This is a genomic window from Curtobacterium herbarum, assembly GCF_016907335.1.
GTDB classification, from domain to species: domain Bacteria; phylum Actinomycetota; class Actinomycetes; order Actinomycetales; family Microbacteriaceae; genus Curtobacterium; species Curtobacterium herbarum.
The window spans coordinates 333114-390784 of sequence record NZ_JAFBBT010000001.1 but is presented as its reverse complement, the minus strand read 5'-3'; the positions used below and the strand labels follow the sequence as shown (position 1 = coordinate 390784).

General features: G+C 71.3%; 47 protein-coding genes (2 of these 47 cut by a window edge). 14 read left to right on the top strand and 33 right to left on the bottom strand.

Annotation, left to right across the window (positions count from 1 at the left end; genetic code table 11):
- The 6 genes from JOD51_RS01970 to JOD51_RS01945 all read right to left on the bottom strand — a co-directional run.
- A protein-coding gene (locus JOD51_RS01970; protein ID WP_204606805.1) for an alpha-mannosidase crosses the window boundary here: on the bottom strand, positions 1-277 show its start. The gene continues 2777 nt to the left of window position 1, outside the view; 277 of the gene's 3054 nt are visible here — the first part of the coding sequence; the start codon lies at positions 275-277; its stop codon lies off the left edge, out of view.
- Positions 278-348: 71 nt separating this feature from the next.
- Positions 349-1179, bottom strand: coding sequence for a carbohydrate ABC transporter permease (locus JOD51_RS01965; RefSeq protein WP_204610697.1), 831 nt, complete (start codon positions 1177-1179; stop codon positions 349-351).
- Between the two features lie 68 nt (positions 1180-1247).
- Positions 1248-2198, bottom strand: coding sequence for a carbohydrate ABC transporter permease (locus tag JOD51_RS01960; protein WP_204606804.1), 951 nt, complete (start codon positions 2196-2198; stop codon positions 1248-1250).
- A gap of 114 nt (positions 2199-2312) precedes the next feature.
- The gene (locus JOD51_RS01955) at positions 2313-3671 is read right to left on the bottom strand and encodes an extracellular solute-binding protein (RefSeq protein WP_204606803.1); all 1359 of its coding nucleotides are present in this window, start codon (positions 3669-3671) and stop codon (positions 2313-2315) included.
- Between the two features lie 599 nt (positions 3672-4270).
- On the bottom strand, positions 4271-6661 hold the full coding sequence (locus JOD51_RS17270) for a lamin tail domain-containing protein (protein WP_204606802.1): 2391 nt from the start codon (positions 6659-6661) through the stop codon (positions 4271-4273).
- 283 nt (positions 6662-6944) lie between these two features.
- Positions 6945-8282, bottom strand: coding sequence for an ROK family transcriptional regulator (locus JOD51_RS01945; protein WP_204606801.1), 1338 nt, complete (start codon positions 8280-8282; stop codon positions 6945-6947).
- 105 nt (positions 8283-8387) lie between these two features.
- Between JOD51_RS01945 and JOD51_RS01940 the strand changes: the two genes are divergently transcribed.
- The 3 genes from JOD51_RS01940 (at position 8388) to JOD51_RS01930 (ending at position 10342) form a co-directional block, all read left to right on the top strand.
- Positions 8388-8840 (top strand): GNAT family N-acetyltransferase, encoded by a 453-nt coding sequence (locus tag JOD51_RS01940; RefSeq protein WP_204606800.1) that lies wholly within the window; start codon positions 8388-8390, stop codon positions 8838-8840.
- Positions 8840-9235 carry an MGMT family protein gene (locus JOD51_RS01935; protein ID WP_204606799.1) on the top strand — a complete coding sequence of 132 codons (396 nt, stop codon included), beginning with the start codon at positions 8840-8842 and terminating at the stop codon, positions 9233-9235. Before JOD51_RS01940 ends, JOD51_RS01935 begins: the two co-directional genes overlap by 1 nt.
- A 117-nt stretch (positions 9236-9352) precedes the next feature.
- Positions 9353-10342 (top strand): IS481 family transposase, encoded by a 990-nt coding sequence (locus tag JOD51_RS01930; RefSeq protein ID WP_204610695.1) that lies wholly within the window; start codon positions 9353-9355, stop codon positions 10340-10342.
- Here the strand turns inward: JOD51_RS01930 and JOD51_RS01925 are convergent.
- From JOD51_RS01925 to purN, 5 genes are all read right to left on the bottom strand, one after another.
- A complete protein-coding gene (locus JOD51_RS01925; RefSeq protein WP_204606798.1) occupies positions 10339-10815 on the bottom strand; it encodes a DUF805 domain-containing protein in 477 nt (158 codons plus the stop codon). The two genes, JOD51_RS01930 and JOD51_RS01925, sit on opposite strands and share 4 nt — an antisense overlap.
- Positions 10816-10894: 79 nt before the next feature.
- Positions 10895-12703, bottom strand: coding sequence for an ABC transporter ATP-binding protein (locus JOD51_RS01920; protein WP_259558643.1), 1809 nt, complete (start codon positions 12701-12703; stop codon positions 10895-10897).
- Between the two features lie 122 nt (positions 12704-12825).
- Positions 12826-14652 carry an ABC transporter ATP-binding protein gene (locus tag JOD51_RS01915; protein WP_204606796.1) on the bottom strand — a complete coding sequence of 609 codons (1827 nt, stop codon included), beginning with the start codon at positions 14650-14652 and terminating at the stop codon, positions 12826-12828.
- Positions 14653-15117: 465 nt separating this feature from the next.
- Positions 15118-16776: a bifunctional phosphoribosylaminoimidazolecarboxamide formyltransferase/IMP cyclohydrolase gene (purH, locus tag JOD51_RS01910; protein ID WP_204606795.1), complete on the bottom strand. Its 1659-nt coding sequence runs from the start codon at positions 16774-16776 to the stop codon at positions 15118-15120.
- The gene (gene purN / locus JOD51_RS01905) at positions 16773-17366 is read right to left on the bottom strand and encodes a phosphoribosylglycinamide formyltransferase (RefSeq protein ID WP_204606794.1); all 594 of its coding nucleotides are present in this window, start codon (positions 17364-17366) and stop codon (positions 16773-16775) included. The genes purH and purN overlap by 4 nt, the downstream gene beginning before the upstream one ends.
- A gap of 172 nt (positions 17367-17538) precedes the next feature.
- Here purN and JOD51_RS01900 point away from each other — a divergent pair, with 172 nt between their 5' ends.
- Positions 17539-18033, top strand: a complete 495-nt coding sequence (locus JOD51_RS01900) for a hypothetical protein (RefSeq protein ID WP_204606793.1) — start codon at positions 17539-17541, stop codon at positions 18031-18033.
- A gap of 128 nt (positions 18034-18161) precedes the next feature.
- On the opposite strand, the gene JOD51_RS01895 is transcribed toward JOD51_RS01900, so the two are convergent.
- The 4 genes from JOD51_RS01895 to sucC form a co-directional block, all read right to left on the bottom strand.
- The gene (locus tag JOD51_RS01895) at positions 18162-18818 is read right to left on the bottom strand and encodes a hypothetical protein (protein WP_204606792.1); all 657 of its coding nucleotides are present in this window, start codon (positions 18816-18818) and stop codon (positions 18162-18164) included.
- A gap of 96 nt (positions 18819-18914) precedes the next feature.
- Positions 18915-21005 carry a cell division protein PerM gene (locus tag JOD51_RS01890; RefSeq protein ID WP_204606791.1) on the bottom strand — a complete coding sequence of 697 codons (2091 nt, stop codon included), beginning with the start codon at positions 21003-21005 and terminating at the stop codon, positions 18915-18917.
- Positions 21006-21202: 197 nt separating this feature from the next.
- Positions 21203-22090 (bottom strand): succinate--CoA ligase subunit alpha, encoded by an 888-nt coding sequence (gene sucD / locus JOD51_RS01885; protein WP_204606790.1) that lies wholly within the window; start codon positions 22088-22090, stop codon positions 21203-21205.
- A gap of 11 nt (positions 22091-22101) precedes the next feature.
- Positions 22102-23271, bottom strand: coding sequence for an ADP-forming succinate--CoA ligase subunit beta (gene sucC, locus JOD51_RS01880; RefSeq protein ID WP_204606789.1), 1170 nt, complete (start codon positions 23269-23271; stop codon positions 22102-22104).
- Between the two features lie 509 nt (positions 23272-23780).
- Here sucC and JOD51_RS01875 point away from each other — a divergent pair.
- Genes JOD51_RS01875 through JOD51_RS01850 form a run of 6 tightly spaced genes read left to right on the top strand, consistent with a single transcriptional unit; the run spans position 23781 to position 28855 of the window.
- Positions 23781-24086, top strand: a complete 306-nt coding sequence (locus tag JOD51_RS01875) for a hypothetical protein (RefSeq protein WP_204606788.1) — start codon at positions 23781-23783, stop codon at positions 24084-24086.
- Between the two features lie 57 nt (positions 24087-24143).
- On the top strand, positions 24144-24989 hold the full coding sequence (locus JOD51_RS01870) for an oxygenase MpaB family protein (protein WP_204606787.1): 846 nt from the start codon (positions 24144-24146) through the stop codon (positions 24987-24989).
- A gap of 55 nt (positions 24990-25044) precedes the next feature.
- Complete coding sequence (locus JOD51_RS01865) at positions 25045-25920, top strand: phosphoribosyltransferase family protein (protein ID WP_204606786.1); 876 nt, start codon at positions 25045-25047, stop codon at positions 25918-25920.
- Positions 25917-27512, top strand: coding sequence for a nicotinate phosphoribosyltransferase (locus JOD51_RS01860; RefSeq protein WP_204606785.1), 1596 nt, complete (start codon positions 25917-25919; stop codon positions 27510-27512). The genes JOD51_RS01865 and JOD51_RS01860 overlap by 4 nt, the downstream gene beginning before the upstream one ends.
- Positions 27509-28201, top strand: coding sequence for an NUDIX hydrolase (locus JOD51_RS01855; RefSeq protein ID WP_204606784.1), 693 nt, complete (start codon positions 27509-27511; stop codon positions 28199-28201). Before JOD51_RS01860 ends, JOD51_RS01855 begins: the two co-directional genes overlap by 4 nt.
- 18 nt (positions 28202-28219) lie before the next feature.
- Positions 28220-28855, top strand: a complete 636-nt coding sequence (locus JOD51_RS01850; RefSeq protein WP_204606783.1) for a pyridoxine/pyridoxamine 5'-phosphate oxidase — start codon at positions 28220-28222, stop codon at positions 28853-28855.
- Between the two features lie 41 nt (positions 28856-28896).
- Here the strand turns inward: JOD51_RS01850 and JOD51_RS01845 are convergent, their stop codons facing one another.
- Genes JOD51_RS01845 through JOD51_RS01835 form a run of 3 tightly spaced genes read right to left on the bottom strand, consistent with a single transcriptional unit; the run spans position 28897 to position 34039 of the window.
- Positions 28897-31221, bottom strand: a complete 2325-nt coding sequence (locus tag JOD51_RS01845) for a GNAT family N-acetyltransferase (RefSeq protein WP_204606782.1) — start codon at positions 31219-31221, stop codon at positions 28897-28899.
- Positions 31218-32567: a lysine N(6)-hydroxylase/L-ornithine N(5)-oxygenase family protein gene (locus JOD51_RS01840; RefSeq protein ID WP_204606781.1), complete on the bottom strand. Its 1350-nt coding sequence runs from the start codon at positions 32565-32567 to the stop codon at positions 31218-31220. The genes JOD51_RS01845 and JOD51_RS01840 overlap by 4 nt, the downstream gene beginning before the upstream one ends.
- Positions 32564-34039 (bottom strand): pyridoxal-dependent decarboxylase, encoded by a 1476-nt coding sequence (locus tag JOD51_RS01835; RefSeq protein ID WP_307839367.1) that lies wholly within the window; start codon positions 34037-34039, stop codon positions 32564-32566. The genes JOD51_RS01840 and JOD51_RS01835 overlap by 4 nt, the downstream gene beginning before the upstream one ends.
- 107 nt (positions 34040-34146) lie before the next feature.
- On the opposite strand from JOD51_RS01835, the gene JOD51_RS01830 reads away from it, so the two are divergent.
- Entirely contained in the window at positions 34147-34641 is a 495-nt protein-coding gene (locus JOD51_RS01830) for a GNAT family N-acetyltransferase (protein ID WP_204606780.1), read from the top strand.
- A 94-nt stretch (positions 34642-34735) separates the two neighbouring features.
- Here the strand turns inward: JOD51_RS01830 and JOD51_RS01825 are convergent, their stop codons facing one another.
- From JOD51_RS01825 to JOD51_RS01815, 3 genes are all read right to left on the bottom strand, one after another.
- Positions 34736-36673, bottom strand: a complete 1938-nt coding sequence (locus tag JOD51_RS01825) for a LamG-like jellyroll fold domain-containing protein (protein WP_204606779.1) — start codon at positions 36671-36673, stop codon at positions 34736-34738.
- Between the two features lie 99 nt (positions 36674-36772).
- Complete coding sequence (locus JOD51_RS01820) at positions 36773-39253, bottom strand: ATP-dependent helicase (protein WP_204606778.1); 2481 nt, start codon at positions 39251-39253, stop codon at positions 36773-36775.
- Positions 39254-39265: 12 nt separating this feature from the next.
- Complete coding sequence (locus tag JOD51_RS01815; protein ID WP_204606777.1) at positions 39266-40279, bottom strand: glycerophosphodiester phosphodiesterase family protein; 1014 nt, start codon at positions 40277-40279, stop codon at positions 39266-39268.
- A 299-nt stretch (positions 40280-40578) separates the two neighbouring features.
- On the opposite strand from JOD51_RS01815, the gene JOD51_RS01810 reads away from it, so the two are divergent.
- Entirely contained in the window at positions 40579-41478 is a 900-nt protein-coding gene (locus tag JOD51_RS01810) for a Bax inhibitor-1/YccA family protein (RefSeq protein ID WP_204606776.1), read from the top strand.
- A gap of 866 nt (positions 41479-42344) precedes the next feature.
- Here the strand turns inward: JOD51_RS01810 and guaA are convergent.
- From guaA to JOD51_RS01750, 12 genes are all read right to left on the bottom strand, one after another.
- On the bottom strand, positions 42345-43925 hold the full coding sequence (gene guaA / locus JOD51_RS01805) for a glutamine-hydrolyzing GMP synthase (protein WP_204606775.1): 1581 nt from the start codon (positions 43923-43925) through the stop codon (positions 42345-42347).
- Entirely contained in the window at positions 43922-44368 is a 447-nt protein-coding gene (locus JOD51_RS01800) for a DUF3817 domain-containing protein (protein ID WP_204606774.1), read from the bottom strand. Before JOD51_RS01800 ends, guaA begins: the two co-directional genes overlap by 4 nt.
- A 10-nt stretch (positions 44369-44378) precedes the next feature.
- A complete protein-coding gene (locus JOD51_RS01795; protein ID WP_204606773.1) occupies positions 44379-45221 on the bottom strand; it encodes an SURF1 family cytochrome oxidase biogenesis protein in 843 nt (280 codons plus the stop codon).
- Between the two features lie 5 nt (positions 45222-45226).
- Complete coding sequence (locus JOD51_RS01790) at positions 45227-46654, bottom strand: cation:proton antiporter (RefSeq protein ID WP_204606772.1); 1428 nt, start codon at positions 46652-46654, stop codon at positions 45227-45229.
- 3 nt (positions 46655-46657) lie between these two features.
- On the bottom strand, positions 46658-47188 hold the full coding sequence (locus JOD51_RS01785) for a cation:proton antiporter regulatory subunit (protein ID WP_204606771.1): 531 nt from the start codon (positions 47186-47188) through the stop codon (positions 46658-46660).
- 216 nt (positions 47189-47404) lie between these two features.
- A complete protein-coding gene (locus JOD51_RS01780) occupies positions 47405-49276 on the bottom strand; it encodes a glycerol-3-phosphate dehydrogenase/oxidase (protein ID WP_204606770.1) in 1872 nt (623 codons plus the stop codon).
- 64 nt (positions 49277-49340) lie between these two features.
- The gene (locus tag JOD51_RS01775) at positions 49341-50459 is read right to left on the bottom strand and encodes a GuaB3 family IMP dehydrogenase-related protein (protein WP_204606769.1); all 1119 of its coding nucleotides are present in this window, start codon (positions 50457-50459) and stop codon (positions 49341-49343) included.
- Positions 50460-50527: 68 nt separating this feature from the next.
- On the bottom strand, positions 50528-50758 hold the full coding sequence (locus JOD51_RS01770) for a hypothetical protein (protein WP_204606768.1): 231 nt from the start codon (positions 50756-50758) through the stop codon (positions 50528-50530).
- Positions 50759-51089: 331 nt separating this feature from the next.
- Positions 51090-51944, bottom strand: a complete 855-nt coding sequence (locus JOD51_RS01765) for an ABC transporter ATP-binding protein (protein WP_204606767.1) — start codon at positions 51942-51944, stop codon at positions 51090-51092.
- Positions 51941-52900 (bottom strand): ABC transporter ATP-binding protein, encoded by a 960-nt coding sequence (locus JOD51_RS01760; RefSeq protein WP_204606766.1) that lies wholly within the window; start codon positions 52898-52900, stop codon positions 51941-51943. The genes JOD51_RS01765 and JOD51_RS01760 overlap by 4 nt, the downstream gene beginning before the upstream one ends.
- The gene (locus JOD51_RS01755) at positions 52893-53879 is read right to left on the bottom strand and encodes a branched-chain amino acid ABC transporter permease (protein ID WP_204606765.1); all 987 of its coding nucleotides are present in this window, start codon (positions 53877-53879) and stop codon (positions 52893-52895) included. Before JOD51_RS01755 ends, JOD51_RS01760 begins: the two co-directional genes overlap by 8 nt.
- A 12-nt stretch (positions 53880-53891) precedes the next feature.
- Entirely contained in the window at positions 53892-55220 is a 1329-nt protein-coding gene (locus JOD51_RS01750; RefSeq protein ID WP_204610691.1) for a branched-chain amino acid ABC transporter permease, read from the bottom strand.
- Between the two features lie 393 nt (positions 55221-55613).
- Here JOD51_RS01750 and guaB point away from each other — a divergent pair, with 393 nt between their 5' ends.
- Positions 55614-57116, top strand: coding sequence for an IMP dehydrogenase (gene guaB / locus JOD51_RS01745; protein ID WP_204606764.1), 1503 nt, complete (start codon positions 55614-55616; stop codon positions 57114-57116).
- A gap of 542 nt (positions 57117-57658) precedes the next feature.
- On the top strand, positions 57659-57671 hold the start of the coding sequence (locus tag JOD51_RS01740) for a hypothetical protein (RefSeq protein WP_204606763.1). It continues 545 nt past the right edge of the window; only the first 13 of its 558 coding nucleotides appear in the window; it begins with the start codon at positions 57659-57661; its stop codon lies beyond the right edge, outside the window.

Sequence of the window (57671 nt, the reverse complement as noted above, 5' to 3'; positions counted from 1 at the left end):
GGAGTTCGGCGGTGGTGCCGTCGGTGGTGCCGAAGTCGGCGGGGACGGTGCCGGTGACCTTGAACCAGGTGGTGCCCCACGGCCGGCCGCCCCACGGGGAGCCGACGGTGAACGGTTCGTACTGCTGGGTGACGGCCTCGGCGAAGGGCACGGGTTCGTCGGGGACCTGCCAGGCCTCGACCGTGACCGGCGAGGCGCGGCGGTGGACGTTCGGGTCGACGCGGTCCCGCACGAGTCGTGCGATCCGGGCCTCGACGAGGGGTTCGTCCTGGTGCATGGAGCGGTTCCTTTCAGAGCGCGTGCGCGGCGCTGCGCCCGCGTGCGTGGCGTGGATGGGGGTGCGGTCCGTCAGCCCTTGATGCCGCCGGCCAGGGCGTTGCCGCCGCCGAGACCCCGGGACACGAGGACGTAGAGGGCGATGACGGGCACCGAGTAGACGATCGAGAACGCGGCGAGCTGCCCGTAGGCCACCGCCCCGTTCTGGCCGAAGAAGTTGAAGATGCTCACCGCGGCGGGCACCTTGTCGGGCGAGAGCAGCAGGACGAAGGGGACGAAGAAGTTCCCCCACGCCTGGATGAACACGAAGATGAACACCACGGCGATGCCCGGACGCATCAGCGGGATGACGATCCGCCACAGCGTCGTGAACATCGAGGCTCCGTCGGTCCAGGCCGCTTCCTCGAGGGAGATCGGGACCGCGTCCATGAAGTTCTTCGCCATCCAGATCGCCATCGGCAGGCTGGTCGCGGCGAGGAAGAAGATGCAGCCGTAGATGTTGTCGATGAGGTTGAGCGACACGAACAGTGCGTAGACCGGCACCATCATCGCGGTGATCGGCAGGCCGGTGCCGAACAGGATGCTGTACAGGAACGGCTTGTTGACCCGCATCTTGTACCGGGACAGCGGGTACGCGGCGAGGATCGCGACGACGACCGTGACGACCGCCGTCCCGCCGGAGAGCAGCAGGCTGTTGGCGAGCGGGATGAAGGACAGCTCCGGGGTGAGCACCTTCGTGAAGTTGTCGAACGTGAACTGCGACGGCAGCTTCACCGACAGCGAGGCCTGGGCGTCGAACGACGCGAACACGAGCCAGAGCAGCGGCACCGCGAAGCAGACCGCGATGACGAGCAGCACGGTGTTCGCCACCCACCGCATGGTCCGGCCGCGCGGCGAGGTCATGTGCAGCGAGCCCGGCGCGGTCACCGAACGGGTCGTGGTCTGGTCGAGGGACGGTGCTGTGATGGCCATCAGTCCACCTCCGGCTTGAGCGCCCGGATGTAGATGATCGAGAAGACCGCCCCCACCACGAGCAGGATGGTCGCGATCGCCGTCCCGAAGCCGAGCTGCGAGAACTTGAACGCCTCCTGGTACGCCAGGATCGGCAGGGTCGACGAGTTGGTGCCCGGCCCGCCACCGGTCATCACGAAGATGAGGGTGAAGACGGACAGGGTCTGCAGCGTCGTCAGCATGAGGTTCGTGGAGATGCTCCGGCGGATCACGGGCAGCGTGATGAAGACGAGTCGCTGCCATCCGGTGGCGCCGTCGACCTCGGCCGACTCGGTGATCTCCTCGGGGACCTCCTGCACGGCGGCCGAGTACACGAGCATCGAGAACGCGGTGCCGCGCCAGATGTTCGCCAGGATGATCGCGACCATCGGGAACGTGTAGAGCCAGTTCGCCCCGGTGATGCCGAACACCGACAGGAACGAGTTCAGCGTCCCCTCGTCGTTGAAGAACGCGTACGCCGCGAACGACGCCACGATCTCGGGCAGGACCCAGGCCGCGACGACGAAGGTGCCGACGATCGAGCGGACGACCTTGTTCGCCGCACGCATCAGCAGCGCCAGGCCGAGTCCGAGGACGTTCTGCCCGACCACCGCCGAGGCCAGCAGGAACACCACGGTCAGGATGACGGACTTCGGGAAGTCCTTGTCCTGGAAGAGCTCGACGTAGTTCTTCATGCCGACGAACTGCTGGTCGGCAGCGCCGGCACCGGTCAGGGCCGAGTTCGTGAACGACCCGTAGAACGACGAGATGACGGGGCCGAGCAGGAAGATGACGAGCAGGACGAGGGCGGGCAGGAGCGGGACCGCTCGGCCGACGTTGCGGAGCGTCTTGCGCTTCCGTGGGACGGGAGGGTCGGTGCGTCTCGGCGCACCGGGCGCCGGGACCACCGGCGCGAGGGGAGTGCTGGTCATGCTGGGTGCCTTCCAGAACAGCTCACGGTGATGAGGGGGTCGGGACGGGAGGCGCGGTGCGGGCTGGCACCGCGCCTCCCGTCCCGACGGTGGTCGGGTCAGGACACGGTCGCGTCAGCGCGCGGAGACCGTGTGCTCCTTGCCGACCACGCCGACCACGGCGTCGTCGTAGGCGGCGGCCGCTTCCTTCGGCGACTGCTGTCCGGTCATCACCGACTCCATGGCGACCTGGATGGCGTTCGAGATCTGCGAGTAGTCACTCGTGGCGGGGCGGAAGTTCGTGTGCTCCACCAGGCCCGAGAAGAACTTGAACGTCGGGTTGGCGCCGGTGTACTCCGGGTCCTCGGCGACGTCCTTGCGGACCGCGATCTGGCTGTTCTCGGAGTCGTACTTCAGCGAACCGTCCTTGTTGAGGAAGGTGGTGATGAAGTCGAACGCCGCCTGCGGGTTCTTCGTCTTGGCGCCGACCGCCAGGGTCCAGCCACCGGACATGCTGTTGTAGCCGGGCTCCTGGCCGTTCTGGGTCGGCATCGCGGCCTGGCCCATCACGTCGTTCCACTCGGCCCACGGCGCGGTCCCGGACTTCAGCCACGTGCCGGACTGCCACGAGCCGTCCAGGTCGATCGCGAGCTTGCCCTTCGGCAGCCACGTCTGGGCGATGGTGGTGCCGACGTTGGGGTCGAGCGCCTGCTGCGGTGTCGGGCCGAGGTCGCCCTGGTAGACGTCCTTCACGAACTGCAGCGAGTCCTGGAACTGCTTCGAGCCCGTGACCCACTTCTTGTCCTTGTAGAGCGTGTTGCCGGAGCCGTCCGCGCCGTACAGCAGCATCTCGAAGCCCTGCATGGTGGACGCTTCGCCCTGCGCCTTGCCCGAGTACATGTTGAACGGGATGGTGTCCGGTGACTTGTCCTTGATGGTCTTCGCGGCGGCGAGCACGTCGTCCCAGGTCTTGGGCTGCCACGGAACGGGCAGGCCGACCTTCTTGAAGATGTCCTTGTTGTACCAGAGGGCCCGGGTGTCGGTGCCCATCGGGACGCCGTAGGTCTTGCCGTCCACGCCCTCGCCGGCCTGCTTGGCGTTGTTGTAGAACTGGTCCCAGTCCTTCCACTTCGCCGTGTACTTGTCGAGCGGCAGGAGGTACCCGGCCTGGGCGTCGGCCTTGACGAGGAAGGTGTCCTCGTACATGACGTCGGGTGCGGTGGCGGGCGCCTTGTTCATCAGCGCGAGCTTCGTGTAGTAGTCGTTGCCCTGGGCCTGGATCGGGACGAGCGTGACGGTCTTGCCCGGGTTGGCCTTCTCGTAGTCCTTCTTGACGACCTTCATCTGGGCGTCGAGCTGCTGGAAGGCACCGTACTTCTGGTACGCGATCTTGATGGTGTCACTCGAGGCGGACCCCGAGCTCGAGCAGCCTGCGAGACCCACTGCGGCGACTGCCACGGCTGCGAGTCCGGCGATGATGCGGGTGCGTTTCATCGGTGCTCCTTTGCACGGGTGAAGGTCGCGGACTCCGTTGCCCGCGTTGCGCAGTTAGTCCACCGTATGGACTAAACGGTGTCAAGACATGGGCGCAAAGTGCGTCCGGTTCGTGATCTGCCGCGCCCGGCCGGGCGGGCTGACGGCCGATTTCGCGCCGGGCGACAGTCCGCGGGCGGCGACCGGCGAGCCGTGTCGCTGGGCGCGAACGCGGCCACGGGCGGCGGCGAACGGGCCGCGCCGAGCCTCGGCGCTGCGGACAGAACTCGGCGCCCGGAGGCCGCAATCTGTCCGCCAGGGCGAGCCTCGGCGGGCCGCCCGGCCCGGCGGACCGGCCCGCCGGCGGGCCGGCGGACCGGCGGACCGGCGGCGCCCGGCGGCGACGCGCGCGCCGAGCCTCGCCGCTGCGGACAGAACTCGGGGCCAGGAGGCCGCGATGTGTCCGCCAGGGCGAGGCTCGGCGCTGCGGACAGAACTCGGGGTCAGGAGGCCGCAACGTGTCCGCCAGGGCGAGGCTCGGTGCGCGGAGGCCCGCGCGCACGACGGACGGGAGGCGCCCCACCGGCTGGTGGGGCGCCTCCCGTCCGTCGGTGGGACGGCTACTCGGCGGTCCGCCGGCGACGACGGGCGACCAACAGGCCAGCGCCGAGCGCGAGGAGCAGGAGCGCCGCGGCGCTGCCCGACGCGAGTTCGGCACCGGTGAACGCCAGCTGCCCGGTACCCGCTGTCGTGATCGTGATCGGCGACCACCCGATCAGGACACCGTCCGCTCCGACGACCGCGATCCGGTGCGCGCCGGCTGTGGTATCGGCGGGGATCGTGACCTGGACCGAACCGTCGGCGGCGACGACCGGTGTGCCGATGAGGACCGGGGCCGAGTACAGGAACACGGCGACGCGTTCACCGGCGTGCCCGCGGCCCATCGTGACCGTGATCGTCTGGCCCGCGCGGGCCGAGGCCGGGGCGCTGATGCCACCGCGGTTCGCCGACGTCAGGGACGACTGGTCCGGCGCACCGGGGGTCGGGACCGACGGGCTCGGCGTCGACGGGCTCGGGGCCGACGGGTTCGGTGACGGAGCCGGGGTGGTCGGCGTCGGGGCGCCTCCGCCGTCGCCGCCGCCGGGGGTCGGGGTCGGAGCGGTGTCCTCGGTGCACGGGAACGTCCCGGTGCGGAGCGAGGAGCCGTCGGTGTCGTTGTCGTCGGCGTAGAACGTGGCTCGCTCCCCGTCGGTGCAGACGTCCGAGATCGCGAAGCCCTCGTTGGCCAGGTCACGCGCCGCACCGGACGGTGCGTCGTACACGGTCGCCGCGGTGAACGCACCGTCCTGCACGTCGAACAGGGCGGTGCGGCCAGCGCAGGCGTCGTCGCAGACCACCCAGAGCGCGTCGAGCGTCGGGTCGAACTGGACCTCGGCCACGACGGCGAACGGGGTGGCGATCGTCGCGATCCGCTTCGACGACCCGTCGTCCATCAGGGCGTAGGCGTACACGCTCGCGGTGCCCTCGACGCCGACGAAGAACAGCCCGTCGCCGTGCCCGGAGTACCGCGTCGGCGAGTAGGCCGCGCCGGTGCTCTCGTCGACGAAGCCCTGTTCGGTGAGCCAGGAGTCCGGCACCCAGGTGACGCCCTCGAGTCCGGCGTTCGCGCCGAGCCCCGGGAAGTCGCCGGCCAGGTTCCACTCGTCGGTGGCGTTCAGCGTGCGCTCCGAGCCGTCGTCGGTGGCGAAGCGCAGGACCGCGGGACGGCTGGTCGAGGACATCTCGTCGTCCCGCTCGGTCGACACGTAGACCGCGCCGGGGTCGTCCGCGGTGACGGTCACGCCCTCGGCGTCCGGGGTGCCGGAACCGTCGGCGTAGTGCAGCGTGGTGCCGGTCGCGTTCGACGGCGCCCAGCCGCCCGCACCGTCGGAGGCCATGCGGTAGAGCAGCCCGTCGCCGTTCTGCACGCCCCACAGCACGCCGCCGCCGACGGCCGTGCGGGACGACTGCCAGTCGAGGCCGCTGAGGTCACCCGAGAAGGTGTCCGCGTCGTCGAGCACGCGCTCGTCGGGGCCACCGGGCCAGGGCTCGGCGGTGACGACTCCGGCGAAGGTGTTCGCGGTGCCCTTCGTCGCCGCGGACGTCTGGGCGAAGTCACCGGTACCGTCTGGGTTGCGGCCGTACGTCACGTCGGCGTGCTTCGTCCAGCTCGTCGCGTCGACCAGGACACCGGCCGGGGTCGAGAGGCGTGCGGAGTCCGCGCCGCCGAGCCCGAAGCCGAAGTCGGCCTCGTCGAGGACCGTGAACCCGCCCGGGGCGATGGTCGTGCCGGCCGGGATCGCGTACGCGTGGGTGTCGTCGTCGTCCTGGAACACGTACCCGCCGAGGTCGACCGCCGTCGTGCCGGTGTTGGTCAGCTCGACCCAGTCGCCCGGGGTGCCGTCCTTCGACTCGACCTCGTTGATCCGGATGGGCGAGGAGCAGTCGTTCGCCGCGCTCTTCGTCGAGCTGGTCGTGTCGACGAGCGGGCCGGTGCCGTCCGGGCAGCGGCCGTAGGTCACGTCGGCGTGGGCCTCGTAGGCGTACGACAGGACCGGGGCGGCGGTGGTGTCGAAGAAGCGGACCTCGTCGGGGCTGCCGAGCCCGAAGCCGAAGCCGTCCGTGGTGGTCGACTTCTCGTCCACCACGAGGTACCCGCCCGGTGCGACGACGCTGCCGGCCGGCAGGACGTACCGGGTGTGCTCGTCGCTGTCGTCGAGCATCGACCATCCGCTGACGTCGGCGGCGACCGTCGCGGTGTTGCGGAGCTCGACCCAGTCGGTGTCGTCGCCGTTCGACTCGACCTCGTTTATGACGATCCCGTTGGCGGCGGGTGCGGCCGACGCGGCGGGTGTGGTCGGGGCGGCGGTCGGCGTCGGGGCTGCGGAGGCCGGTGTGACCGCGAGGACGCCGGCCGCGACGACCAGGCCGGTCGCGATCGAGGCGCCGAGACGCAGGGCGGTAGGGCGCATGGAGGTCCTTCGGTGTCGGGGAACCTGCACGACTGTTCAGCATCCACAGAACCGCCCGGTGACGCCCGGGTGAACGGACGGGGTCGCCGGCGCGCGCGGCGGCAGCGCCGCCAGCAGCGCAGCAGCGCTGGCCGAGCCTCGGCCCCGCGGACATCTTCCGCGCTCGAAGCGCCGCAGGATGTCCGCCAGCGCGAGCCTCGGCGGCGACGCGGCGCCCGACCGGCCGCGGCGGCCGGCCGGCGGCGGCGGCCGGCGGCCGGCGGCCGGCGGCCGGCGGCCGCGCTCAGTGCGCGATGAGCATCGTGCTCGCCCGCGGCGACAGGGCCGCGTCGAGCACCAGGCAGGCCGCCCCGACCGCGGCGACGTCGGTGCCCCGTCGGCTCTCGACGACGGTCACCGGGTGCTTCGGCACGAGGATCGGCGAACCGGAGATCGCAGCCGTCGCAGCCGGGAGGGCCGTGGCACTGATCCGCGACCAGAACGGTCCGCCGAACACCACCCGGTCGAGGTCGAGCAGGTTCACGATGACGACGACGGCCCGCCCCATCACCGTGCCGATCTCCGCCGCGAGGGCCTGCGCCGCCGGGTCCCCCGCCGCGATGGCTGCACCGAGGGCGTCCCACGCTCGGTCGACGGCCGCCAGGTCCACCGCGATGCTGTCGTCGGGCAGGCCAGCCCCGGACGCCCCGTCGTCGGTCGCCCCGTCGCCCGGCAGGCCAGCCCCGGACACCCCGTCGTCGGGCAGGCCGTCGCCCAGCGCGATCCCCCGCTCGAGCGCGATCCGCACCAGCCGGTCGGGCATCACCGTCGCGCCGACCTCGCCGCGCGTCCCGTCCCCGTCGGCGGTCCCGGCGAGCGAGCCCTGGTCGATCATGATGTGGCCGGCGTCCCCGGCGTTGGCGCCCGAGCCGCGGACGGGCTCGTGGTCGACGACGAGCCCGACGCCGAACCCGGTGCCGAAGTACACGAACGCGAAGTCCCGGGCCGCCGCACCCCGCTCGAGGAACACCTCGCCCACGGCCGCAGCGGTGACGTCCTTCTCGAGGAGCACCGGGTAGCCGGTCGCGTCACCCAGGGCGTCCCGCAGCGCGACGTCCCGCCACCGCGGCAGGAACGGCGGGTCGAGCACGACGCCGGCGGCCGCGTCGATCGGCCCCGGCGACGCGATGCCGACACCGAGCACGCTGTCCGGGGCGACCCCGGAGCGGCGGACCAGCCCGTCGACGGCGGCCGCCATCGTCCGGACGACCTGGTCCGGGTCCTCGGCGTTCGGGGTGGAGGTGGTGGTCTCGGCGACGACCGCGCCAACCAGGTCGAGCAGCACGTAGGTGACGACCGCGGGGTCGACGTGCACCCCGATCGCGAACCGGCTGCGCGCCTCCAGTCGGAGGATCGTGCGCGGCTTGCCGCGACCGGACACGACGGTGCCGGACTCGACGATCATGCCGGCGTCGATGAGGAACCGGGTGACGTTCGACACGGTCTGCGGGCTGAGGCCGGTCCGGGCGGCGAGCTCGACGCGGCTCAGACCGTCGCGCGACCGGCGGACGGCGTCGAGCACGACCGTGCGGTTGAACCCGCCCAGCGACGGCAGGTTCGCCCCGCGCCGATGCTCCGCCATCTGGCGACCATACCGCCGGTGACATGCGCCGTGCGACGGGCGCGGTGTGCACTGACTCAGCCCACCGCTGGCTTCTCCCCCGCCTGCACCGTTAGCCTGACCGACATGACGGACCTCCGCCTCGAAGAACTCTCCGCAGCGACCGCCGCCGCGGCCAACTCGCTGACGCTGAAGCCGGGGCAGGAGCAGTTCGTCCAGCCGACCTCCTACGCGCAGGCCGAGTCGGACGTCAAGCCGAGCGCCTCCTGGCCCCGCGTCGTCCTCGACGGGGACGAGGTCGTCGGCCTCATCATCGGCAGCTTCGACGCCGAGAACGCGCAGGAAGAACTCCGCAGCTGCATCTGGCGCGTCAACGTCGCCGCGAACGCGCAGGGCCGCGGCGTCGGTCGCTTCGCCGTCCACGGCCTGGCGGAAGAGGCCCGGAAGCGCGGCTTCGAGCGCCTCACCGTCGTCTACGAACCGGGCACCGGCAGCCCCGCGGCGTTCTTCGAGGCCATCGGCTTCGCGGTCGTCGGCGAGACGCAGTACGGCGACCACTTCGCAGCGCTGACGCTGTAGTGCCGGAACCGGTCGACTTCGGGGCCGAGGTCGCCGCGGTCGTCCGGGCGATCCCGCCGGCGCACGTCATGACGTACGGCGACGTCGCCGCGGTGCTCGGCTCGCGTGCGTCCCGCGCGGTCGGCAAGGTGATGGCGCACGAGGGCGCCGACCTGCCGTGGTGGCGGGTCGTGCGTGCCGGCGGGCTGCCGCCGGTGCGCCACGAGGCGCGTGCCCTCGAGCGGTACCGCGTCGAGGGGACGCCGCTGCGGTGGTCGCGGGACGGTGCGTCCTGGAGGCTCGACATGCCCCGGGCGCGCTGGTCAGGACCCGAGGACGGCTGGCCCGCGGACGGCTGGCCAGAAGACGGTCGGCCAGACGACGGTCGGCCAGACGACGGCCTGCCGGCGGGCTAGCTGTGATGTCCAGGGACGTTGTGTCGTCAGCCGGTCGTTGACGCGTTGATCGAAGAAGGCCTCCCGGTGGTGGAGTGGAGCTGTCTAAGGAACCGCTTCACCGACCAGGAGGCCTTCGTGTCCCACGCTAACGCTGCGCTGACCCCGCGTGCCCGTCTTCGCCTCGCGAAGCTGATCGTCGAGGGCAGTTGGCCCGCGACCATGGCGGCGAAACTGTTCATGGTGTCTCCAGTCACAGCCCGGAAATGGGCTGCCCGGTATCGAGCCGAGGGTGCTGCGGGAATGACGGATCGATCCAGCCGCCCGCACCGGATACCAGCGAAGACGCCGCCGGAACTGGTCAAGCAGATCGTGAAGGCGAGGTGGCGGCGCCGCCTCGGGCCGGTGCAGATCGGCGGTGAGCTGGGCCTGCCGGCGTCGACGGTGCATGCGGTCCTGGTGCGGTGCCGCATCAACCGGCTGTCACACATCGATCGGATCACCGGTGAGCCGATCCGCCGCTACGAACATGACAAGCCCGGTGCGATGATCCACGTGGACGTGACGAAGTTCGGCAACATCCCTGACGGTGGTGGCTGGCGGTTCGTTGGGCGGCAGCAGGGCGACCGGAACCGGGCAGCGACACCGGACAAACCACGATCAGCAACCAGAGGACCGTTGATCGGTCGGGCGTTCGTGCACACCGTCATCGACGACCACTCCCGCGTCGCCTACGCGGAGATCCACACCGACGAGAAAGCGATCACCGCGATCGGTGTCCTGCAACGAGCTGTTGCCTGGTTCACCGATCGCGGCGTCACGGTCGAGCGGGTGCTCTCCGACAACGGATCCGCCTACACGTCCCACGCCTGGGCCGACGCATGCTCCGTGCTCGGGATCACACCGAAGAAAACTCGCCCGTACCGGCCGCAGACGAACGGGAAGATCGAGCGGTTCCACCGCACCCTCGGCGAGGGCTGGGCATACGCCCGCTTCTACAGCTCAGAGACCGAACGCCGAGCGGCACTCCCCGGCTGGCTCCACTTCTACAATCACCACAGAACCCACTCCGCCATCGGAGCGCCACCCATCAGCAGACTCAACAACCTGCCTGGACACCACAGCTAGCGCTTCCGCGCGGTCGTCGCCGCCGCGCCGGGCAGCAGGTCGAACCGGGTGCCCTTCGGGTTCGACGGCAGCAGGAACATCACGAACAGCACGAGCGACCCGATGCCCGGCAGCACGTGCAGGAACTGCCAGAAGCCGGACCGGTTCGCGTCGTGCAGTCGTCGCGCGCCCAGGGCGAGCCCACCGATCAGGGTGACGACCGCCCACAGCACGAACAGGTACGAGCCGACCGGGTTCTCCAGCAGCGGGGCGTCCGGGGTGAACGCCTGCGGCACGAGCTGCAGCACCAGGCCGATCGCGAACGAGGTCAGCCACCACCACCAGAACTCGGAGCGCGACGCCCGCCCGGTGAACACGGTGTACTTCCGCCAGAACCGTCGGACGGCCTCCGTGAAGGGTGCCCCGACGAACGGGTCGCGCAGCGCGACACCGCCCGGCTGCACGTCGTCCGACTGTCCGTCGTTGTGGCTCATCCCCCAAGCATCGCACCCCGGAACACACATCGCGCCCCGTCGGGACGGGGCGCGATGTGCATACGGCAGCGAGGACGGACTAGACCAGCGAGTCCCGCCAGGCGGCGTGCAGCTGGGCGAACCGGCCGGTGCCCGCGATGAGGTCGGCGGGCGTGCCGTCCTCCACGATCCGGCCGTACTCCATCACGAGCACCCGGTGGGCGATCGCGACCGTGGACAGGCGGTGCGCGATGATCACGGCGGTGCGGTCGGCGAGCAGGGTCTCGAGACCCTCCTGCACCAGGCGCTCCGACGGGATGTCGAGCGACGCCGTGGCCTCGTCGAGGATGAGCACCTTCGGGTCGGCGAGGAACGCCCGGGCGAACGACAGCAGCTGCCGCTGACCCGCCGACACGCGGCCGCCCCGTTTGTTCACGTCGGTGTCGTAGCCGTCCGGCAGCGCCATGATGAACTCGTGCGCGCCGACGGCCTTCGCCGCCGACTCGATCTCCGCACGCGACGCCCCCGGTCGGCCGAGCTCGATGTTGTCCGCGACCGAACCGGAGAACAGGTACGCCTCCTGCGTCACCATGACGATGGCGCGGCGCATGTCCTTCGGGTCGAGGTCCCGCAGGTCGATGCCGTCGAGCGTCACCGTGCCCGAGGTCGGATCGTAGAACCGGGCCATCAGCTTCGCGAGCGTCGACTTGCCGGCACCCGTGGACCCGACGAGCGCGATCGTCTGGCCGGACGGGATGTGCAGGTCGAACTCCGGCAGCACCACCCGGTCGGCCGTGTACGCGAACTCCACGTGGTCGAAGTCGATCCGGCCCCGGGCGTCCGGCAGCTTCGTCGGCTTCGCGGGGTCCGGCACGCTCGGCCGCTCCTCGAGGACGCCGGAGATCTTCTCCATCGCCGCCGACGCCGACTGGTAGCTGTTGTAGAACATCGCGAGTTCCTGCGCCGGGTCGAAGAACCGCTTGGCGTACAGCGCGACCGCGAGCAGCGCACCGATCTCCAGCGATCCGCTGACGACGCGGAAGCCGCCGACCACGACGACGGCCGCCAGGGTCGCGTTGCCGATGAGGACCAGGCCCGGGTCGAAGATCCCGAACAGGTTGAACACGCGGGCGTTGGCCTGCCGGTTCAGCTCGACCTGCTCGCCGTACTCGGTCTCGTTGCGGGACTCCTTCCGGAACGCCTGCACCGCCCGGATGCCCGTCATCGTCTCGACGAAGTGCACGATCACGCGGGCACTCGTCGTCCGGGTGGAGCGGAACAGCTGCGACGAACGCTGCTGGAACCACCGCGTCAGGAACCACAGCGGCACCAGGGCGATCGCGAGCACCAGGCCCGAGGTCGGGTCGAGGAACACGAGCGCCACCGCGGTGAACACCATGTACAGCACGCCCTGGATGAGCTGGTTCAACCCGGAGTCGAGCAGTTCGCGGATGGAGTCCAGGTCGCTCGTCTGCCGCGAGATGATCCGCCCGGACGTGTAGGTCTCGTGGAACTCCAGCGACAGCCGCTGCGTGTGCAGGAACACCCGCTTGCGGAGGTCGAAGAGGATCGCCTGGCTGATCCGCGCCGCCAGCACCGTGTACCAGGCGGTGAGGACCGCACCGACGACCGCGATCGTGATGTACAGCCCGACGACCAGGAACGCCGGCATCCAGTCGTCCCGGTCGAGCACGGCGGGCAGGGCGTTGTCGATGCCCCAGGCGATCAGCGTCGGGCCGGCGACCTGCCCGCCGGTGGAGAGCACCACGACGACGGCGATGCCCCACAGCCGGGCCTTGAGCGGTGCCGCGAGCGAGCTGAGCAGCGACAGCGAACGACCGCGGAGGCGACGGCTCTCGGCCTTCGTGAAGTCCTCGCGCTCCTCGCCGCGTGTCCCGTGCACGGTGATGGACGCGGTGACCGGGGCTGCTGCCTCGGCCGCCTGCGTGCCGGTGCCGACCTGCGCGATCGGCACCGAACCCCCCGGCTCCTGATCGACGGTCACGGGCCGGTCCTGGTCGGTCTCGTTGCTCATGCCATCGCCTCCTCTCGGTCCTCGGCGTCGTCGTCGTCGAGCGACGAGATGACGAAGCGGTAGTGCTCGTTGGTGGCCATCAGCTCCGAGTGGGTGCCGACGGCGGTGACGCGCCCGTTCTCCATGAGTGCCACGCGGTCGGCGAGGGTCACGGTGGACGGACGGTGGGCGACGATCAGCGAGGTCGTCTCGGCGAGGACCCGGCGGAGCCCGGCCTCGACGCGCGCCTCGGTGTCGACGTCGAGCGCGGACAGCGGGTCATCGAGGACGAGCACGCTGGGCCGCGCGGCGATCGCCCGGGCGAGTGCCAGACGCTGCCGCTGGCCGCCGGAGAGGGACAGCCCCTCTTCGCCGACGCGGGTGTCGACGCCGTCCGGCAGGTCGTCGACGAAGGACGCCTGCGCGATGTCGAGCGCCTCACGCATCACGCGGTCGGCCTCGGCACCGGACAGGTCCGGCCGACCGAGCAGGACGTTGTCGCGGACGCTGGACGAGAAGAGCGTGGCGTCCTCGAACGCGACCCCGACGTGGCGGCGGAGTTCGGCGCGGGTGAGGTCGCGGACGTCGACACCGTCGATCGTGACCGATCCCCCGGTCACGTCGTACAGCCGCGGGACGAGTGAGAGCAGCGTCGTCTTGCCGGACCCGGTGAGCCCGACGAGCGCCATCGTCTCGCCCGGCCGCAGCTGCAGCTCGACGCCGTTCACCAGGTCGGGGAACTGCGGCGGGGAGTCCTGGTAACGGAAGTGCGTCGCGTTGAACGACAGCGCTCCGTGCGGCTCGGCGATGGTCTTCGGCGCTGCCGGGTCGGTGATCGTGTTCTCGGAGTCCATGACCTCGAAGAACCGGTCGACGGCGGTGCGGGTGTCGAACGTCATCGACAGGAAGAAGCCGATCGACTCGATCGGGAACCGCAGCACGGTCGCCGTCGCGAAGAACGCGAACAGCTGGCCGACGCTCAGTTCCCCCTGGCTGGCGAGCCAGATGCCGGCGAGCAGACAGAGCGCGAACGCCACGTCCGGCACGAGCAGCAGCCAGAACCAGATCGCGGCGATCGCCTTCGCCTTCTCGATCTCGGTGCCGCGCAGCTGTTCGGCCTGCTCGGCGAACTCGTCGAGCTTGTACCGGCCGCGACCGAACGCCTTGAGCACGCGGATGCCGTGCACCGACTGTTCGACGCTGGTGGCCAGGTCGCCGACCTGGTCCTGGCTGCGGCGGGCGACGATCGAGTACTTCCGCTCGAACAGGACGCTGTTCACCCAGACCGGGATCGAGGCGACCAGGAAGATCAGGCCGAGCTGCCACCCGAAGGTGAACAGCACGCCGAAGCCGATGACGATCGTCACGACGTTGACGACGAGCAGCACGATGCCGAAGGCCAACCAGCGGCGGATCAGCGACAGGTCGGACACCGAGCGGGACAGCAGCTGCCCGGACTCCCAGCGGTCGTGGAACGCGACGGGCAGGTCCTGCAGCTTGGCGTACAGCGCGTTGCGCATGCTCGCCTCGATCCGGGTCGACGGCCGCATGACCATCTTCCGGCGGGAGGCGATGAAGAACGCCTCGAGGATGCCGAGCGCCAGCACGCCGAGTCCGGCGGGCCAGATGCGGCTGCCGTCACCGGACGCGAGCGGTCCGTCGACGAGTGCCTGCAGCACGTAGGGGATGACGAGCGCGACGACGGAGGCGCCGAGCGCCGCCAGCATGCCGCCGAAGAGCCGCCATCGGTACGGCTTGACGTAGGGCCAGATGCGCGCGATCGCGCGGGCGGTGGATGGGCGCGCCGGTGTCGGCGCCGGTTCCCGGTGGGGTACCTGGGACATGCGTGTGCGTCCTCGTGCTTCGTACGGGCGCCGGTGCGGTCAGGTTGCGGCTGACCGGACGGGAGGCCCGGGGTGCGTTGCGTGGTCTGGTCGGCTCGTTCCCCGCTCGGGGTCCACCGCGGAGACGCGATGACCCTCGGGTTGCGCCGACGCCGCTGGTACGGCGTCGCCCGTGGGGCGGGTGGGGCCGGTCGTGCGCCTAGGCGGACGGCGGTGTCGGGACGCCGGGAGCGGCCGTGCCGATGGACGTCGATCGCGTCCGGGCAGCCGTTGCGGTGGTGCCGGTCGTCGTGTCCATCGTCACTCCAGTCTCGTCGTCGTCACCGTCGTGCCCGCGGTGCTGCCGACTCGAGAAGCCGTCAGCGATGAGGTCGCGGAGCCTTGCAGACTATCGGCACGGACTCCCAGGGCGCAACCAGGATCGCGTGCTGGTCGCACCCCGGTCGACACGGGGTCGGACTGGACTCAGTGGAAGAAGTGGCGTTCGCCGGTGAGGTACATCGTCACGCCGGCAGCCGTCGCCGCCTGGATGACCTCGTCGTCGCGGAGGCTGCCACCGGGCTGGGCGACCGCGCGGACGCCCGCGTCGAGGAGCACCTGCAGGCCGTCGGCGAACGGGAAGAACGCGTCCGAGGCCGCGACCGAACCGGCGGCACGGTCCCCGGCCCGGTTCACCGCGAGGTGGCACGAGTCGACCCGGTTGACCTGCCCCATGCCGACGCCGACGCTCGCGCCCTGGTTCGCCAGGAGGATCGCGTTCGACTTCACCGCGCGGCTGGCCTTCCACGCGAACGCCAGGTCCGCCAGGGTCTGCTCGTCGGCGGGCTCGCCGGAGACCAGCGTCCAGCTCGACTGGTCGAACGTCGTGAAGCGGTCGGCGTCCTGCACCAGGAACCCGCCGGAGATCTGCTTGACCTCCTGCGCGGCGAGCGCGAAGTCCCCCGGCAGCGTGAGCAGGCGGATGTTCTTCTTCCGGGACAGGACCTCGAGCGCGTCCGGGTCGAAGGCGGGGGCGACGACGACCTCGGTGAAGATGTCGGCGATGGTCTCGGCCATCCCGCGGGTCACCGTCCGGTTCGCCGCGATGACGCCGCCGAAGGCCGACAGGGGGTCGCACGCGTGGGCGGCGGCGTGCGCCGAGGCGATCGGGTCACCGGCGTCGGGGGCGGCGACCGCGATGCCGCAGGGGTTGGCGTGCTTGATGATCGCGACGGCCGGCTCGGTGAAGTCGTACGCGGCACGGACCGCGGCATCGGCGTCGACGTAGTTGTTGTACGACATCTCCTTGCCGTGCAGCTGCGTCGCCTGGGCGATCCCGGTGCCGCTCGTGCTCGTGTAGAGCGCGGCGGCCTGGTGGGCGTTCTCGCCGTAGCGGAGGGTCGTGGCGTGGTCCGCGGAGAACGTGAGGTGCTCCGGGAACGCGCTCGGGGCCTCCAGGCCGGTGTCCGTGGACGGACCGGACGCGGAGGACGGTGCCGCGGTGTCGGTCGGGACGACGACCTCGGACGCGAAGTAGCTGGCCACCGCGGTGTCGTACGCCGCGGTGTGGCCGAAGGCCTGCGCCGCGAGACGCTTGCGCAGCTCGAGCGTCGTGCCGCCGGCGCGGACGGCCTCGACAACCTCGGCGTAGGACGACGGGGACACCACGATCGCGACGTTCGGGTGGTTCTTCGCCGACGCACGGACCATCGCCGGGCCGCCGATGTCGACGTTCTCGACCACGGTGGCGGTGTCCGCGCCCGAGGCGACCGTCTCGACGAACGGGTACAGGTTGACGACGACGAGCTCGAACGGGGCGATGCCGAGGTCGGCGAGCTGCTGCTCGTGCGACGCGAGCCGCAGGTCCGCGAGGAGCCCCGCGTGCACGGCCGGGTGCAGGGTCTTCACGCGCCCGTCGAGCGACTCCGGGAAGCCGGTGACGCTCGCGACGTCCGTGACGGCGTACCCGGCGTCGCGGATGGTCTGGGCGGTGGAGCCCGTCGAGACGAGTTCGACACCGCTGTCGGCGAGCGCACCGGCGAGCTCGAGCAGCCCCGACTTGTCACTCACCGAGATGAGGGCTCGGCGCACGGGCACGACGTCCCGGTCGCGGTACAGGCTGGGGTCGGCGGCGTGCACGCTCATGCGGGGGTGGTGCCCTTCAGGTCGATGTGTCCGTTGGCGATGTCGAGGACGGTCTGGATGAGCAGCCGGCGTTCGACGGGCTTGATGCGGTCGTGCAGCGTCGACTCGGTGTCGCCGGGCAGGACCGGGATGCGCTCCTGCGCCAGGATCGGACCGCTGTCGACACCGTCGTCGACCGCGATGACGCTCGCGCCGGTCTCGGTGACGCCGGCGGCCAGGGCGTCCCGGACGCCGTGCGCCCCGGGGAACTCCGGCAGGTAGGCGGGGTGGGTGTTGATGACCGCGGGACCGAACTCGGCGACCACCGCGGGCGGCAGGAGACGCATCAGCCCGGAGAGGACCAGGAGGTCCGGCGTCCACGGGCGGATCTGCTCGGCGAGCGCGGCGCCCCACTCGGCGCGGGTGGCGTACCGGGTGAACGGGACCGTGAAGGTCGGGATCGAGTACTCCTCGCCGAGCTGGAGGCCCTCGGCGTCACGGTCGGCCCCGATCGCGACGACGCGGGCGGGGTACTCGGCATCACGGGTCGCCTCGAGCAGGGCTCGGAGGTTCGACCCGGTACCGGAGATCAGGACGACCAGTTCGAGCACGGTGACAAGCCTAGCGGGGCGGCCGCTGCGGCTCGTGTCCGGTCGGCAGACCTCCGTCCCGAAGCAGGCATTTCGGTATGTGATGTACGTATTCTTGCTGTTCAGAACCTGGAGTGTGTAGTTTGCGATCCCTGGGGACGACCGCGTCCTCGACCGACCGATCGGAGACACCTTGCCCTTCCTGACCACGCGCCGCACGAGCGTCGGCCTCACCGCCGCTGCACTCGTCGCCGGGGCCCTCGTGGCCCCCCAGTCCGCCGGCGCCACCACCGCCGACCCCGTCCTCACGGAGCTGCAGACGCTGGCAGGAGCGCAATCCGCTGCGGAGATCGAACAGATCGTCGACACCGGTCGGATGATCGCCACCTACACCGACGGCACCTCATCGACCATCGTCGCGGCCGTGGAACTCGAGCCGGGCTCTCGCGCGCTGTCCTTCGTCGCACCGGGTTGCAGCGCCGACAGCCTGTGCATGATCAACACGAGCAACTCCCCGACCGCGTACACCGGCGTGGGATCACGCACCGGGTCCTGGAAGCGCATCACGAGCGCGGCAGCCCGAGGCCGGAGTGCGCGCTTCACCTGGGGCGGCGGGGCGCTCACCGTCGGTGCTGGGCAGATCAACTACTTCGGCTCACCCGTCACGATGACGAAGATCAGCAGGTGACGTGCTGACCCGGGTCTGGACGACCGGTTCGAGCAGGTGACGAGCCGATGCGAAGCCGGGCAGGCCCGAGACGCACGTGCGCCTCGAGCCTGCCCGGCTGTGCTCCCCGCGGGGTGCGCCCGGACGGGTCAGAACCACCAGGTCGTCGTGTCGGCCACCGAGGTCGTGCCGTCGAGGGTCTGGACCGCGGACTGCGGGTTCGCACCGGCACGGAAGCGGACCGGGACACTCGCGATGCCGAAACGGTCCGCCACCCCCGAGGTCGTGACGCCGTTCGTCGTGACCTGGACGGTCGCGCCCGGCAGCGCCTGGTACCGGAGGACCTGGTCGTACCGGCCGGCGAGTGCGTCGGCGGAGTAGCGGTCGATCTGGCGCTCGGTGGACTGCTCGATCGGCTTCGGGACGGTGGCGGTGCCGAACGCGACGCGGACCGGGACGACCGGGCCGCCGCCACGCGTGGTGATGCCGAGGTCCTCCACGTCGAGGCCGGTGCCGTGGAGCACGAAGTTCACGGGCCGCGCCCCGGAGGCGAACTGCCCGTCCACGACGTCGCCCCCGCGGAGGAGCTCGAGGTCGGCGAAACGGTCCACGGTGACGGTCAGGACCACGGCGTCACGGTCGACGCGGTAGGAGACGTCCGTGATCGGGGAGCGCGCGTCGGACGCGGAAGAGGAGGCGCTGGCGGCGCTGGCGGCCGGGGCAGCCTGCGCGGCCACGGGGGCGAGCACCAGACCTGCGCCGACGAGGGCGGTGGCACTGGCGACGACGAGACGAGAGCGGTTCATGGCGGTGTCCTGTTCTGGAGGTGACGACTCTGATCGAGCCGTAGCGATCCTCCAGAACCGCTCTGACAACATCCGGTATGTGATGTTGTCCGACGGTCAGGCTCCGTCGTCGTCCTTCGGCTTCCGCCACCAGGGCAGCTCGTCCTCGGGGATCTGGTCCGTCGAGTCCCAGGCCGCCGACCGCGGCGCCGGTCGCGCCGGCGGTGCCGGATCGACGTCGTCGCGACCGGCGACGAACTCCTCGGTGCTCCACGGGAAGGCTGGCTGTTCGTCCGTGCGCGGGACGGGAGGCCCCTGCCGCCCTTCCGCAGGACCTGCTGCGACGTCCGCGGACGCCGGGTCCGCCACCCGCGGCGTCGATCGCCCGGCGGTGCCGGCGCCGCCGCCGTCCGCGGCGCTCCCGGCGCTCCCGGCGCTCCCGGCGCTCCCGGCACGGTGGCGCAGGTCGTCCGCACGGTCACGCAGGTCTCCGGCCCGGTTCCTGGCACCGGACGCCGCAGCCCGGAGGCGTGCCCGGACGCTGCCGACGGCCTCGCCGGCCCGGGCGCCCAGTCCGTGTTCGTGGCGGTCGCTCGCCGCGGTTCCGGCCCGGTCGTCGAGCCGCTCGGCGGCGACGGCGTCGGCGCGCGCCCAGTCGGGGAGGTCGACGTCGGTGACGGCGGGCTGGACGCGGTCGGGCTCGGGCTCGGACGGCTGCGGGACGTCGGGCACGTCGGGCTTCGCGGCCGTGCCGAGCTTCCCGGACGTGCCGGATTCCGGTTCGCGTCGATCGCGGTCCGCATCGGCCGCGTGCGCCTTCGTCACCGGGTCGTGTTGCTCGTCGACCGAGAAGCGGTGGACGTCGGTGGTCCGCCCGGCTCCGGCGGAGTCGAGCGCGGCGATCAACGAGCCGTGCTCCTCGGTCGCATCGGCCGCGGCGAGGTCGCCCTCGGCCTCGTGCCACCGTTCGCCGATCCACGAGCGTTCGGGCAGCCGGACCAGGTCGCTGCCGATCGCGAGCGCGACGACGGCGGGCAGGCCGATCTCGAGCGCGGCGAAGGCGCCGACCGACCAGACGTGCGGACCGACCTCGGCGAGACGCCCGGGCCCGACGGAGCCCGACGACAGCCAGGCGAGCCCGCCGATGACGCCCCCGGCGACGAGTCCGGTCACCACCCCGCCGAGCGCCCGGTACAGCGCCGAGTCGGCCGTGCCGAGCAACCGCACCAGGCGCGGCCGCATCAGCCCGCCGACCGCGAAGCCCGCGACGACGGGGACCAGGATCCAGGCCAGGCCGAACGTGTGCCCGGAGGTCGGCAGCGCCCCGAGGACGGGGATCGCCGGCACCGGGCCGAGTGCGGTGCCGATCGGCGACACGGCCGAGCCGGTGCCGATCGCGAAGCCCGGGCCGACGAGCCAGGCCGTGGCCCAGGCGACGAAGTCGGGGATGAACGCGAGCTGCCCGACGGTCAGGGCGAAGCCGCCGACCAGTCCGGCGTGCGAGCGCTCGTAGAGGGTGATGACCTCGGCGAAGGACACCAGCAGCACGAGGCCGACGAGCACCGCGGCGACCGCCACGACACACGCCGTCGCGACCGTGCCCGCGCGGAGGCCGAAGCCGACGACGACCCGCCACACGCTGGGGATCCGGTCGACCAGGGTGACGATCTGCGCGGTGACGGGGTCGGCGGCGAGGCCTCGGCGTCGGCGGCAGACCTCGGCGGCGACGATCGCCGGGATCCCGAACCAGAGCGCCGGGGAGACGACGGCCTGCCAGACGGTGGGGTGTGTGGCCGCGCTGGTCGAACTCAGTGCCACCAGGAGTCCGAGGACGGCGACGGCAGCGGTGCCGACCAGGATGCCGGTCACACGGTGCTCGGTCTCGGCGAACCGACGTCCGGCGCGGGCCCCCAGCCAGGCGGTGACGACGGCGAACCCGAGGGCGGCGACGCTCACCCCGATCGGCGCGGAGGCCCCGGACAGCCCGGTCGCCTTCGCGGCGGCGGCACCGAGGCTGAACGACACGTCGACGCCGTGCCCGATCAGCCAGACGTTGCCGGCGGCGGTCCAGAACACGTCCCAGTCGACCTGCAGCCCGTACTCGAACGCCCACAGCAGGGTGAGCGGGACGAGCGCGATGCCCACGCCGACGCCCACCGTCACGATCGCTTCGATCACGGCGAGCAGCGCGGTTCCCAGGCGGTTCATCGCAGCGAGGATACGGCCGCCACCTCCGCGCTCGCGGGTGCCGCGCGGCTCCGGCGGAACACCGGTGTTCGTCGGTCGCATCGCGTCCGGACGCGGCGCGATCGACGAACACCGGTGTCGTGCACGGCGCGGCCAACGGAACGACGGGAGGCGCGATGCCAGCCGGCACCGCGCCTCCCGTCGTAGGGATCCTGCGACTACTTCGCCGCGACGACCTCGCGCAGCAGCGCCGCCGTCTCGGACGGCGTCTTGCCGACCTTGACGCCGGCGGCCTCGAGCGCCTGCTTCTTCGCCTCGGCGGTACCGGCGGAACCGGACACGATCGCGCCGGCGTGGCCCATCGTCTTGCCCTCCGGCGCGGTGAAGCCCGCGACGTAGCCGACGACCGGCTTGGTGACGTGCGCCTTGATGTACTCGGCCGCGCGCTCTTCGGCGTCGCCGCCGATCTCGCCGATCATGACGATGGCCTCGGTCTCAGGGTCGGCCTCGAACGCGGCGAGCGCGTCGATGTGCGTCGTCCCGACGACCGGGTCGCCGCCGATGCCGATGGCGGTCGAGAAGCCCAGGTCACGCAGCTCGTACATCATCTGGTAGGTCAGGGTGCCCGACTTCGACACGAGACCGATCGGGCCCTTGCCGGTGATCGTCGCCGGGGTGATGCCCACGAGCGACTCCCCCGGGGTGATGATGCCCGGGCAGTTCGGCCCGATGATGCGGGTCTTCGCGCCGAGGGCCTTGGCGTGCGCCCAGAACTCGGCGGAGTCCTGCACGGGGATGCCCTCGGTGATGACGACGACCAGCGGGATCTCGGCGTCGATGGCCTCCATCACGGCGTCCTTCGCGAACGCCGGCGGCACGAACACGATCGAGACGTCGGCAGCGGTGGTGTCGATGGCTTCGCGCACCGAGCCGAAGACCGGCAGTTCGACGTCGCCGTGGGTGACGGTCGTGCCGGCCTTGCGGGCGTTGACACCGCCGACGACCTGCGTGCCGGCCTTGAGCATGAGGGCGGTGTGCTTGGTGCCCTCACCGCCCGTGATGCCCTGGACGATGACCTTGGAGTCCTTGTTGAGGAAGATCGACATGGTCAGTCCCTTCAGGCCGCGGCAGCGGCGAGTTCGGCGGCCTTCTCGGCCGCGTCGTCCATGGTCGCGGCGACGGTGACGAGCGGGTGCGCTGCCTCCGCCAGGATCCGTCGGCCCTCTTCCACGTTGTTGCCGTCCAGGCGGACGACGAGCGGCTTGGTGGCCGCGTCGCCGAGGATGCCCAGCGCGGCGACGATGCCGTTCGCGACGGCGTCGCAGGCGGTGATGCCGCCGAAGACGTTCACGAAGACGCTCTTCACCTGCGGGTCGCCGAGGATGACGTCGAGGCCGTTGGCCATCACCTCTGCCGAGGCGCCGCCGCCGATGTCGAGGAAGTTGGCGGGCTTCACGCCGCCGTGGCGCTCACCGGCGTAGGCGACGACGTCGAGGGTCGACATGACCAGCCCCGCGCCGTTGCCGATGACGCCGACCTGGCCGTCGAGCTTGACGTAGTTCAGGCCGTGGGCCTTCGCCTTGGCCTCGAGCGGGTCCTCGCTGGCGGTGTCCTCGAGCGCCTTGTGGTTCTCGTGCCGGAAGTCGGCGTTCTCGTCGAGGGTGACCTTGCCGTCGAGTGCGACGATCTGGCCGTCACCCGTGCGGACGAGGGGGTTGACCTCGACCAGGGTGGCGTCCTCGCCCGCGAAGACGTCGTAGAGCTTCACGAACACGCCGGCGACCCGCTCGACGAGTTCGTCGGGGAAGCCGGCCTGGCGTGCGATGGCCTCGCCCGCTTCTTGGTTGATACCGGTCAGCGGGTTCACCTCGACCCGGGCGAGCGCCTCGGGCTTCTCGACCGCGAGCTGCTCGATCTCCATGCCGCCCTCGACGCTGACGAGCGACAGGTACGAACGGTTCGCACGGTCGAGGAGCACCGAGAAGTAGAACTCCTCGGCGATGTCGGCGCCCTGGGCGACCATCACACGCTGCACGGTGTGGCCCTTGATGTCGAGGCCGAGGATCGCCTGCGCGTGCGCGAAGGCCTCGTCCGGGGTCTTCGCGACCTTGACGCCGCCGGCCTTGCCGCGGCCGCCGACCTTCACCTGCGCCTTGACGACGACCACGCCGCCGATCTGCTCGGCTGCGGCCTTCGCCTGCTCTGGGGTGTCGGCGATGATGCCCTGCAGCACAGGGACGCCGTAGGACTCGAAGAGGTCCCTGGCCTGGTACTCGAAAAGATCCACGCTGTTCTTCTTCCCGCACGGTTCGTGCGATCGGCATCGGTCATCGGGTCGCAGCACTCTCCATCGAGGGTCGCTCGATGTCGAGACAACGGCCGCGTCCGAGCCTAGCGCCGGCAGGTGGACGGACGGTTCCGCCGCCGGGAACCTGTGGAGAACCACCGCGGCGACGCTCCGGCGAGCCCGACGGGAGAAGGCCGAGGGGGGGGGGAAGGCCGACGGGGGAAGGCGCGGTCGCTCGACCACCCGTCGGCGACCGCGCTCCACTCCCCCGAGCACGTGCAGTAGACACCGGGAGGGTGACCCGTCGGTGTCCACCGGGTGAACGGCGCGCGAACCGGCCACGATCCGCCGGACGACGCCCCGGCGGCGCCCACCACGACCGGACGCGTCCCCCGGGCGCCACGGAGACTCCCACCGGCACCGGGGTAGCAAGGACCGGTGGGCAGGTCCACACCGCGCAGCTCGGGGCCGCCCACCACGCACCACCACGACGACCGACAGGAGCGACCATGTCCGACCCCGGAACCACCCCAGGCGACGCGTTCAGCGACGGCGTCAGCGACTCCGACGACACGGGCCGCGCCGACGACGTCGACCGCGAGTACGTCGGCGGCTTCGAGACCGACGACGCCGACGAGGCACTCGAGACCGTGACGAACGACGCCGTCGCCGGCGAGACCGTCGAGCCGCAGCTCGGTGACGGCACCGACGACGGGCCCACCGGCGGCGCGCCGAACGAGGGCGCCCCGGACATGTGGGAGCACGGCGACGACCGTCCCGACCTCGGTGGCGACCTGGGCATGAAGCCGCTCTGAACGGATCGGACGACCCTGAACCGATCAGACGACACTGAGCCGATCAGAGCACCGACCGTGACCGGACGACGGACGGGAGGCCCGGAGCGCGACGTGCGCCGGGCCTCCCGTCCGTCCCCTGGTCACGACCAGGGCGACCGCGACCCGGCGCTCCGCCGGTTCCTCGCCGACAGCACGCCTGTCGTGGCGGGCGGCCGCGCGATCCTGCTGCAGATCGCCGACCCGGTGGTGGCGGCGGGTGTCCGGCGCCACTCGGACTTCGCGCGTCGCCCGCAGCAGCGCCTGGCACACACCCTGATGTACGTCTACGCGGTCGTGGTCGGCACCCCCGCGGACGCTGCCGTCGCGGCCGCGTTCGTGACGCACGCGCACCGGCCGGTGACCGGCGCCGACGACCCGGACCGGCAGCTGTGGGTCGCCGCGACCCTCGTGGACTCCGCGATCCGGACGCACCGCCTGCTCGGCAGCCCCGTCGACGACGCCCGGGCCGAGGACGTGCTCCGGGCGTACATGCCGATCGCGACCGCACTGCGGGTCCCGGCCGAGCGCTGGCCGGACTCGATGCCCGCGTTCGAGCGGTACTGGGCGTCGGCGCTCGCGCAGCTCCGCGTCACCGACGACGCCCGCGGTGTCGTCCGCGACCTGCTGCACCCGCGGTTCGCGCCGGCGTGGGTACGCGTCGCGATGCCAGTGGTCCGGGTCGTCACGGTGGGGATGCTGCCGGCGCCGGTCCGGACGCAGTACGGCTTCCCGTGGGGCCCGCGGGAGGTCCGACGCTTCCGCCGGACCGTGGCGGGCCTCCGGCTGCTCCGCGCGGTGCTGCCCGGTGCGCTGCTGCGGCTGCCGGGGCCGCTGCTCATCCGGGCCATGCACCGCACCGCCCGCCGGTACCCGGCGCGCTGAGACAGGTCCGACGGCTTTCTTGTCACAGCGACAAAAACCGTGCTACGGTCGGGTCATGGCAGTCGAACTCAGCACCCGGACCCGCTCCGGCCAGCCGACCACCCCGACGTTCACCACCATGCGGTTCCCCGCCGGTGAAGCACACGTCAAGGTCGCCGCCGGTCCCGACGAGTCGGCGGACACCCCCGCGACCCACACACCGGCGGCAGACCTCGTCGAGGTCGCGACCCTCCGCGGCACGAGCGGCGACGACCTCCTCATGCTCGGCATGTGGGCGGACGCGGTCCGGCAGCGCGGCTCCCGCTCCGTCGCCCTGGTCCCGTACCTGCCCGGTGCCCGCCAGGACCGGGGCCTGCCGTTCGGCGCGAAGGTCTACGCGGACGTCCTCAACGGGTTCCACATCGACCAGGTGATCGCGTTCGACCCGCACTCGCCGGTCATCGTCGGCCTGGTCGAGAACCTCACCGTGGTGGCCAGCGACCGCATCGTCCGCGACGAGGTCGTCGGCGCACCCGGCACCGAGCAGCGCTACCAGGGCATCATCGCCCCGGACGCCGGCGCGGTCGCCCGGGCCACCGCGACCGCCGACGCCTGCGGCCTGCCGGTCTACCGCGCCGGCAAGCACCGCAACCCGGACACCGGCAAGCTCGACGGCTTCAGCTGCGAGCCGCTGCCCGACACCGGCCGGTTCCTGGTCGTCGACGACATCTGCGACGGCGGCGGCACCTTCATGGGCCTCGCGGGCAGCACCGGACTGCCGAAGGAGCGCCTGGGCCTCTGGGTCTCGCACGGCGTGTTCTCCGGCCGGGCCGCACAGCTCGCCGACCACTTCGGCGAGGTCGTCACCACCGACTCGTACCCCGCGCAGAACGCCATCGAGGGCCTGCGCACCGTCCCCCTGACCCCGTACCTCACCGAGGAGATCCGATGACGAACACCACGAACACCACCACCGGCCTCGAGCCGCGCATCACCACCGCCAGCCCGATCGCCCCGCTCCTGGCCGTCGACGGCTACAAGCACTCGCACCGCCAGCTCTACCCCGAGGGCACCACGCGGATCCTCATCAACTGGACGAACCGGTCGAACGCCCACATGCCGGACTCGACGCACGCCGTCGTCTTCGGGCTGCAGGCCTTCGTGCAGCGGTACCTGGTCGAAGCGTGGGCGTCGTTCTTCGCCGCCGACGAGGACCTGGTCTGCGACCTCTTCCAGCAGGCGCTCGAGGGCTACTTCGGCCCGAACTCCATCGGCGTCGACCACGTCCGCGCCCTGCACCGGCTCGGCTACCTGCCGCTCGAGATCCGCGCCCTGCCCGAGGGCACCCTCGCCCCGATCGGCGTCGCGACCCTGACCGTCGAGAACACCGTCGACGCGTTCTCCTGGCTGCCGAACTACATCGAGACCGCCCTGTCGGCGTCGATCTGGCACCCGTCCACCGTCGCCACGAAGGCGCTGGAGTACCGGGACCTGATGGAGGAGTGGGCCGAGCGCACCGGCGCCGACCCGGCGAGCATCGACTTCGCCGCCCACGACTTCTCGTTCCGCGGGCAGACCAGCATCGAGTCCGCCGCCGCGTCCGGCGCCGGACACCTGCTCTCGTTCCTCGGCACCGACTCGATGCCGACGCTCGACCACATCGCCCGCTACTACCCCGGCGACAACGGCTGGGTGGCGGCGAGCGTGCCGGCGACCGAGCACAGCGTGATGTGCGTCCGCGGTGCCGACGGGGAGCTCGAGACCTTCCGGCAGATCCTCGACGTGTACCCGACCGGCGTCGTGTCGGCGGTCAGCGACGGCTTCGACCTGTTCAAGGTCCTGACCGAGGTGCTCCCGCAGCTCAAGGACCGCATCACCGCCCGCGACGGCAAGCTCGTGATCCGCCCCGACTCCGGCGACCCGGTCGACATCGTCACCGGCACCGTGCACGGCGTCGACGAGGCCGAGCTCTTCGCCGCCGACCGCAGCGACGAGCAGAAGGGCGTCGTGGAACTGCTCGACGAGCTGTTCGGCCACACCGTCAACGAGCGCGGCTACAAGGTCCTCGACCAGCACATCGGCGTCATCTACGGCGACAGCATCACCCTCGACCGGGCCCGCCGCATCTACGAGCGTCTCGCCGCGAAGGGGTACGCCAGCGACAACGTGGTGCTCGGCATCGGGTCGTACACGTACCAGTTCATGACCCGCGACAACCTCGGCAGCGCGGTCAAGGCGACCTGGGCACTGGTGAACGGCGAACCGGTCGACATCCAGAAGGACCCGAAGACCGGCAGCGGCAAGAAGAGCGCGAAGGGCCGCATCGCCCTGCACCGCGACGCGACCGGCGAGATCCGGCAGACCGACCAGGCCACGCCGGAGGACGAGGCGACCAGCCTGCTCCAGCCGGTGTGGGTCGACGGGCGGTTCACGGTCCTCCAGTCCTTCGCCGACGTCCGCGAGACCCTCCGCCGCGAACGGGCCGACCGCGCCGCCCGTCGCGCAGCTGCCGCCGGCACCGACCCGGTGGCGGCGACCGCGTGACCGGGGCCGCCCCGGCGGCGGTCCGCGACCAGCCGCTCATCGCCGTGGACGTCGTCCTCGTCGCGTTCGACGGCGCGGGTAACGCAGCGGGGCCGGGCGGTCTCCGGGTCGCCACCGCCGGGCGGCGGTACGAACCGTTCGTCGGACGGGAGGCCCTGCCCGGCGTCCTGCTGGACGGTCCGGAACTCCTCGCCGACGGTGCGCGACGCGCCCTGCGGACCAAGACCGGGGTGGACGCGGCGGCGGTCCGGCACCTCGCCCAGATCGGCGCGTTCGACGGACCCGAGCGGGACCCGCGGAGCGCCGCGATCAGCATCGCGTTCCTCGCCGTCACCGCCGGGTCGACCCCGGTGGACGACGCCGTCCGGTGGCACGACGCGGCGGACCTGCCGCTCGGACTGCCGTTCGACCACGACCGGATCATCCAGGCGGCGCTCGACCACGCCCGGACCCGGCTCTGGTCGGACGGGCCGCTGACCAGGGCGCTGCTCGGCGAGCGGTTCACCACACCGGACGCCGCACGGCTCGTCGTCGCCCTGACCGGGGTGACGCCGGACGCGGGCAACCTCAACCGGGCGCTGCGGACGAACCCGGCGCTGACCCGCCTGGACCCCGCGACCCGGCCGGTCGCCCGGTCCGCGGCCGGGCGGGCGGGTCGTCCCCCGGCAGCCTGGACGTGGACGGGCTGAGCGCGGTTGAGTGGGGGCATGTCTGCTTCGCTGTCCGGGGACGATTCCCTGCACCTGCCCGAGTTCGACGCGCCTCCGGCATCACCGCTCGACCTCGCGCGGCTCTGGCTCGACCAGGCCGGTGACCACGAGGTGTCCGAGCCGCTGTCGATGACGCTCGCGACCGCGGGCGCCGACGGCCGGGTCAGCGCCCGGACCGTCGACGTCAAGCGGATCGAGGACCGCGGGCTGGTGTTCGGCACCTCCGCCGAGAGCCCGAAGGGCCGCCAGCTCGCCGAGAACCCGCACGCCGCCCTGCAGGTGTACTGGCGCGAGACGATGCAGCAGCTCCGCTTCGAGGGCCGGGTCGTGCAGCTGTCCGCCGAGGAGTCCGACGCCCTGTTCGCCGACCGGTCGCCGAAGTCCCGCGCCGCCACCGCGATCGCCGACCAGTCCGCCGTGCTCGAACCGCGGACGCTGCAGGACCTCATCGACGACGCCAACGAGCTGCTCGCCGACTCCGACGACGACGTGCCCCGGCCGGCGGAGTGGGACGCGTGGCGCCTGGAGCCCGACACCGTGGAGTTCTGGCACGGCAGCCGCGACCGGATGCACCGCCGCCTGCAGTACGTGCACGCGGACGGCACCTGGACGGCGACGCGGCTGCAGCCGTAGCCGCGCGGCGGGCGGTCCGACACCGGACCGCCCGCGCCGCGTCAGCCGCGCCCGATCGGGTTGGGCATCTCCCCCGCCCGGATCAACGACGACGACTGGTCCGCCAGGTCGACCATCGACAGGGTGTTCCGCAGCTGCAGCCGGTTCAGGCACGAGTGCGCGAACGTCGGCGCGCGGAGGTCCAGCGGGCGACGCCGGTCCGGGTGCTCCGCCGCGTGCCGGTCGATGCACGCGCCGACGAGCTCCCAGAACGCCGACTCCGGCAGCACCCCGTCGTCGTCGAGCACCGCGGCCAGGAACCGCAGCACCCCGTCGAAGACGTCGGTGTGCACGGCCAGCGCCGCCTCGTCGTCGTCGACCGGGTGCACGATCCGCCCGATCGACTCCGGCACCGGGCGGTCCTCGTGCACGCCGAGGACCGCGACCTCCTCCCCGATGTCCTTCATGAACGCGCCCGTCACGACCGCGTCGCGGACGACGAGCACCAGGTTCTCGCCGTGCGGCATGAACGCCAGGTCGTGCACGGTCAGGCAGTGCACCACCGGCCGGAGGTACGCGTCGAGGTACCGGCGGACCCACTCGGCGGGCTCGAGACCGGAGGCACGGACGAGCTCCGACGCCACCGCGTGCCCGTCGGCGTCCCGGTGCAGCAGCGCCGCCATCGTCAGCAGGCGCTCCCCCGGCTCGGTCCGCGGTACCGGGCTCTCCCGCCAGAGCGCGGCGAGCATCTTCCGCTGCGGCGACGCCACGTCGACCCGGTGGTACGCGTCCCCGGTGTACCCGATCGCCGCGTGTTCCCGGAGCACCCGGAAGCCGGCCGCCCGCAGGGTCGGGTCCGCGGCGACGAGCTCGGCCACCCAGTCGTTCACGGCCGGGGTCGAGCGCATGTACGCCGGCGACATCCCGCGGAGGAACCCCATGTTCTGCACCGCCAACGCCGTCTTGACGTACGAGCGCTCGGGCCGGGACCGGTTGAACGCCGTCCGGATCGACTGCTGCGGCTGGTACGTGTCCGGCCCCTCGCCGAGGTCGACCAGGTCCTGGCGACCGAGGTCCGGCGCGAAGGTCACCGCGATCCGGTGCTGCCACTGCCACGGGTGCACGGGCAGCCAGACGAAGTCGGCCGGGTCGAGTCCACGGCGGCGGAGCGTCTGCCGGAAGCGCTCGACGGTCTCCGGGTCGAGTTCGTCCGCCCAGTGCTCGGCCTCGGATCGGTCCGCGGCGAGCGCCAGGTGCGTGTGCGCACGACGGGCGGCGAGCCACCGGTAGAGGAAACGTCCGCCGGACTCCGGGGCGTAGGCGCGGTACTCGTCGAGGCCGAACCCGATGCGGCCGTTCGCAGCGACGAACGCCGGGTGCCCCTCGGTCATCGCCGCCTCGACGTCCTGGAAGCCCGCGACGACGTCCCCGTCGGACCGTCCGCGGGCGAGCTGTCCGGCGGACGGACCCCCGCGGCGGTGCTTGGCGGCGGCGCTGGCGAGGGTGGAGGCGACCTCCTCCAGGTAGGTGCCGACCAGGGCGTCCGGGATCCCGAGGACGTCCCGGAGTTCCAGGACCAGGTCCTGCGCGTCGAGCGGGACCGGCTGCCCGTCCGACCCGGTGGTCCGGGTGAGCGATGCCTCGTCGATCGACCAGTGCTCGAGCGCGTGCCGTCGGGCGCGGAACCGGTACCGCGAGGCGCCGGTGTCGAGCAGCCAGCCGTCCCCGTCCGGCCGGGGCGTGACGAGCCGTTCGTGGGTGAACTCGGCGATGGCCTTCGCGACGAGGTGCCGTTCGGCGACCGCCAGGTGCTCGGGTCGCAGGTGTGCGGCGGGGCCGTCGTCGTCCGGCTGCCCGATCCGCTCGGTGTCCAGGACCGAGAGCAGCGCCCGTTTGCCGTCGACGTCGACCTCCCGCAGCACCCGGAACCCCACCTCGGCGTTCTTCGCCTGCACGGCCGTGTTCCGGACGTCGGGTTCGACGACCACGCGTCGGGCACCGAGGGCGTCCCGGCAGTGCTCGACGACGGTCCGCATCACCGCGCTGGTCAGGCCGTGCACCCGGCCGTCCACGGGCGGCGGTGCGACGAGCAGGTGCATGCCGACGTCGCCGGACCGCGCCGGCCACACGTCCGTGAGCAGCACGAGCGCCGGGTCGTACGTCTCGACGTAGGCACACGGGTGTCCGTCGCGGACGACGAGCCAGCCGTCCTGCGCCGGGTCCGCGGCCACCGCCTGGAGGTACCGGCGCACCTCCACCACGTCGGCCTGCTGCATGCCCCACCACGACGACGCCAGGTGCGCCAGCCAGGACTGCACCAGGGCGGCGTCCCGGTCCGGGTGCACCGGTTCGACGGACAGGAGGCCCGGGGTCGCGTCCGCGCTCATGCGGACGCCGCCTCGTGCCCGGCCCGCACCGAGGCGGGCAGGCCGAACTCCTGGAAGGCGATCCGGGCCTCCAGGCCGTAGACCTCACGCCCCGTGACGGAGCGGATGATCGAGGCGTTCCGCCACGCCCCCATGCCGAGGTCCGGTGCGGTCAGCCCGTGCGTGTGCTCCTCGGCGTTCTGCACCCAGATGCGGCCGCCGAGGGTGTCGACGTGGTGGTCGCGGGCGACGGCCAACCGGCCTCGGGAGTCGCGCTGGACCAGGTGCTCGACCGGGTCGAGGAAGCGCGGCGGACGCGGGGTGTACCCGGTGGCCAGGACGACGCGGTCGACCTCGTGCTCGTACGTCTCGCCGAGCTGCTCGTGCCGGAGAGTCAGGCGGTACGTGTCGCGGTCCGCGTCCCAGACCGCGTCGGTGACGCTCGTCTCGGTTCGGAGGGTCGTCGGCACCGGGCCGCGGGCGCTGATCCGGTAGAGGGTGTCGTAGACCTCGCTGACCAGGTCCGTGCTGATCCCCTTGTACAGGCTCCGCTGCTCGCGACCCAGGCGGTCGCGGACGGACTCGGGCAGGGCGTGGAAGTGGTCCGTGTACTCGGGGCTCGTCATCTCGAGCGTGAGCTTGGTGTCCTCCATCGTGAAGAACCGCGGCGACCGGGTGACCCAGTCGAGCCGGTACCCGCCGTCGCGCAGCCCCTCGAGCAGGTCCAGGTACACCTCGGCCGCGGACTGTCCGCTGCCGACCACGGCGATCGACCCGGCGCTCCGGAGCGCGTCGCGGTTCGGCAGGTAGTCGGCGGAGTGCACGACCGGCCCGGCCAGGTCGCGGAGGGCCGCGGGCACGGACGGTTCGGTGCCGACACCGACGACGACGTGGCGCGTCCGACGGACCTCGGTGCCGGTGGCGGTCTCGGCGTGCACCGTGAACAGGTCCGTCGTGGGGTCGTGCTCCACCGCGGTCACCCGGCGACCCCAGCGGAGGGTGTCGAGCCGGTCCGCGGCCCACCGGCAGTAGGCGTCGTACTCGGAGCGCAGGGGGTGGAAGTCCTCGCGGATGTAGAAGGGGTACAGGCGCCCGGTCTCCTTGAGCCACGCCAGGAACGAGAACGGCGAGGTCGGGTCCGCCATCGTGACGAGGTCGGCGAGGAACGGCACCTGGATCGTCGCGCCGTCGAGCATCATGCCGTGGTGCCAGGCGAAGCCGTCGGCGGCGTCGAGGAACACGGCGTCGACGTCGTCGAGCGGGGCGGTGAGGCACGCCAGGCCCAGGTTGAACGGGCCGATGCCGATCCCGATGACGTCGTGCACGTGGTCGGTCGTGGGGGCGGTCGGGCTGACGCTGGCGCTCATCGGTTCGCTCCGGTCGTCGTGGTCGGTGTCGTGGCTCGGCGGAGGCCCTCGGCGGTCGCGACGACGTGGTCGAGCGACGCCTGCACCTGCTCGCGGGTCGTCGCCGGGTTGAGCAGCGTGAGCTTGTTGCACGGCTGCCCCGCGATCACGGTCTTGGCGATGAGGACCCGCCCCTCCGCCAGCAGCGCGGCCCGGAGCGGCGCCACCATCGCATCGGCCTCGTCGTCGGTCACGCCGGCCGGCTGCCACCGGAACAGCACCGTGCTCAGCTGCGTCGGGGCGACGAGCTCCAGGTCCGGGTGCGCCTGCACCAGCGCGTGGGTCGCCTCGGCCAGGTCGATGACGGCGTCGAACGCGGTACCGATCGCGTCGGCGCCGGAGGCCCGCAGCGTCGCCCAGAGCTTCAGGGCGTCGAACCGGCGGGTGGTCTGCAGCGACTTGTCGACCTGGTTCGGTTCGGCCGCGTCCTCCGGGTTCAGGTAGTCGGCATGCCAGGAGGCGCGGCGCAGGTCCGCCGGGTCCCGCACGACGAGCACGCTCGACGACACCGGCTGGAAGAAGGACTTGTGCAGGTCCGCCGTGACGCTCCTGGCCCGTTCCACGCCGTCGAGGAGGTGCCGTCGGGTCGGCGAGACGAGCAGCCCGCACCCGTAGGCGGCGTCGACGTGCAGCCAGACGCCCTCCAGGTCGCAGACGTCCGCGATCGGGGCCAGCGGGTCGATGACGCCGCGGTCGGTCGTGCCGGCGGTCGCGACGACGGCCATCGGGGTGCGGCCGGCGGTGCGGGCGTCGGCGATCGCCCGGGCCAGTGCTGCCGGGACCATGCGACCTGCGGGGTCGGTGCGGACGTCGACCACCGCGGAGTCGGGCAGGCCGAGCAGCCGTGCGGACTTCTTGACGCTGAAGTGGGTCTCGGCGGTGCAGAAGAGGGCGAGCGTGTCGAGGGCGGCCGAGGTGCCGGTCGCCGCGGTGTCCGTCGGGTCCGTCGCTGCTTCGCGGGCCAGCAGCAGCGCCTGCAGGTTCGACTGGGAACCGCCCGAGGTGAAGACGCCGTCTCCGGCCGCGAACCCGATCCGCCGCGCGAGCCAGTCGACCACGTGCCGCTCGATGTCGGTGCCGATGCGGGACTGGTCCCAGGTGTCGACCGACGGGTTCACCGCGGCCAGGACGGCCTCGGCGGCGACCGCGGGCAGGGCGACCGGGCAGTTCAGGTGCGCGAGGTAGCCGGGGGTGTGGAACCACACCGCTTCCTGGACGAACAGCTCGTCGAGTTCGGCGAGTGCACGGTCGGTGCCGATCGCCGGGGCGTCGAGGTCGATCGCGCCCACGCGGCGGTGCAGCTCCGCGGCCGGGGTGCTCGTCGTGGGGAGGTCGGCGGTGGCGATCCGGGCGGCGAGCCGGTCGACCGTCGCGCCGACGGCCTCCCGGTAGTGCTGGGCGGAGTCGGGACTGATCATGTCGAGTGGAGTCACGTTAGGTGAGGCTAACCTTACCTCTGCTTCTTGTCACCCGTCCGGGGGTCCGGGCGTGGCGGACGCGAGCAGCCCTCGACAGCAGCACCTGGCGGTAGCGTCGGACCATGTCGGCCGCAGCACGCCCCACCGTCCGGACCGCCGTCGAGCAGGACGCACCGCGGATCGCCGACGTGCACGTGCAGGCCTGGCGGGAGGCCTACGCCCACCTGCTGCCCGCCGCCTTCCTCGCCTCGCTCGACCCCGTCGGGCGCACCACCCGGTGGCGGCGCGTCCTGGCCGACCCCGACGTCACGGTCGCGGTCGCGGAGCAGGACGGCGTCCTCGTGGGATGGGCGACGGCGGGCCCGGGGCGCGACGAGCACCCCGTCCGCAGCCGCGAACTCGAGGGCATCTACGTCCTGGCCGCCGCCTACGGGTCCGGGGCTGGGCAGATGCTCCTCGACTTCGTGCTCGGCGACGTACCGGCGTACCTCTGGGTCGCGGACGACAACCCCCGCGCGCAGGCGTTCTACGCCCGGAACGGGTTCCGGCGCGACGGTGCGACCAAGACCGAGCACCTCGGCGACACCCCGCTCGTCGCGGCGCGCATGGTCCGCTGACGCAGGCGCCAGACAGGCTCAGCCGCCCGGGCCGCCCGGGACGCCCGGGCCGGGCGTCCCGGGCCGGGCGGGACGACCCCGCTCGGGTGCCGTCTCAGGCGATCATGAACTCCCCGGGCTCCAGCGCGCGGCCGACGATCCGGACGTCCCCGATCGAGCCGACGAAGACCTGGTCGAGCACGCCGCCGTAGCGGTACCCGCCGAGCAGCCAGGGCTTGCCGACGGTGCTCAGCCCGCGGTTCCGCGTCGACGGGTTGCGCACCACCGGGCACCCGTCGACGTACATCACGGTGTGCGACCGGTCGTTCACCACCGCGACGTGCCACCACTGCCCGAGCGGCAGCTCGTGGCCCCAGTTCGTGAGCGACCCGTCCTGACTCGCCGGGTAGACGCACCACTGCAGCTCCCGGTCGCCGGACAGGCTGAGCGTCACCGCGGGTTCGTCCGGGTCGCCGTCGCTCGACCGGGCCTTGCCGACCTGCCCCGCACTCGAGTACTGGGACAGCAGCGCGCTGAACCCGTTCGCACTCGGGTCGAACGTGGTGGGCAGCGAGAAGAACGCCTCGATCGTGTACCCACCACGGAAGTGCTCCGCGTTGATCGGCGCGGCGTCGAGGGTCTGCAGGTGCTGACCGCCGGGTTTACCACCCTGCAGCACGAGGCTGCCCGCCCCCGGTTGGTCGGGGTGGTGCGCGTTCGACCAGCGCAGCGCCCCGGCGACCGCGCCGGTGCGGGCCGCCACCAGCAGGTCGTTCCCGTGGCCGCTCTGGTCGCGGACCCGGGTGGACGACGCGAGCGCCGCGCCGTCGGCGTTGCCGTCGAACCGCCAGTACGCGAGCGTCCCGGGCACGAGCATGCTCGCCGCCGGACGGGAGGCCCGTGGTGCGACCGGCGCGAACCCCGCGAACCGCGCGTCGAAGTCCACGGCCATCGTGAAGCGGTCGACGTCGCCGCTGAGTCGGAGCTCCTGCGCGGCCAGCTCGTTCGTGTCGTCGAGCCCGCCGCCGAGCAGGAACGGCGACAGCGTCTCGACGTCGATGACGTTCCGCTCGAGGTCGACGTGGTACAGCCGGATCATCGCCGCACCGCCGTAGTACCGGTTCTGGTAGTTCGTCAGGTGCAGTTCGACGTCGTGCCCGGCCGCGTTCTGCTTCGTGGTGCGACCCGGCCCCCAGTAGTGCCCGTTCAGGGTGAGGAACACCTGGTCGTGCTGCGCGATGAAGGCGTCCCAGAGCTGCTGCCCGTAGGCGTCGAACGCGGCGCCCCCGGTCGGGTCCGAGTCGACGAGCGTGTGGGTGGTGAGGATCACGGGCGTGTGCGGTCGGGCGGCCAGCACCGAGCTCGCCCACGCCAGACCACCGGCACTCGTGTGCCAGTCGAGCGCCAGCACGATCCACTCGCGGCCGCCCGCCGTGAACCGGTGCGCACTGTTGTAGCCGTCCGGGCTCGACCCGATCCAGCTCGGGGACCGCCGGAACCGCTGCGGACCGAACACGTCCAGGTACGGCGTCCGGCCACGCTGGTCGTCCGTCGACGAATCGATGTCGTGGTTGCCGGCGAGGACGCTGTACGGCGCTCCCGCTCGGTCGAGCACGTCGAAGACGGAGCCGGCCGCCTGCATCTCGGACGCCGCGCCGTTCTGCGTCAGGTCGCCGAGGTGCACGAGGAACACCGTGTTGTGCCGGGACTGCTCACGGACGACGTACTCGAGCGACGCACGCATCGGCGCCTCGTCCACCGCCGCGCCGTCGAACATGTACTGCGTGTCCGGCATCACCGCGAGGGTGAAGCGGGGCGACGTCGTGTCCGGCCGCCAGCGCCCGGTGTGCCCCGTGGACGCGACCGACTGCGCCGCGTGCGCTGCTGCACCCGGCCCCGCGGCCGCCGTGCCGGACAGCGGGTCGGCGACGGCCGGTGCGCTGCCGAGTCCGTTGGCGGCGGCGAGACCGGCCGCACCCGCCAGACCCGAGCCGACGAGGAAGCCCCGGCGCGAGACCGGGGGACGAGCGGGGTCACGAGGAGTGTTCTGCACAGACCCGGACGGTAGTGACCGGCGGGGAACACCTCGGGGCCGCCCGGTGAACGCCAGGCGAGCCGAACCCGCCAGTCCGGTGGAGACCGGTGAGGACCCCTACAGCTTCTCGATCGGGGCGATCTTGATGAGGAGCTTCTTCCGCCCCGCGGTGTCGAACGCGATCTCCGCGATCCGCTTCGCGCCCTGACCGGTCACCGCCGAGACGGTCCCCTGCCCGAAGTCGACGTGTGCGATCCGGTCGCCCGCAGCGAGCTCCATGTCCCCGTTGTCGCGGACCTGCCCCGAGACCCGGTTCGCCCACTCGGTCTTCGGGCGGGTCTTCGCAGCCGCAGCAGCGCGGTCGTAGGACCCACTGCCCCAGCCACCACCGCCGCGGTAGCCACCACCGCCGCCGCCGCCGCCTGCGCCACCGAACCCGCCGGCGCTGCCGCCGTCACGTCGGGCGTTGATCGCGCGGGGCTGCGTGCCACCGCGGCTGTTCGCCATGCCGGGCGACTGCTTCCACTCGATGAGCCCCTCGGGGATCTCCTGCAGGAAGCGGGACGGCATCGCCACGTTGACGTCACCGAACTGCGCCCGGGTCATCGCGAGCGACAGGAACAGGACCTTCTTCGCGCGGGTGATGCCGACGTAGAACAGGCGGCGCTCTTCCGAGGGCCCACCCGGCTCGTTCGCGGACATCCGGTGCGGCAGCAGGTCCTCTTCGACACCGGTCAGGAAGACGGCGTCGTACTCCAGGCCCTTCGCGGTGTGCAGGGTCATCAGGGACACCGTGCCGGACGAGTCGTCGAGCTCGTCGGCCGCGGCCACCAGCGAGACCTCGGTGAGGAAGTCGGACAGCGTGCCCTCGGGGTTGTTCTTCTGGAACTCCCGCGTCACGGCCACGAGCTCGTCGATGTTGTCCGCACGGGCGGCGTCCTGCGCGTCCGGCGACTTCCGGAGCTGTTCGAGCAGCCCGGACCCGTCGAGCAGCTGCGTCAGCGTGTCGACGACCGGCTGGTCGGCCGCCTTGGCGGAGACCTCGTCGAGCAGCGCCGCGAACCCGGTGATCGCCGTCCGGACCTTGGGCCCGAAGCCGAGGTCGTCCGCGTGCCGCAGGGCGTCGCGCAACGAGACCTCGTGCTCGTCGGCGTACCGCTGCAGGGTGGTCTCGGTGACGGCACCGATGCCGCGCTTCGGCACGTTGAGGATGCGGCGGAGCGACAGCGGGTCGGCGGGGTTCGCGACGGTGATCAGGTACGCCATGGCGTCCTTGATCTCGGCGCGCTCGTAGAACTTCGTGCCGCCGAGCACCCGGTACGGGATCGCGGCGCGGATGAAGATCTCCTCCAGCGCACGGGTCTGCGAGTTCGTCCGGTAGAACACCGCCATGTCGCGGTAGTCCATGCCGTCCTCGTGCAGGCGCTGGATCTCGTCGGCGACGAACTGGGCTTCGTCGTGGCCGGTGTACCCGGTGAAGCCGACGATCTTCTCGCCGGCGCCCACGTCCGTGAACAGGCTCTTCGCCTGCCGGTCGAAGTTGTTCGCGATGACGGCGTTCGCGGCGTCGAGGATGTTCTGCGTCGAGCGGTAGTTCTGCTCGAGCAGGATGACCTTCGAGTTCGGGAAGTCCCGCTCGAACTCGACGATGTTCCGGATGTCCGCCCCGCGGAAGGCGTAGATCGACTGGTCGGAGTCGCCGACGACGGTCAGCGACGCCGGGGCGATCGTGCCGTCGGTCTCGCGCATCCGGGCGACGTGCTGGCCGGAGTCCTCGAGCTTGTCGACCTGCTCGACCGGCACCGGACGGGTGAGCTCGCGGATCAGGGAGTACTGCGCGTGGTTGGTGTCCTGGTACTCGTCGACCAGGATGTACCGGAACCGACGCTGGTAGAGCGCCGCGACGTCGGGGAAGGCCCGGAACAGGAAGACCGTCTGGCCGATCAGGTCGTCGAAGTCGAAGGCGTTCGCCCGGCGCAGGTCGTTCGTGTACCGACGGAACACCTCGGTGAACATGACTTCTTGCGGGTCGCTCGCGTTGATGTTGCGCGCGTAGGTGTCGATGTCCTGCAGCTCGTTCTTGAGCTTCGAGATCTTCGAGGCCGCGGCACCGACGGTCAGCCCGAGCGTGTCCGCCTCGAGGTCCTTGATGATCCGCTTGAGCAGCGCTCGCGAGTCCGCGGAGTCGTAGATCGTGAACGACTGCGGGAACCCGAACCGTTCGGCTTCGCGCCGCAGGATCCGCACGCACGCCGAGTGGAACGTCGAGATCCACATGCCCTCGGCCGCCTGCCCGACCAGCGCCTGGACCCGCTCGCGCATCTCGGCCGCGGCCTTGTTCGTGAACGTGATCGCGAGGATCTGCGACGGCCAGGCTTCACGGTTCGCCAGGAGCAGCGCGATGCGGCGGGTGAGCACGCTCGTCTTGCCCGAGCCGGCACCGGCCACGATGAGCAGGGACTCACCGCGGTACTCGACGGCTTCCTTCTGCTGGGGGTTCAGGCCCGCGGTGAACGGGTCTTCGTAGGCACGGTCACCCGCACCCGGGCCACCGGAGCGGCTGGGCGTCGGGTCGGAGGGGTCGAGCACGATCGTCATGTCCGAGACAGTCTAGGCGCGACCCCCGACGTCCGACCGGGCCCGGACGGCCAGGTCCGCGTGGTCCGCGAACACCCCGTCGACCCCGGTCCGGAGCACCGATGTGAACCACCGCTCCCAGTCGCCGAGCGCCGCCAGGTCCCCGCCGCGGCGGAGGGCAGCGGGCAGGAACCGGTTCTCCGGCCGCAGCGTCCACGTGTAGACCGCCAGGTCGACCGCGTGCGCGCGGTCGACCACGTCGCTCCGCACCGGACCAGGGTCGTCGACGGCCCGGGTGTCGACGCCCGCCATCAGGGTCGGCAGGTCGACGCTGATGCCGTGGAACTCGGTCGCGAGCCGCGCGAGCGCGGCGTCGGTCCGCTCGGCGGCGTAGGTCGGGGCGGCGGAACCGGCGGCGGCGACCTCGTCCGCGGCCGCACCACGGGCCTCCTGGAGGTACACCAGCCGACCGCCGGTCCCCTGCTCGGCGACCTGCCGGAGCACGCCCTTCTCGAACGACTCGACGGTCAGCCGGTCGTCGCCGCGCCAGCCGGCGGCGCCGAGCGCGCCGTCGAGGAGCGAGGCCATCGGGAACCCGGCCGCGGCGAACGCACTGGCGTGCTTCACCTCGGCGACCAGGCCGACCGGTCGCGGGGCGGCGTCCAGGATCGCGAGCAGGTCCTCCAGGCGCAGGACCGCGTCCTCGCCGTCGTGCTGCCGGGAGGCGCGGCGCAGCTCCGGCAGGCGCTCACGGGTCCGCAGGGTGCGCACCTCGTCCCACGTGAAGTCCTCGGTGAACCAGCCGGTGAGCCGGTGCCCGTCGATCGTCTTCGTGGTGCGACGGTCGCGGAACTCCGGTCGGTCGGCGACGTCGGTCGTGCCGGAGACCTCGTTCTCGTGCCGGAGGACCAGGACCCCGTCCTTCGTCGGCACCAGGTCCGGTTCGATGGCGTCCGCACCGAGCTCGATCGCGAGTTCGTACGCACTGCGGGAGTGCTCGGGGCGGTACCCGGAGGCTCCGCGGTGGGCGATGACGAGCGGCTGCATGCAGGCGACGATACGGAGCGCGGGTGAACACGGCGCCCGTCGTCCCCGCTGCAGTCACGGACGTTCAGCGAGCGTGCGGAGTTCCCACGGTGGACCGACAGCGACCGTCAATAAGCTCGCGCGCAGGAGCACGGACGCCGGTTCCGCTTCCCGCGGATCCCCAGCCATCGGACCCTGACGGCCCGTAGGCTGTGAGGACACGAAGGAACGGCACCGCCGCACTCCGTCACGAGCCCACGATCCGATGCCACCCGGGTACCGGATCCACGACTCCACACCAGAGGAAATCAGAGGACACCATGGCCTTCAAGCCCGGTTTCGACCAGTCCCCCGCCTTCAACGACGCGGGCCGGAACGCATGGGGCGCCGGCTCGAACGCACCGCAGGGCGCCTACCCGCAGCAGGGGTACCCGCAGGCCCCGTACGGCCAGACGGGCTGGGGACAGGCGCCGCAGCAGCCCGGCATGTCGCCGGACCAGCTCCGTGACATGTACGACCGCCCCTCGGCCGACAAGGTCGACACCGGTCGCATGTCGTACGAGGACACCATCGTCAAGACGCTCCTGGCGTTCGGCGTGCTCATCGTCGGTTCGGTCGCCGGCTGGAACCTGCCGCCGGTCGTCTGGATCGTCGGTGCGATCGTCGGGTTCGTCCTCGCCCTGGTGAACACGTTCAAGAAGAAGCCGTCGCCGGCACTCGTGCTGGCGTACGCCTTCTTCGAGGGCCTGTTCGTCGGTGGCATCTCGCGCATGTACAACACGATGTGGGACGGCATCGTCACGCAGGCGGTGTTCGGCACCCTCGGTGTCTTCGCCGTCACGCTGCTGCTGTTCTCGTCCGGCAAGGTCCGTGCGACGCCGAAGCTGACCCGGTTCTTCCTGGTCGCGATGGTCGGCTACATGGCCTTCTCGCTCGTCAACATCGTGCTCATGCTCACCGGTGTGACCCAGAGCGCATTCGGTCTGCTCGGCGTCACGCTGTTCGGCATCCCGCTGGGCGTCCTGATCGGCATCTTCGTGGTGCTGATGGCGGCGTACTCGCTGATCCTCGACTTCGACCAGATCAAGACCGGCGTCGAGCGTGGCGCTCCCCGCGTCTACGCGTGGACGGCGGCCTTCGGGCTCATCGTCACGCTGGTCTGGCTCTACCTCGAGATCCTGCGCATCCTGGCGATCGTCGCGAGCAGCTCGCGCAACTAGCGTCCTGACACGGAGGGCCCCGGCTTCGGCCGGGGCCCTCCGTCGTTCCCCGCCGCGGGCCGCCGGGCGGCGGGCGGTCGGGCGGTCGGCGGGGCGGCCCCGACCGGTCACGACACCCCGCTCACCTCCGCCGAGCGGTCACCAATCGTCGCTCAACACCCGCCGGAACGACGATTCGCGACCACTCGGCGGAACACAGGCGCGCGTGGCGGGCACGCGCGGCAACCGAGGTCAGCGGCGGCGGCGACCCGCGCCTCCCGGCCGGCCGGCGGACCCCCACCGGTCACGACACCCCGCTCACCTCCGCCGAGCGGTCACGAACCGTCGCTCAGCACCCGTGAGAACGACGATTCGTGACCACTCGGCGGAACGCAGCCGCGCGTGGCGGGCACGCGCGGTAGCCGGGGTCGGCGGCGGAGGCGGCGGCGACCCGCGCCTCCCGGCCGGTTGGCGGACCCCCACCGGTCACGACACCCCGCTCACCTCCGCGGAGCGGTCACGAACCGTCGCTCAACACCCGCCGGAACGACGATTCGTGACCACTCGGCGGAACACAGGCGCGCGTGGCGGGCACGCGCGGTAGCCGGGATCGGCGGAGGCGGCGACCCGCGCCTCCCGGCCGGTCGGCGGACCCCCACCGGTCACGACACCCCGCTCACCTCCGCCGAGCGGTCACCAATCGTCGCTCAACACCCGCCAGAACGACGATTCGTGACCACTCGGCGGAACACAGGCGCGCGTGGCGGGCACGCGCGGTAGCCGGGGTCGGCGGCGGAGGCGGCGGCGACCCGCGCCTCCCGGACCCCACGGACGAGCGAGGGCCCGGCACGCAGTCGCGTACCGGGCCCTCGGGCGTCAGGAGTGTGTCACTCCCACTCGATCGTCCCCGGCGGCTTCGACGTGACGTCCAGCACGACCCGGTTGACGTCGCGCACCTCGTTCGTGATGCGGTTCGAGATCTTCGCGAGCACGTCGTACGGCAGACGCGTCCAGTCGGCGGTCATGGCGTCCTCGGAGGACACCGGACGGAGCACGATCGGGTGGCCGTAGGTGCGACCGTCACCCTGGACCCCGACCGAGCGGACGTCGGCGAGCAGGACGACCGGGCACTGCCAGATCTCGTCGTCGAGGCCGGCCGCGGTGAGCTCGGCGCGGGCGATGGCGTCGGCAGCACGCAGGATCTCGAGGCGCTCGGCGGTCACTTCACCGACGATGCGGATGCCGAGCCCCGGGCCGGGGAACGGCTGGCGTCCGACGATGACCTCGGGCAGCCCGAGCTCGCGGCCGACCGCACGGACCTCGTCCTTGAACAGGGTGCGCAGCGGCTCGACGAGTTCGAACGTCATGTCGTCGGGCAGCCCGCCGACGTTGTGGTGCGACTTGATGTTCGCCGTGCCCGACCCGCCGCCGGACTCGACGACGTCCGGGTACAGGGTGCCCTGCACGAGGAACTTCACCTCGGCGTCACCGTCCGACGCGCGGGCTTCGAGGACGAGCGCTTCGGCCGCCGACTCGAACGTGCGGATGAACTCGCGCCCGATGATCTTGCGCTTCTGCTCGGGGTCGCTGACATCGGCGAGGGCGTCCAGGAACTGCTCGCGGGCGTCCACCGTGACCAGACGCACACCGGTCGAGGCGACGTAGTCCTCTTCGACCTGCTTGCGCTCGTCGGCGCGGAGGAGCCCGTGGTCGACGAAGACACAGGTGAGCTGGTCGCCGACGGCCTTGTGCACCAGGGCTGCGGCGACGGCGGAGTCGACACCACCGGACAGCCCGGCGATGACGCGGGACGACCCGACCTGGGTGCGGATGCGCTCGACCTGCTCCTCGATGACGTTCGCGGAGTTCCAGTCACCCGGCAGTCCGGCGGCACGGTGCAGGAAGTTCTCGAGCACGGCCTGGCCGAACGCGGAGTGCTTGACCTCGGGGTGCCACTGCACGCCGTACAGCTTGCGCTCGTCGGAGGCGAAGGCGGCGACCGGGGTCGACTCGCTCGACGCCAGGACCTCGAAGCCCGCCGGAGCCTTCGACACCGCGTCGCCGTGCGACATCCACGTGGTCTGCGCCGCGGGCTGGCCGCCGAGCAGGACGCTGTCGGTGCCGCTGACGGTGACCGCGGTGGCGCCGTACTCGCGGAGGCCGGTGTTCGCGACCTCTCCACCGAGCGACTTCGCCATGGCCTGGAAGCCGTAGCAGATGCCGAGCACCGGGACGCCGAGGTCCAGGATCTCGCCGTCCAGGGACGGTGCGCCGTCCTCGTAGACGGAGGACGGGCCTCCCGACAGGACGATCGCCGCCGGGTTCTTCTCGCGGATCTCCGCCGCGGTGACCGAGTGGGGGACGATCTCGCTGTAGACGTTTGCCTCGCGGACACGTCGTGCGATCAACTGCGCGTACTGCGCGCCGAAGTCGACGACGAGGACGGGACGCTGTTCGGTCTCGCTCACCGAGCGCTCTCCTTCTCCCGCGACTGCTGCGCGGTCAGCTCGTGGTAGGTGGTCATGGCGGTCTGCTGCATGCGGTGCTCGACCACGAAGGACATGAACGGGATCACGCCGCCGAGTGCGATGAGCAGGAAGCGCGACGGCCGCCAGCGCATGATGCTCCAGAGGCGGAAGTCCGCGAACAGGTAGACGACGTACAGCCACCCGTGCGCGATGAGGATCGCGATCGACAGGTTGAACGTGCCGGGCGCTTCGCCCGCGGTGCCGTTCGGGACGAAGAACGCGCCGCCGCCGAGCTGCATCTCGCGCTGGATCGGGGTGTACTTGATGACGACCTCGACGACCAGGGCGAGCAGGAGCACGCCGGTGACGTACGCGGAGATGCGGTAGAACCGCACGGCCCCCGGGATCTTGGGGATGTCGCGGGTCCGGACGGTCAGAGCCATGTGGTCGATCCTACCGGCGACCCGGCTCGGCCCGGGCGTCGTCCACCGGGACCACGGGCTCGTCCACAGGCTCGACGTCGTCGTCCACAGGATCGGCGGCTGCGGCCTCGGCGGACTCGCGTGCCTCGTCCTGCTCGCGCTCCCACGCGTCCTTGACGAAGCGGTACCAGAGGAAGACGGCGAACCCGGCGAACACGACCCACTCGACCGCGTAGAAGAGGTTCAGCCAGTCGAACTGGACCTCCCGCGTGGGGGCCCGGTCGGCGATGGTGCCGAGGTCGGCGGCGTCCGCGGTGGTCCGGTCGGCGACGACGTAGCCGCCGTACATCCGGTCGTCGAAGGCCTTCCACGTGTTCACGAACCGGGCCGGGGCCACGGCCGAGTACTCGTGCTGCTCGAAGGTGTCCTGGTCGGGCGACTCCGCCGGGTAGTACCGGCCGCGGATCGTCAACGACGCGTCGTCGACCAGGCGGTCACCACCGGCGACGGCGGCCGACCGCTGGTCGGACCAGCCGATCACGACCGGGAGGCTCGCCCCCGTCGCGTCGTCGACCAGGTGCCCGACGGTCTGGTACTTCCCACCCCCGCTGCGTCCGGTGAGGACCGTCGTGTCGCCGGCGACGAAGCGCCCGGAGACCGTGACCTTCTGCCCGGCGAGCGAGGACCCGACCGGCTTCTCCGGCGTCGTGACGTCGTCGAGGGTCTTCCGTGTCTCGGTCGACGCCGGCAGCGGCTTGCCGTTCTCGATGCTGCGCTCGAGCTGCCACTTGCCGAGTGCGGCGAACACGCCAGCCAGCAGGATCGCCAGCAGCAGCAGGGCGATCCACTTCGGTCGTCGGGCAACGGCCCACATCTGAATCAGTACTCCGGATCACGTACGCGGGCCGGGCGTTCGGGACGCTCGGCGGGGACCTCGATCGACGACGTGCTCGCGCTCACGGGTTCCGGGGTGGCCGGGTCCTCGCGCGACGGCGTCGTCTCCGGTGCACCATTCTCGCGCTCTTCCCTGCCCGCAGCCTCCACGAGGGCGATCTCCTCGGCGAACTTCGCCTCCCGTTCGGCCTTGCGTGCGGCGGCCGCCTGGGCAGCGGCGAGTTCGCGGCCGCGGAGCTTCCGCACCCGACCCGGCCGGAGCACGAGCTTGCCGATGCGATCGGAGTTCACGGCGAGCAGCGGACCCAACACGGCCATCACCAGGACGTAGAGGCCCGCGAACGCGGTGATCCGCGCCTCCAGCCCGGCGGCTGCCGACAGGGTCGCGAGGATGAGCGCGAACTCGCCCCGGTTCACCAGGATGACGGCGGTGTTGATGCCCTGCTGGATGCTGAAGCCGTTCATCCGCGCGACGAGCTGCCCGGCGACGGCGTTCAGCACGACGGTCATGCCGATCGCGCCGGCGACCGGCCAGAGCACCTCGCCGAAGGTCGAGACGTCGAGGCCGAGCCCGAAGTTGACGAAGAAGAACGCCGCGAAGACGTCACGCATCGGCAGCGCCAGCTGCTCGATGCGGTCCCGGTAGCGGGTGGCACCGCAGAGCAGACCGATGACGAACGCACCGATCGCGTCGGTCACGCCGAGCAGGTCGCCGATGCCGCCGAACATCACCGCGAGGCCGAAGAACAGGATCGTGAAGAGCTCGTCGTCACGAGTGGCGAAGATCTTCGAGACCTGCTTGCCACCCCAGCGCGCCAGGCTGAACATGACGATGAGGAACCCGAACGCCAGCGCGAGCTTGCCGATCACCGCCCACAGGTTCGTGTCGCCGGAGAGCACCACGGAGACGATCGCCAGGTAGACGGCGATGAAGACGTCCTCGATCACGGTGACGCCGAGGATCATCGGGGTCTCGTCGTTGGCAAGCCGTCGGAGCTCGATGAGCAGCTTCGTCACGATCGCGCTGGACGACGTCGCCGTCATGCCCGCGATGATCAGGGCTTCGCGTGTCCCCCAGCCCAGCGAGAACCCGAAGGCGAAGCCGACGCCCATGTTGATCGCGACGTAGGTGCCGCCGGAGACCAGGAGCTTGCCGGCGTTGCCGTAGAACTCCTCCTGGTCGAACTCCAGCCCGAGGTTGAACAGCAGCAGGATCAAGCCGAACGTCGCGATCAGCTCGATCGTGTGCGACTGCACGCTCAGACCGATCCACGGGGTGTGCGGGCTCGCGATGAGCCCGACCACCATGTAGACCGGGATCGCCGGCAACCCGATGGTCTTGCCGAGCCGCCCGAGGACGTAGGCGATGAGGAACAGGCCGCCGATGGTCAGCAGCTCACCACCCAGGTGCATGCCCTAGCTCCGGGGCGGCGCCTCGGCAGCGGCCGCTGCCAACTGACCGCTGCGGTAGTAGGAGAACGCCTTCGCGACCTTCTCCGGCGCACCCGCGACGACGATCGTGTCCCCGGGGAACACGACGAAGTCCGACGAGGGGGCCGGGTTGGCGCTGTCGCCACGGACCACCGCGACGACGGTCAGACCGATGAAGCCGGAGTCGTGCAGGTCGCCGAGGGGCTTGCCCGCGATGGCGTCGTCGTAGTCGACGCTGAACCAGTCGATGGAGAGACCGGGGATCTCGTCGAGCTTGTCGAGGCCCTCGGTGATCCGGGTGCCGCCGAGGAGTTCGGCCAGGGTGTGCGCTTCGTCTTCACTGAGGCGGAGCGAGACCTTCTCGGACTTGTCCGCGCCGTCGGCGACGTCCGCGAACGAGATGAGGTCGGAGTGACCCGACCGGTGCGTGATGACACCGCACTTGCCACCGTCGTCGGTGTAGAAGCTGTGCAGCACGCCGACGCCGGGGAGTTTGACGCGATGGACGTCGACCATGATGGCTCCCTTTCCCAGGACTCCCATGCTAACCACCGGCAGGGCCGCGCCATTCCGTTCTCCACAGGTCATCCGGCCGGTGGACGGCCCGCGAAACGCAACGTCGGCGTCGTGACGCCACGCGATCGCGTTGCGTCCTGCCGCCCGGGTTGCGTTTTGCGGGTGGCGGACGGGAGGCGCGGGGCGGGGTGCCACGCGCCTCCCGTCCGTCAGGGGTCAGCTGGGCTCGGTGGTCTTCTCGCCGACGACCTGCTCGTCGTCCGCCGTGGCGCCCTCGGCGCCGCTCGAGCGGCCACCACCGACGACCACGTCGTCCTCCTCGAACCCGAAGGCGATGTCCGGCGCCTCGAGCCGGACCCGGTCCGCGGACTCGTCGTCGGGCTGGAGCTGCGACTCCCGCTCGGCGGCGACGCGCTTGCGGTAGTTCGCGACCTCGTTCTCGGTCGCTTCCTGGTCCCAGCCGAGCACGCCGGCCATCAGTCGGGCGGCGACGGGGGCTGCCGACTCGCCGCGGTCCCACGCCTCGATCGAGATGCGGGTGCGGCGGGCCAGGACGTCCTCCAGGTGCAGGGCGCCCTCGTGCGACGCCGCGTACACGACCTCGGCGCCGATGTAGTCGTCGGCCCCGGGCAGCGGGTCGGCCAGCGACGGGTCGTCCTCGACGAGCTGCAGGACCTCGGTCGCCAGGGTGCCGTAACGGTTGAGCAGGTGCTCGATGCGGACCTTGTGCACGCCGGACGACTTCGCGGTGCGACCCCGCTTGTTCCAGGCGGCGGGGTACCCCTCGGCGCCGAGCAGCGGGATGTCCTGCGTCGTCGACTCCGGGATCGTGCCGTCCATGGCCGCGGCGGCCTCGTCGATGGCGTCCTTGCCCATCACCCGGTAGGTCGTCCACTTCCCGCCTGCGACGACGACCAGGCCCGGTGCGGTGTGCGCGACGACGTGCTCGCGGCTGAGCTTCGAGGTCGCCTCGGACTCCCCCGCCAGCAGCGGCCGGAGTCCGGCGTAGACACCCTCGACGTCCTCGCGGGTGAGCGGCACGGCGAGCACCTTGTTGACGTGCTCGAGGATGTAGTCGATGTCCGCCGCGGTCGCCGCCGGGTGCGCCTTGTCGAGGTACCAGTCGGTGTCGGTCGTGCCGATAAGCCAGTGTCGGCCCCACGGGATCACGAACAGGACGCTCTTCTCGGTGCGCAGGATCATGCCCGAGTTCGACTGGAAGCGGTCGCGCGGGACGACGAGGTGCACACCCTTCGAGGCGCGGACCTTGAACTGCCCGCGGGTGCCGACCATCGCCTGGGTGTCGTCGGTCCAGACGCCCGTCGCGTTCACGACCTGCTTCGCCCTGATGTCGAAGTGCTCGCCGGTCTGGATGTCGTGCGCGTGCGCCCCGACGACCCGCTCGCCGACCTTGATGAAGCCCTCGATCCGGACCCGGGAGGCCGCGTGCGCGCCGTACGAGGCGGCGGTGCGGACGAGCGAGGCGACGTAGCGCGCGTCGTCGACCTGGGCGTCGTAGTAGGTCATGCCGCCGACGAACGCGTCCTTCTTCAGGGACGGCATCGAGCGGAGCACCTGCGTGCGGGTGAGGTGGCGGTGGTGGGGCACCCCGGGCGGGCGGCCGCCGGACCAGCTGAACACGTCGTACATCGCCATGCCGATGCCGATGTAGAAGCGCTCCCACACCCGGTGGTTGAGCGGGTAGAGGAACCGGACCGGCTTCACCAGGTGCGGGGCGATGCGCTGCAGCAGCAGACCGCGTTCGATGAGGGCCTCGCGGACCAGCGTGAAGTTGAGCTGCTCGAGGTAGCGGATGCCGCCGTGGACGAGCTTCGACGACCGGCTGGACGTGCCCGATCCCCAGTCACGGGCCTCCACGATGCCGACCGACAGGCCACGCGTGACGGCGTCGAGTGCCGCGCCGCCGCCGACGATGCCGCCGCCGACCACCAGGACGTCGAGCTCGGTGGACTTCAGGGTCTCGATCGCCGCGTCGCGTTCATCGGGACCGAGCTTCGTGGCGGGGTCGAACCCCGCCGTGGTGGATGCTCCGCGGGGTGCCTTCGCACCCGTGACCGTGCTTGTCATGCTCGCCTCCGTCGCCGATCGGCGCCGGAGCGACACCCGCAGGACCTCTGCGGGTGCACCGCCGTCAGCGGTGGTACGGCGCCACGACCACTTCTACTCGCTGGAACTCCTTGACGTCGGAGTACCCGGTCGTCGCCATCGAGCGGCGGAGGGCGCCGACGAGGTTCGCGCGGCCGTCCCACGACGGGGTCGGACCGAACAGGATGCTCTCGAGCGAGCCGATCGTGCCGACGTCGACCCGGCGGCCGCGGGGCAGCTCCGGGTGGTGTGCCTCGGCACCCCAGTGGAAGCCGCCGCCCGGCGCTTCCTGCGCGCGGGCCAGGGCGGTGCCGAGCATGACCGCGTCGGCGCCCATCGCGATCGCCTTGACGACGTCGCCGGCGGTGTCGAGGCCGCCGTCCGCGATGACGTGCACGTAGCGACCACCGGACTCGTCCATGTAGTCGCGGCGGGCACCGGCGACGTCCGCGACGGCGGTCGCCATCGGGGCGTGGATGCCGAGCGCCGCACGGGTCGTCGAGGCCGCGCCGCCGCCGAAGCCGACGAGCACGCCCGCGGCACCGGTGCGCATCAGGTGCAGGGCCGCCGTGTAGGTGGAGGCACCGCCGACGATCACGGGGACGTCGAGCTCGTAGATGAACTTCTTGAGGTTGAGGGGCGCCTGGTTCTGCGACACGTGCTCGGCGCTCACCGTGGTGCCGCGGATCACGAACAGGTCGACACCGGCGTCGACGACGGTCTGCGAGAACTCGGCGGTGCGCTGCGGGCTGAGCGAGCCGGCGACCGGGACCCCGGCGGCGCGGATCTCGGCCAGGCGGCGGGTGATCAGCTCGGCCTTGACCGGCTCGGCGTAGATCTCCTGCATGCGCTTCGTGACGTTGCCGTCGGTCAGCGAGCGGATCTCGGCCAGGTACGGCTCCGGGTCCTCGTAGCGGGTCCAGAGGCCTTCGAGGTCCAGGACCCCGAGGACGCCGAGACGCCCCATCTCGATGACGGTCGCGGGCGAGGCGACGGAGTCCATCGGCGCCGACAGGATCGGCGACTCGAAGGTGAACGCGTCGATCGACCACTGGACGCTGACGTCGCGCGGGTCACGCGTCCGCCTGGAGGGGACCACCGCGATGTCGTCGAACGCGTACGCCCGACGTCCGCGCTTGCCTGCACCGATCTCGACTTCGCTCACCGGGCAAGCCTACCGGGCGGGCTGTGCGGGTGGCACGGCTGGACGGTCCGTGCGGGCAGCGGAGCGGATCAGCGCGGGCCGCGGCGGCGGGGCGTCCGGGGGCTCCGGGCCGTCCGAGGGCCACGGGTCGTCCGGGTTCGGCGGAGCACCCGGAGGGTCAACCCCAGCAGGAGCGCCAGCACCACGAGCACGACGAGCAGCGCGGCGGCGACCTTCACGAGCAGGGCCGCACCGATGAAGAGGACGACGAACACCACCCATACCAGGGCGTCCATCGCGCGGTCCGCGAAGCGTTGCACGCTGGAACGGTACCCGACCGGCGGGGGTGGGGCGGGCCTCCCGGCCGGACGGCGGGGACAGGACGGACAGGAGGCCCGGCGCGCGTCCCCCACGACGCCCCCGTCTGCGCGCGGCGCCGCCGAGTGCACGAGACGCCGCCGGATCCCGCGGCGTCTCGGCGCGACCGCAGCGTCTCAGCGAGACGACGACGTCTCGGCGAGACGGCGGCGTCTCAGCGCGAGCCCGGCGCGGCGGGAACGAGAGTGGGGCCGTGCGGCGCGCATGCGCAGCCTGCACGGCCCCACCGGTCGCGGATGCTGCCCCCACAGCGGCACCCGCGGTGTCGACGGCCTACTTGGTGGCGTCGACGTCCTTGGCGAGCGTCCCGAGGTAGAGCTCGATGACCTTGGGGTCGTCGGCGAGCTCCTTCCCGGTGCCCGAGTACGCGTTCCGCCCCTGGTCGAGGACGTAGCCGCGGTCGCAGATCTGCAGGCAGCGGCGGGCGTTCTGCTCGACCATGATCACGGAGACGCCGGCCTTGTTGATGCGGCGGGTGCGGATGAACGTCTCGTCCTGCCGCACCGGCGACAACCCGGCGCTCGGCTCGTCGAGCAGCAGCACCTTCGGGTCCATCATCAGCGCGCGGGCCATCGCGACCGACTGCCGCTCACCGCCGGAGAGCGATCCGGCACGCTGGCCCTTGCGCTGTCCGAGGACGGGGAACAGGTCGTAGATGACCTCGAGCCGCTCGCTGAACTTCTTCGGCCGCAGGTACAGCCCCATCTGCAGGTTCTCCTCGATGGAGAGCGAGGGGAAGACGTTGTTCGTCTGCGGCACGAAGCCGACGCCGGCCTGCACGAGCTTGTTCGCCTTGAGGTTCGTGATGTCCTCGCCCTGCAGCGTGACCGCACCCTCGCGGACGTTCACCAGCCCGAACAGCGCCTTGAGCAGCGTCGACTTGCCCGCACCGTTCGGGCCGATGATGCCGATGAGCTCGCCCGGGTAGCAGACCAGGTCGCAGCCGTTGAGGATGTTCACACCCGGCAGGTACCCGGCGACCACGTTGTCGGCCCGCATGACGGGCTCGCGGTCCTGCACCGCGGTCGCGCCACCGGTCGCGGCCCGCGCGGTCGGTGTGGCGGCCGTTGCCGCCGGCTCCGGACTGGAGGCCCGGTCCGCGCCGGTGCCGTTCGTCGCGTCCGTCATCGGGTCGCCTTCCCTTCGTCGGCGGTGTCCGCCGCGTCCTCTTCTGCGACCTCGTCGGCGAGTTCCTCGTAGGTCTCCTCGTTGAGGAGCGAGTCGTCACCGAGGTCGGCGTCGTGGTGCGCGCCCAGGTAGGCGTCAATGACGGCCTGGTCGTCCATCACCGTGGCGGCCGGGCCCTCGGCGACGACCTTGCCCTCGGCCATCACGACCACCCAGTCCGAGATGTGCCGGACCATGTGCATGTCGTGCTCGACGAACAGCACGGTCATGCCGTCGTCGCGGAGGGACTGGATGTGCCCGAGCAGCGACTGGGTCAGCGCCGGGTTCACGCCGGCCATCGGCTCGTCGAGCATGATCATCGTCGGGTCGGACATCAGCGCGCGGGCCATCTCGAGGAGCTTCCGCTGGCCGCCGGAGAGCGAGCCGGCGTAGTCGTCCTTCTTCTCGAGGAGCTTGAAGCGGTCGAGCAGGTCCTCGGCCTTCGCCGTGATCTCCTGCTCGCGCTTCCTCCAGACCGGGCTGATCAGCGCGGCGAAGAAGTTCTCCCCGGGCTGGTCCTTCGCGCCGAGCAGCATGTTCTGCATCACGGTCAGGCGGGACAGCGCCTTGGTCAGCTGGAACGTGCGGACCATGCCGGCCCGGGCGACCTTCGCGGCCCCGGTGTTGCCGAGCGTCTTCCCGTTGAACTGCCACCGGGCCTCCTTCCCGCTCGACGGCTTGTCGAAGCCGGTGAGCAGGTTGAAGAACGTGGTCTTGCCGGCGCCGTTCGGGCCGATCAGTGCCGTGATGGCGCCGCGCTGCACCTCGAGGTGGCCGACGTCGACCGCGGTCATGCCGCCGAACCGCCGGGTGATGTTGTCGACCGTCAGGATCGCGTCGGGCTTCGGGGAGCCCGGGGCGTGCTGCACCGCGGTGAGGGCGGTGGGGACGCCGGGGGTGGTGGTCGGTTCAGACACTGAACGTCAGCTCCTTCTTGTTCCCCAGGAGTCCCTGTGGGCGGAAGACGATGAGGAGCATGAGCGCGACGCCGACGAGCACGTAGGAGAACTGCTCGGCCTGCTGGGCGTTCATGATCGAGTTCGGGATGAAGTCACCCGCGATGGTGCGGATGAACAGCCGGAGGACGAAGAACAGGATCGACCCGACCACCGGGCCGAAGACGGTCGCGGCTCCACCGAGGATGAGCGCCGTCCAGATGAAGAACGTCATCGAGCGGCCCATCGCGTCCGGCTGCACCGAACTCGGCAGGACGTAGATGATGCCGCCGAGGGCGCCGAGGGCACCGCCGAAGACGAGCGCCTGCATCTTGTACGAGTAGACGTTCTTGCCGAGGGAGCGGACGGCGTCCTCGTCCTCGCGGATGGCCTTCACGACGCGGCCCCAGGGGCTGCGCATGAGCAGGAACAGCACGAGGGTGAACAGGGCGACGAGACCCCAGCCGACGATGCGGATCCACCAGCCGTTGACGCCGTTGTTCGAGTAGGTGAACCAGAGGATGGTCGTGGTGCCGTCGGGCAGGAAGCTCAGCGCGTTGAACGGGTCGCGGTAGCTCGAGCCGGTGATGCCGTTCGAGCCACCGGTGGTGTCCGTCAGCAGGCTCGAGCGGCCGACCATGCGGATGATCTCGGCGCCGGAGATCGTCACGATCGCCAGGTAGTCCCCCCGCAACCGCAGGGTCGGGATGCCGAGGATCACCGCGAACACGATGGCGATGGCCAGGGCGACGAGCACCGCCAGGCCGAAGGGCAGGCCGTTCGTGATCGAGATCGCGAAGCCGTAGGCACCGAGCAGCAGGAACGCCGCCTGCCCCATGTTGACCAGGCCGGTGAGGCCGAAGTGGACGTTGAGGCCGATCGCGGCGAGGGCGAACGCCGCGGTCGTCGGGGCGAGTGCTTCCTGAGTCAGGGAGCTGAGGAGTTGGAGGATGTAGTCCATGCGGGTGCTCCCTTAACCGATCCGCTCGGCACGGCCGAAGATGCCCTGCGGACGGAACAGCAGGATGAGGATGAGGATGACGAGTGCGGTGGCGTACTTGAAGTCACCGGGCAGCACCAGGTTGGTCAGCTCCACGACGATGCCGATGATCATCGAGCCGACGAGGGCGCCGTAGGCCGTCCCGAGGCCACCGAGGGTGACCGAAGCGAACATCAGGAGCAGGAGCTGCAGACCGGTCTGCCAGTTCACGCCGTTGAGCACGAGGCCGAGCATCACACCGGAGAGTCCGGCGAGGCCGGCGGCGAGCGTCCACACGAAGCGGATCACCCGGTCGACGTCGATGCCGGAGGCCGCGGCGAGCGCCGGGTTGTCGGACACCGCGCGGGTGGCCCGGCCGAAGCGGGTCTTCGCCAGGAAGAGTCCGGTACCGATTAGGACCACGAGCGCGATGCCCATCGCGACGTAGGACTGCACGGTGAGGGTGATGCCGGCGAAGGTCACCGTCTCGGGGTTGCCCTGCTGGATGCGGACGGTCGCGGCGCCGAAGAAGTACTGGAAGGCGTACTGGGCGGCGATCGAGAGGCCGATCGTCACGATCATCAGCTGCGTGAGGCTGATCCGGCGCTTCCGGAGCGGTTTCCAGATGCCGGCGTCCTGCAGGTACCCGGAGGCGGCGCAGAGCAGCACGGTCACGATCCCGGCGAGCCAGATGTTCCATCCGAGCTGGTTCGCGAAGACGTAGGCCAGGAGCCCGCCGAGGGTGACCTGCTCACCGTGCGAGAAGCTCGACAGCCCGGTCGTGCCGTAGATCAGCGAGAGCCCGATCGAGGCGAGGGCGATGAGCAGGCCCAGGCGGATGCCGGAGGCGAACTGCTGCCAGAACCGGGCGGCCGTGACGCTCGTGGCGGCGGTGTCGGTCGTCGCGCCCTCCTGGTCGGAGAGCTGGAAGATCGTGCCGGCGTTGGCGTTGACGTTGCCCTGGACCGTGCGGGCGGCGTCCTTCGCGTCGGTCAGGTACTGCCCCTTCGGCAGCGAGTCCTGGTCGACCTTCACCGTGTAGGCGCCGGCGGCGGGGATGCTGACGGACCAGCGGCCGTCGGCGTTCGTGGTCGAGGAGCCGGTGAACGAGCCGGGTCCGGTGACCGCCACGTCGACGCCCTCGGTGGGCTTCCGGTCGGAGTCGAGGATGGTGCCCTGGATGCAGCCGTTCGAGGTGCTGACGACGCAGGGCCCGGTGCTCGCGGGTGCGCTGCTGGAGGTCGGGCTGCTGGTCGCTGCTCCGGCGACGGGAGCGAGGGCCCAGTCGACCGCGAAGGTGGCGAGGAAGGCGAGGAAGAGCACGGCGGCGAGGACCAGGCGACGGCGGCCTGGTGCCCCGCGGCGGAATCGGTGCGCGAGCACTGACCCCGGCGGAGTGATGGAACCCACGGATGAGCCTCTCGTTCGGATAGTCGAGGACCATAGGGATTTTTTGTGTCACCCGTGTTTCCAGCACGTTCCCTGCACAAATCGTGCCGGAACCGTGATGTTGCACAGGCGCGTCGATTTGCATTCCAGGGTCGAGCCTCCCGTCCGGCCGGTACAGCGGTTGCCGGGAGGCGGCGGAGCCCGCCGGAACGGCGCGCGCAGCCCCCGGAATGGCGCGCGCAGCCCGCGCGTTACCATGTCCTATCCGGAGCCCACCGCTGCGTTGCCGGTGTCTCGCCGACTTCACCTCGCCCACGAAGGGGACCCATGGACCAGCCGGATCCGTTCGGATTCATCGGACTCACGTACGACGACGTCATGCTCCTGCCGGGGCACACCGACGTCATCCCGAGCGAGGCGTCCACCGCGTCCCGGCTCACCAAGCGGATCTCGGTCAACGTGCCGCTGCTCTCCGCCGCGATGGACACCGTCACCGAGTCGCGCATGGCCATCGCCATGGCGCGCCAGGGCGGCATCGGGATCCTGCACCGCAACCTGTCCATCGACGACCAGGCGGCCTACGTCGACAAGGTCAAGCGCTCCGAGTCGGGCATGATCACCAACCCGGTGACCACCACGCCGGACGCCACCGTGGCCGAGGTCGACGCGCTCTGCGGGCAGTTCCGCGTCTCCGGTCTGCCGGTCATCGAGGACGACGGCACGCTCGTCGGCATCATCACGAACCGGGACATGCGCTTCGTCGCCCCGTTCGAGATGGCCTCGACGCTCGTCCGCGACGTCATGACGAAGGCGCCGCTCATCACCGCTCTCGAGGGCATCGACCCCGAAGAGGCGATCGCGATCTTCGCCCAGCACAAGATCGAGAAGCTGCCGCTGGTCGACCCGGCGGGCAAGCTCCGCGGGCTCATCACCGTCAAGGACTTCGACAAGAGCGAGCAGTACCCGGACGCCACGAAGGACGACGAGGGCCGCCTGCGTGTCGGCGCGGCGATCGGGTTCTTCGGCGACGCCTGGCAGCGCGCCGAGGCGCTGCGTGACGCCGGGGTGGACGTGCTCGTGGTCGACACCGCGAACGGCGAGAGCGAAGGCGTGCTCGACATGGTCCGCCGTCTGAAGGCCGACCGGTCCTTCGACGCGATCGACGTCATCGGCGGCAACGTCGCGACCCGTTCCGGTGCGCAGGCGCTCATCGACGCCGGTGTGGACGCCGTCAAGGTCGGCGTCGGCCCGGGGTCGATCTGCACCACCCGCGTCGTCGCCGGTGTCGGCGTGCCCCAGGTCACCGCCGTGTACGAGGCGTCGCTCGCCGCGCGCGAGGCCGGCGTCCCGATCATCGCCGACGGTGGCCTGCAGTACTCGGGCGACATCGCCAAGGCCCTGGTCGCCGGTGCCGACACCGTGATGCTCGGTTCGCTGCTGGCGGGGTCCGACGAGTCCCCGGGCGACCTCGTGTTCGTCGGCGGCAAGCAGTACAAGGCGTACCGCGGCATGGGCTCCCTCGGTGCCCTGCAGACCCGCGGCAAGAAGACCTCGTACTCGAAGGACCGCTACTTCCAGGCGGACGTCCCCTCGGACGAGAAGCTCATCCCCGAGGGCATCGAGGGCCAGGTGCCCTACCGCGGCTCGGTCGGCAACGTCGTGTACCAGCTCGTCGGCGGGCTGCGGCAGTCGATGTTCTACGTCGGCGGTCGGACGATCCCGGAGCTCAAGGCCCGCGGCAAGTTCGTCCGCATCACCGCGGCCGGGCTGAAGGAGTCCCACCCGCACGACATCCAGATGGTCGTCGAGGCCCCGAACTACCGCGGCTAGCCGGCTCGGCGCCGGGAGCCGGCGCCGGCGCCGGCTCCGGGCGCCGAGACGCCGCCATGTGCGTGAGACGCCGCCGATTTCGGCGGCGTCTCGTGCGTGTGGCGGCGTCTCGCGTTGACGGGGTCGTGTCAGCTGGTCCTGCACACCGGCAGACCGCCGGGAGGCTCTCCACAGCTCCGCCTCGCAGATCCCGCGGGTGACGCGGCCGCTGGCACCGTCGCTGCATGGAGATGCGATCAACGGTCCTCACAGCGCTGCCGTCCACGCTGGACGACCCGGTCCGGCTGTTCCACGGAGTCGCAGTGGAACGTGGTGACTGGGCTGCGCTCGACCCTCTCGAGCGGCGGCAACTCGTGGTCCGGGCTCGTGCCGCCAGACTGCAGGCAGACGGAGTCGTGTCACACCGTTCCGCCGCAGCGCTGTGAGGACTGCCCGAGCACGGCAGGACCGACTGGCGCCTCCACGTCATCGACCCGCGGACGACGAAGACGCACGCGGGTCGTGGGGTCGTCCGGCACGTCGGATCGATCGACGAGGGCGACGTGGTGCTGCTCG

Bases quoted from the DNA above. Each gene is read 5' to 3' on its own strand.
- guaB (WP_204606764.1), top strand. From the start codon at position 55,614: ATGGACCAGCCGGATCCGTTCGGATTCATCGGACTCACGTACGACGAC.
- JOD51_RS01815 (WP_204606777.1), bottom strand. From the start codon at position 40,279: ATGCAGCCGCTCGTCATCGCCCACCGCGGAGCCTCCGGGTACCGCCCC.
- JOD51_RS01830 (WP_204606780.1), top strand. From the start codon at position 34,147: ATGTCGGCCGCAGCACGCCCCACCGTCCGGACCGCCGTCGAGCAGGAC.
- sucD (WP_204606790.1), bottom strand. From the start codon at position 22,090: ATGTCGATCTTCCTCAACAAGGACTCCAAGGTCATCGTCCAGGGCATC.
- JOD51_RS01955 (WP_204606803.1), bottom strand. From the start codon at position 3,671: ATGAAACGCACCCGCATCATCGCCGGACTCGCAGCCGTGGCAGTCGCC.
- JOD51_RS01965 (WP_204610697.1), bottom strand. From the start codon at position 1,179: ATGACCTCGCCGCGCGGCCGGACCATGCGGTGGGTGGCGAACACCGTG.
- JOD51_RS01945 (WP_204606801.1), bottom strand. From the start codon at position 8,282: ATGGCGGAGCATCGGCGCGGGGCGAACCTGCCGTCGCTGGGCGGGTTC.
- JOD51_RS01890 (WP_204606791.1), bottom strand. From the start codon at position 21,005: ATGAACCGCCTGGGAACCGCGCTGCTCGCCGTGATCGAAGCGATCGTG.
- JOD51_RS01860 (WP_204606785.1), top strand. From the start codon at position 25,917: ATGACGAACACCACGAACACCACCACCGGCCTCGAGCCGCGCATCACC.
- JOD51_RS01845 (WP_204606782.1), bottom strand. From the start codon at position 31,221: ATGAGCGCGGACGCGACCCCGGGCCTCCTGTCCGTCGAACCGGTGCAC.
- JOD51_RS01810 (WP_204606776.1), top strand. From the start codon at position 40,579: ATGGCCTTCAAGCCCGGTTTCGACCAGTCCCCCGCCTTCAACGACGCG.
- JOD51_RS01850 (WP_204606783.1), top strand. From the start codon at position 28,220: ATGTCTGCTTCGCTGTCCGGGGACGATTCCCTGCACCTGCCCGAGTTC.
- JOD51_RS17270 (WP_204606802.1), bottom strand. From the start codon at position 6,661: ATGCGCCCTACCGCCCTGCGTCTCGGCGCCTCGATCGCGACCGGCCTG.
- JOD51_RS01780 (WP_204606770.1), bottom strand. From the start codon at position 49,276: ATGACAAGCACGGTCACGGGTGCGAAGGCACCCCGCGGAGCATCCACC.
- JOD51_RS01755 (WP_204606765.1), bottom strand. From the start codon at position 53,879: ATGGACTACATCCTCCAACTCCTCAGCTCCCTGACTCAGGAAGCACTC.
- JOD51_RS01785 (WP_204606771.1), bottom strand. From the start codon at position 47,188: ATGGTCGACGTCCATCGCGTCAAACTCCCCGGCGTCGGCGTGCTGCAC.
- JOD51_RS01895 (WP_204606792.1), bottom strand. From the start codon at position 18,818: ATGAACCGCTCTCGTCTCGTCGTCGCCAGTGCCACCGCCCTCGTCGGC.
- JOD51_RS01875 (WP_204606788.1), top strand. From the start codon at position 23,781: ATGTCCGACCCCGGAACCACCCCAGGCGACGCGTTCAGCGACGGCGTC.
- JOD51_RS01840 (WP_204606781.1), bottom strand. From the start codon at position 32,567: ATGAGCGCCAGCGTCAGCCCGACCGCCCCCACGACCGACCACGTGCAC.
- JOD51_RS01795 (WP_204606773.1), bottom strand. From the start codon at position 45,221: ATGTGGGCCGTTGCCCGACGACCGAAGTGGATCGCCCTGCTGCTGCTG.
- JOD51_RS01865 (WP_204606786.1), top strand. From the start codon at position 25,045: ATGGCAGTCGAACTCAGCACCCGGACCCGCTCCGGCCAGCCGACCACC.
- JOD51_RS01790 (WP_204606772.1), bottom strand. From the start codon at position 46,654: ATGCACCTGGGTGGTGAGCTGCTGACCATCGGCGGCCTGTTCCTCATC.
- JOD51_RS01820 (WP_204606778.1), bottom strand. From the start codon at position 39,253: ATGACGATCGTGCTCGACCCCTCCGACCCGACGCCCAGCCGCTCCGGT.
- JOD51_RS01915 (WP_204606796.1), bottom strand. From the start codon at position 14,652: ATGTCCCAGGTACCCCACCGGGAACCGGCGCCGACACCGGCGCGCCCA.
- JOD51_RS01765 (WP_204606767.1), bottom strand. From the start codon at position 51,944: ATGACGGACGCGACGAACGGCACCGGCGCGGACCGGGCCTCCAGTCCG.
- JOD51_RS01940 (WP_204606800.1), top strand. From the start codon at position 8,388: ATGACGGACCTCCGCCTCGAAGAACTCTCCGCAGCGACCGCCGCCGCG.
- purH (WP_204606795.1), bottom strand. From the start codon at position 16,776: ATGAGCGTGCACGCCGCCGACCCCAGCCTGTACCGCGACCGGGACGTC.
- JOD51_RS01800 (WP_204606774.1), bottom strand. From the start codon at position 44,368: ATGGCTCTGACCGTCCGGACCCGCGACATCCCCAAGATCCCGGGGGCC.
- JOD51_RS01960 (WP_204606804.1), bottom strand. From the start codon at position 2,198: ATGACCAGCACTCCCCTCGCGCCGGTGGTCCCGGCGCCCGGTGCGCCG.
- JOD51_RS01925 (WP_204606798.1), bottom strand. From the start codon at position 10,815: ATGAGCCACAACGACGGACAGTCGGACGACGTGCAGCCGGGCGGTGTC.